We start from the raw sequence: 42,356 nt of genomic DNA, 5'->3' as shown, positions 1-42,356 counted from the left end.
TAAATGGTGTAATTGATCTTGCTAGGATGTCAAACGAGCCAAAATTCGTACAATGCCGATTTTCTCAGTCGATTTTCTCAGTCGATTTTCTCAGTCGATTTTCTCAGTCGATTTTCTCAGTCGATTTTCTCAGTCGATTTTCTCAGTCGGAATAGCACTTTTTGTAAAAACTAAATACTTGATAAGTACCGTAGGGCATACGGAAACTTCCTAATTAATTTAGGTAAAAGCTTGGAGAGCTACCCAAAAAGAGGGGTTCTAGATATTAAGTGATATTCTAGTTGACTTCGGGTAGGACATAATTGTGTAAGACCTAATTAGAGGTAACTCTTTCATGGCAATAATTAGCTCAATAATCTCCCGCGTTTTAACCGGGAGAGTGTCAAAGTCAATCAATTGTAGGGGCGGGTTTAGGTACAATTGTAGGGGCGGGTTTAGGTACTAAATTTAGCTCCCCACCAATAACGGAACAACAAAACCCGCCCTTCCCCACCAATAACGGAACAACAAAACCCGCCCTTCCCCACTTTTAACCAGTGGTTTAAACCTCCGGGCGGTTGATTAGATAAGACAAGCTAAGATTGAACGGTTTCTAAGGGACGCGATCGCAAAATCTGACTGTTTGGTATAAGCTTTAGAGTATCGACACGAATAGATGACTGGCTGGGCTTGAGGGGAATCATCTCCTGATGGCAAACTGTGCAAAACCAATAAATACCTTGTCGTCTTACATGGCGTAAGAGGGGATGACCACAACACAGACAAGTTTTGATACCCATAATCGGTTATCTCCTAATTTAATAAACAATTGTTAACCACAAATCAGCCCATCAATGACTAACATAATGAGTCAGTCAGTAGAGACGCCTCGGTGGAACGTCTGTACAAAGTCATAACCGGGAAGTATAAGTAGCGAATGTTACTGAATAATAGTTCAGTTAGTGATTATGATTTGACCGCTAGATTCATAGGCTAGAATGAATGGTATAGCAATTTATCCGCCTCATAAAGTATCTTTTGATATAAAATCAGCCTAAAATCCAGAAATTTAACAAATAGTTTTGGTAACTATCAATGCCTCTCGGTCGTGGGTCTCACGGCTGATGAAATCGCCTGTGGACGGGTTCTGTCGGGGGCTTTGCCTAGACAAGACCGAAGGAAGCAGGTAGTCCCTGGAGCGATCCAGTGAAGCCCGCGCTGTACCGAAGGTCAGCGCAGCGTCGGGAGAACGTCACGAGAGTTTATACCGAGCAGTTTACGATCGCGATCGCACCTGAGGTGGAAAAGACTGCATCAACGACTTCGCGCCAAGGCATAACAGATTTTTACATAGACGTTCCGGATCGCGGTCTGGTGCGGTTAAGCTGACGGATAGAGCGAAAGCAACCCCCAACGTCTGATACCTTGGCATCGCCAATTTTAGAGACTAGAGTAGCAGGGGGAACGATATTAAATCGTGTCATCAGTAAAAACCAGTCTATGAATAACCAAGTTTTTGAACCCAATAGCGATCAACCCGTCCAGTCGAATGTCTGCCTCCCGGAAATTAAAGTGGAAGACGATCGCACCGGGATGACGGTGGAGACGCTAAAACGTGCCTTTGCCGATAACTTGTACTATATCCAGGGCAAGAACGAGTTCTTAGCCACCCCCTACGATTACTACATGGCTCTGGCTTATACGGTACGCGATCGCTTGCTGCATCGGTGGATTAATACCGCGACAACCTACCTGCAAAAAGAGGTCAAGACTGTTTATTATCTCTCGGCAGAGTTTTTAATGGGTCGTCAGTTAAGCAATAACTTGCTCAACTTGAATATGTACGACCGAGTTTGTCAAGCCCTAGAAGAATCCGGATTAAAGCTGGATGACTTAATGGCACTCGAACCCGAACCCGGACTGGGAAATGGCGGGTTAGGACGTTTAGCCGCCTGTTTTCTGGATTCCCTCGCCACCTTAGAAATTCCCGCCATTGGCTACGGAATTCGCTATGAATTTGGCATCTTCGATCAGCGTATTGAAGAAGGCGCTCAAGTCGAACATCCGGATAAATGGCTGCGGTTTGGCAACCCCTGGGAAATCCGCCGTCCCGAATTAACCGTAACGGTCAAGTTTGGCGGACATACCGAAGGGTATCATGATCAGAAGGGTCAGTATCGAGTGCGTTGGATTCCCGATCGCAAAGTCTTAGGAACCCCCTACGATACACCCGTACCGGGATACCATAACAACACCGTCAATAGTCTACGTCTGTGGCGAGCCGGAGCCTCCGAAGAGTTCAACTTCCAAGTGTTTGACAGTGGAGACTATTCGGGAGCGGTTACAGACAAGATATTCTCTGAGAATATTTCCAAAGTCCTGTATCCCAACGATAATACCTCTCAGGGTCAACAACTACGCCTAGAACAGCAGTATTTCTTCGTCAGCTGTTCACTCCAAGACATCATCAACACCTACCGCCGCACACACCGGAACTTTGACCAGTTCCACGAAAAAGTCGCGATCCAACTCAACGACACCCATCCCTCAATTGGCATCGCCGAATTAATGCGGCTGTTGGTGGATAAATATCAATTGGGATGGAACCGAGCCTGGTACATCACCAAGCACACCTTCGGCTATACCAACCATACCCTGCTATCCGAAGCCCTAGAGCGTTGGCCCGTCCGCTTATTCGAGCGTTTACTACCGCGACATCTGGAAATTATCTACGAAATTAACCATCGCTTCCTGGAACAGGTCAAAGTGAAATATCCTGGAGATGGGGAACGGTTGCAACGTATGTCCTTGATTGAGGAAGGTGGGGAAAAATTTGTCCGCATGGCACACCTCGCTTGTGTCGGTAGCCATAGCATTAACGGCGTAGCCGCACTCCATACAGAATTACTCAAGGAACGAGTGCTGCACGATTTCTATGAAATGTTCCCAGAACGATTCAATAACAAAACCAATGGCATTACCCCGCGTCGCTGGCTATTGCTGAGTAATCCCCAACTTTCTGACTTGATTACGGAAAAAATTGGTGATAGTTGGGTGACTCACCTGCAAGACTTGCAAAAACTGGAAGCCTTTGCCGATGATCCAGAATTTCGCCAACGGTTTGCCACGATTAAGCAGCAGCATAAGCAAGAGTTGGTGGACTATATTCTACTGTTTAATGACGTAGAAGTCGATCCCAATTCCTTGTTTGATGTCCAGGTGAAGCGATTACATGAATACAAGCGTCAGTTACTCGATGTCTTGTATATCATTACCCTCTACAACCGGATCAAGCGCAATCCGGGCATCGAAATTCTGCCCCGAACCTTCATTTTTGCAGGCAAGGCAGCTCCGGGCTATTATATGGCGAAGTTGGTGATCCGGTTGATTAATGCGGTCGCTAAAGTGGTCAACAACGATCCCGATGTGGCTGGTCGGATTAAAGTGGTGTTTATGGAAGGATTTTCGGTCTCCTTGGGTCAGAAGATTTACCCAGCGGCAAATCTTTCCGAGCAAATTTCCATGGCAGGTAAGGAAGCTTCCGGCACAGGCAATATGAAGTTTGCCCTGAATGGAGCGCTAACTATTGGCACTTTGGATGGAGCAAATATTGAGATTCGGGAAGCTGTGGGAGCGGATAACTTCTTCTTGTTTGGTTTAACCGCACAAGAGGTCTATGACTTGAAATCCCGGGGCTACAACCCGATGGATTACTACCATAACAATGCTCAATTAAAAGAAGTGATTGAGCGCATGGCTTCGGGTGAATTCTGTCCTGAGCATCCGGACTTGTTTAAGCCAATTGTGGATTCACTCCTCTACAAAGATGAGTACCTATTATTTGCCGACTATCAATCGTACATCGATTGCCAAGATCGCGTCAGTCATGCTTATCGTGACCAAGAGAATTGGATTCGTATGTCGATTCTGAATACGGCTCGCACCGGCAAGTTTTCCTCCGATCGCACAATCCGGGAATATTGTCAAGATATCTGGAAAGTTGAACCGGTCACGATTGACATTGAGGAATACGTGCAAGCGGAAGCCGGGTTGAAAGTGGCGAAGCCACCCCTTCATATTTAAGTCAAGCTGTGATTAATTAAGGTGCATCACGTTAATTACCAACGTAGGGGTTTGGTCTCCAAACCCCTCTCAGGGAGAGTATCAAAGAATATCCTTACGCTTGTGTAACCAAAGCGCGATCGCCAGATAAACAACGGTGTGTAAACAAAGGATACCCCAGTTAAGTCGCAGGTTGTCCCAGGTTGGATCATAAACGGGCGTCGGTTCAAAGGGAAGGGGAGGTGGTTCAATTCCTGGTAGAGGTGTTTGTTCCGATACCATAGCATTGACATCCACTAAAGCACCATAGGCGCCAACTGACCAACGACTGATGGTTAACCAGGAGAGTTTACTGGCAAAACCAGTCAGTTCAAAGAGAACGCCAGAAAAGATAATTTGGGGTAGAAAGAGTAAGGATAAGCTATTATTTGCCTCGGTTTCATTGGTAACGAAGGCGGACACCAAGAGTCCTAAACTCAAGGTAGCCATTAGCGTTAAAAATGTAGTTAAGGATAAACCAATTGACCAGAGAATTAATTCCGGAGTAGGCGATTTAAACCCCACTAAAATAACCAGAACAATCAAAATAGTTTGCAGAATCGCTAAACCAGAACGGATCAGGAATTTAGACCCCAGATAGGGAAAAATGCCTAAATTCACCAGTCGTTCTCTAGCATAAATACTGAATTCTTTGACAATTTCTTGGACTGAACTTAAGAGTCCGACTAAAATAGCGGCACAGGTAAAAATAAATAGGACTCGTAAGGCGAGAGGCGCTTGGGTTACGTCTAGGGTGTCAAGTTCAGCTAAAGGGGTTTTACCCTGTAACGTCAGGACAATTAAGCCAATACCAATCGGGGCGGTGAATAAGGAGAGGGCGAGACTGAGGCGATCGCGAAGAATCAGTTTTAGGTAGCGTTGACTCAATAGCCAGAGTTGGTTCAGGGGGGAACTTCCGCTTCCTGAATGGGGTGCGGGTTGGGATGGGGTGACTTTACCGGGACTTAAAGAGGCTTGAATATAGGCTTGATAGGGGGCGGAATGATGCAAAAATTTCTCTGTCCAATGCTTGACAGTTTGCTCATTTTCTGATTTTGTTTTGCCTTGGTCGAGTTTGATGTAAATATCGGCAAAGTATTTTAAGTCAGCAGACGGCATTTCAAAAAAGTCCATCGCCTCTTGCGGGGGACCAAAGTAGCACAGGTGTCCACCGCGACCCAGAAACGCGATGCGATCGCAGACTTCGATATTGGCGGTTGCATGGGTGACGAGGACGATAGTGCGTCCCTGATGGGCGAGTTCCCGTAAGAGTTGCATCATCTCTTTGTCCAATCCGGGGTCAAGTCCAGATGTGGGTTCATCCAGGAAAAAGAGTTTCGGATCAGCCAAGAGTTCCACGGCGATACTCACCCGTTTGCGTTGTCCCCCACTCAAATCGCGGACAAAACTATTGCGGACAAACTCTAGTTTAACTTGGTCGAGGGTGCGATTCACGATCGCGTTGACATGGGTATCCGGAGGTAATCGTAACCGACAGGAGTAGGTGAGAACTTCGGCGACGGTTAAATCCGGATGAACGATATCATCTTGGGGGACATAGCCAATTTGAGACCGATAGAGGTTAAAATTCTGTCGCAGGTTGTCGCCATTGAGAAAGACGCCACCTTCCTGGGTGGGTTCAATGCCTAAGAGGGTTTTTAATAGGGTGGATTTCCCCGTACCACTTCCGCCCACCAAGGCGACAAATTGTCCCGGTTCAATCGGGAGAGAGACGTGACTGAGGATGGTTTTGGTTCTCCCTTGTTTATCTTTAACCTGACGCACTAAGCGATGGGCGTCGAGGCGGATAAAATTGCCTCGATCCACTAATTCCAGGGTGTCTTGGCGTAGTAGCAGGCTAAAGGGTCCGATGCGGATGGTATCGCCATCTTTGAGGGGAACGGTAGTATTGATCGGTTTTTCGTTCAGGAAGGTACCATTGGTGCTACGGTCTTCTAAGCGGTAGCCGCCTTGGGGGGAGGGAGTGATAACGGCGTGGAGACGGGAGACGGTGGGGGCGTCGAGTTGGATGGCGGCGTAGCGTCCAGGAGTGGGTTCGCGTCCCAATTCCACGGGCCACTCGCGCAATCCCTGGAGAGATAGGCGCTGTTTACTGGGTTGGACGGTGAGTTGGCTGCGATTGGGATTGGTATAGGTGAGGAGGATATAGTTGCGGGGATCTTGACCAATTTCCAGTTGTGCGCCGCTTTGGAGGAGATAGCCTTGGCTGGTGTTGATTCGGGTTTTGTTGATAAAAATACCATTGGTACTGGGACGTTGACCATCGCCATCAAAGATGCGATAGTCCTCACCCTCTTTGCGTAAGATGGCGTGGCGGTTGGAGATAATGTCCCAACTGGGAGGGATGGGGAGGTTAGAGAACGTGCGATCGCGTCCCAGGGTATGGGTATCTTGGTTGAGATAAAAGCGCTGGATTTGACCTTGATTGTTGAGTTCAAGGTAGGGGTGAGTGCCGACAACGGTGGTGTGACCAGAGGTGTTGCTTCTTCCCATAACATTATGATAACGGGTTGCGTTACCCGCTCAAGATTTGGATTACGCAAAGGCTCTATCTGTAGTGGCGTGGCACACCTAAAATGGTAGTAGGGGCGCAAGGCTTGCGCCCCGTTTAACCCTGAGCGAAGTCGAAGGGTTAAACGTCAAATCTATTCCACAATTTTAGCTGTGTCAGTCCGCCATCGTGTGAAAGCGCTTGCGTAACGCACCTTAACCAGTCTGATAGCAGGGCACGATGGTATCGTGCCCCTACCAACGGCAATTTAGATGTATAAGAAAGTGCGATCGCGCTGCAACAGCTTTATAAAGACTTGAGCATGAATTCTAATTTTACTGACTTACCTTGTGGATTATCCTGCGAGACTCACTGTGAGATTCGTAGTAAGATGATCTCGTTGCAAAATTCCCTAACTCTTTTACCCGTAGATGGAGCAACTCAATTAACCAGCACGTTTATTGACACTTATCAGGACTTGTGTCGCTCATCCCGGGATGGAGTTGAAAATTATCCTCCCAGTATAGCTCTCCCGGCGCTTTTTGATTTTGTGTTATCGGCTAAATACGTAGAACGAATGGTTGCAGATGGGGGATGGATTTACTGTGCTGGTAGTGAATTAGATGAGCATCCCTCTTTATATTTTCCATTTCTCAAGACTTGTCCTCGCTGTAGTGTTAAGCGTGGGATAAAGCCATCAGCCAAGTCAAACAAACCGGGTTCTGATGCTATTGGACGAATGGCGGCTGATACGACAATTTTAATTTTATCTGAAGTCGCCCGTCGAATTGCCCCCGATGCCAAGATTGGCAAATCTACAGTTCGTCAAGGAGATATAGATGCTGTAATTTATGATCGGGATATGCTCGCCTTAGTAGAAATTAAGTCGTCACCCTTAGTGGTCTATCCTCTGGAAATTAGACTCACGAAACCGATGACTGAGGTTCGAGAGGGTGAGCTTGTCTCTAAACGAGATCATTCTATGGCAACGGCTTTGATAAGTGAATCTAATTTGTCATTGTATATCCCTCACATTGACTTACGAATTCCATTAAATCACTATACGCCAGACAATTGGCCCTATACACCGCTTACTGAGTTTATTCGCGCTCCTCAGAACTTAGCGACTATTCTTTTAGCCTGGAAGCAACTTTACGAGTTGTATATCAATAGCCGCCAGAGAACTAAGAGAAAATCGGTGGATTCGCGTCGGTGGATAATGTGTGGTTGTGGCAGTTCGGTTGATGATTCTAAGAATGCACCAGGTATGGAGCGTACTGATGATATCAAAAAAGGAACATACCAAGTTTTAAAGTTTGGCACCTACTATAAAGAGAAATGTCCACGTCGTCGGATTCGCGCTGTCCTGGCATCTAATTTTTTACCGGAACATGGGTATGCTAGTTACCTGGCTGAAGTCCAAGATGTCATTTGGACGAAGGATAAGTATTCTGTGTCTCTACCAGGAGATATTGGATTCGATAACATTGTTGCTTTTGAGGCAGATAGCATTTTCAACTTATATGATGCACTGCTGTGCTTAACCCGTTCTATATACCGGGATGCTGATTTGTATAGACTATTAAGTTTAACCCGGTTAATCGATGAGATGTCTGATGAGTGAGTCAACGGCTATTTTCGTTTTTAAGTTACGTCAAAATATAGCTCTTGAAGGTGATTTGTTACTCGCCCAGATGGAGCTGGATTCGTTTTTGCCAGATAGAGTTCAGGATTTAATGGAGATTAAAAGCATTATCCAAAACATCCCTGAATTGTCGGAGATTGAAGGGTTGGGACGGTTAGATGCTCATGTTCGGCAAAATGGAAAACAAGCCTATGTCGCTAAGGGTTCACTGGAGCTATTGCCTCACCTGATTCGGCGGGTTTCATTTATTCAACGAATTTATTGTGTTACTCAAGTTTCCCCAAGCACCAAAGCTTTTTTAGTTGATACTATACACCAGGTTGGGTCTATTATTAAGAACCAGGTGGTGGACAATCGCCTGATTATTCAAGCCATTCCTCATTATACTCTGATTGAGTTATCTAAGATCGTCGCTAATCATTCCCAGGGAGTTGATGATACAAAGCGGAATTTAGACGGATTGGTTGATGCACTGTTGGACAGAACGGTTAATAAATCGGTGATAAAATTGACCACCATTGCCTTATCCGCACGGTCTACGACGTCTCATTTAACCCATGATATCCACTATTACAAAGCCAAGTTTTTTCCCCGGATGGTTCGCTCTATCCTCAATAGTTGTACGCCAGAGTTAGGGAAAGGTTGTCATGTCCTTGATAATTTTGTGGGCAGTGGGACAACGCTTTTAGAAGCCTCTATTTTAGGAATTCCTAGTCTAGGACTCGATATTGATCCACTCTCGACCATGATTGCCCAAGCAAAACTGGATGCTGTGGACATGGATAGCGAGTTGTTAGCCACGGAAGCGGCACGTATTATCCAGGCAATAGAGAATAAGATAATCGAAACTCGATTCGGTGGGCGGTGTGACTCCGATGAAATGACGATTATTTTTCCGGATTGGTTGATGAAAAATCGGAAAATGACTGGGGAAATTGCCACGGAGTTAAGCGGGGAAATTAATCGAGTTCAGTCGGCTATTACTGGATCTGATCCACGACTTTATAAGTTGCTTTGTGTACTGATGTCAGATGCGATATCCCGCAAGATTCGGATGCGTTTTATGGGGACGGGGGTTGGACGGTTTTCTCTCACGTTGGCGCAGAAGCCGCTGTTTACTATTTTTACGGATTCTTTAAGGCAATATGTCAAGGTGGCGGCAATGTGTGAATGGTTAAAGCAAATGATTCATTTACGGTTGGCTGATGCCCAGGTGATAGCGGCTGATAGTAAGCATTTGCCGAGTAATTTAGGACAGTTCGACATTTTAGTAACATCACCTCCTTACCTTCCGGCGTCGAGTGGACGGGAGAGTTATGCGAAGGCGCGAGCTTTGTCATTAATTGCATTGGGTCTTGATAATGTAGAGGATTTAATTGACAATTCTATCGGTTCGATGAACGGCAATGGCATAGATGTTGGGGCGTTGACGAATAATGAACGTGACCTAGTGGAGTGGCTGCACAGAGATAAACTACGGCAAATAAAGGCAGAGCCGACAGGCAGATATTTTCTGGATATGCGCCAAGCGTTTGCCGAGATGTACCGGGTTTTACGTCCTGGGGCAAAAGCGGTAGTCATTAGTGGAAAAACTAGCACATTTTATCAATTTAAAACCCGTAAGCCACTCTATGTTGTTAACGTTGCTGAGATCCTCGCTGATGAAGCACAACGGGTTGGGTTTGAGGTCGATGCGCTTCACGATATTCAGTTGGATAAGTGTAATCGGAATGCTCGACCGCGTTCGCTCGATAACTATTACGAGACGTTGATTATGCTGCAAAAGCCTAAGTAACGCCCCTTAACCCGTCACTGATTGCAGGGCACGATACCATCGTGCCCCTACCAATATTTAGATGTCTAAGAAAGTGCGATCGCGCTTTTAACACCTCCATTAATTCCCTAGGGACATCGCAGCTACCCTAGTGATAGGCTAGTCATGGCAGACAGGCGTTTGCAGTAAAGAGGTGATTTCATGCCAGAAATCAGTCGTTTTTTCGGAATCATCGTTACCATGTATTATAATGATCACCTCCCCCCACATTTTCATGTCCGCTACAACCAACAAAAAGCCCTTGTCAGTATTAATACGCTGGAAATTATAGCCGGAAAGCTAACCTCAAGAGCAACTAAACTTGTGACTGAATGGGCAAGTCTACATCAAACCGAACTCATGGAGAACTGGGAACTCGCCCAAACTAATCAACCTTTAAACAAAATCATTCCTTTAGAGTAAGCGATGCTAAAAGATATTGTCGATGTTCAACCTTTAGAAGAATATCAACTCCATCTACGATTCGATGATGGCGTTGAGGGCATAGTTGATATTAGTCAATTAATCGAATTTACGGGTATATTTACTCCCTTAAAAAATCCAGACTATTTTGCTAAAGTCCGAGTCAATCATGATTTAGGAACGATTCAATGGGAGAATGAAGCCGATCTCGATCCCGTTGTCCTTTACGCAAGGATTACAGGTCAAGAAACCAGTCATTTCTTTAATACAACAGCCAACGCTGTCAAGGTTCAGGGAGTAGTGATGCAAATTCAGCCTCCAAACGCGACCGAATTAAGAGGACAAATCACACTTTTTGGAGCTGTCAACAATCAAGTCTGTAAAATTCAGACCGAATTAAGCGGACGTGATTATATTTTGGCGATTAAAGCGTATCAAGAACGGATTCCTATATTCTGTACAGGTAATTTCATAAAAGTGAATGATGTTTGTATTCTCCAAGATTCTTGTAACTTCACCCTAGATGCAACATGGAAAAACTCAAGCAAATAACAGGGTATAATGGAAGCGTGTTCCTAAAAAACGAAAGCTGAGTAAAAGACGCAGAAAAACTAGAAAAACTTGTGGAGACTGTGACATGACCAGGGTTTACCTCGATACAAGTGTTTACAATCGCCCTTTTGATGACCAAACACAACCCAAAATATTTTTAGAGACACAAGCTGTTACTCTCATTTTGCAAATGGCGGCAGCCCAATTAATAAACTTGGTTGGTTCTTCAGTTCTAGATTATGAAAATAGCCTTAATCCTTTTCCCATTAAACAGCAAGCCATGAATCGGTATTTACAAATGGCGACAATCCGAATTTTAGAGATAGAAGATGACAATAAAAGTAATTAATGATCAACAAGCTTTACAAGACGGCTTAGATGTCTTGATTTGTCATTTATAACCCGCTAAACTGGCGCGTTTTGTCGCCGCTTGTAAGTTGGGCGAAGGGGATTATCTTAAGCGCAAAGACAAGCTGTTTACACAAGAAACTGTTGCTAGTTTATACGAAAAGGTCAAAGCCTATCAAGATTCTACAAATGACTGACTCTTAATTTAATAATTGAACTCTACTATTGTGTTGCCTATTGTGAGATTAAAATTACGGTTGAATTGAGTGCATATCGGTGTAGTAAAAGGGCGCACATCTGTGCGCCCCTACAGTTTAATCCTAATTCATAAAAATGGGTGTATCCGCCAGTCATCAGTAGGGTGGGTTAGGCGGGAATTTAATCAGCACGAATTACTGTTTAATGAACTATCCAACCTAACCCACCAACAAGCTATACACTAAAGCAAATAGCAGGATATAATAGGAGTGTGTCCCGAGTAAGGGGAATTTAGATGCCCAGAAAGGTTGTGATGCTATGAGGCAAGAGGCTGAACAAGGGCACGATATTAAGGAGGTGCGAAACCCGGTAAGATTAGCGAGTTATCGCAGTAATCCAGGGTTTTGAACCAAAGTATTAGACGATGAATTATGAGTACCATTAAACCTTCTTTTGATCGCGCCTATCAGGATTTCCTCCGGGACATTAAAATTCAGGTTGTTCAAAGTCGGATTGAGGCGGCGCGGGCAGTTAATCGATCGCTGATTCGCTTGTATTGGTCTTTGGGGCAGTTGATTGTAGAGCGGCAGGAGGCGTTAGGATGGGGCAAGGCAGTCGTAGAACGGCTATCGGCTGACCTCAAGGCTGAATTTCCTCAAATAACTGGATTCTCACCGCGCAATTTGTGGTTAATCAAGCAGTTTTATGAAGCCTATGCTGAAACACCTGAATTTCTGAAACAGCTTGTTGCAGAAATTCCTTGGGGTCATAATATTTTGATTATGCAGCGCATTAAAGATGAAGCGGCTCGCCACTATTATTTGGAAGCGACGGCTCGTTTAGGTTGGACGCGCAATGTGCTACTCAACCAAATTAAAGCAGGTGCCTATGAGGTGAGCCAGCAAGACAAAAGTCATAACTTTTCGACAACCTTACCAGAATATTTGGCAGAGCAAGCCGAAGAAACCCTTAAAAGCCAGTATAGTTTAGAGTTTTTGGGATTGACACAGGCGGTTCACGAGCAAGAGTTGGAGCGAAACTTGATTGCTCGACTCAAGGATTTTTTGATTGAGTTAGGTTATGGGTTTTGTTTTATTGGTAGTCAGTATCGGTTGACCTTGGGAGAGAATGAGTATTTTCTCGATCTGTTATTTTACCACCGCTTTTTGAAGTGTTTGGTGGCGATTGATCTCAAAACCGGACGGTTTCGCCCCGAATATACAGGCAAGATGGATTTTTATCTGGAGGTGTTGAATGAGCAAGAACGTGCCCCAGATGACAATCCTTCGATTGGAATTATTCTCTGTGCACAGAAGGATAGGCTAGAGGTAGAGTTTAGTCTGAAGTCAAAGACGAACCCGATTGGGGTGGCGACGTATCAGCTTTACCCGCAGGTGCCAGAGGAATATCAGGGGCTATTGCCAACCGATGAGGATTGGCAGCGATTGTTAGAGTCAGCGTTGCCTGAGGAGGATGATAATTGATAAATTATGACACCAATAATAAAGACAAGCTGTTTACACAAGAAACTGTTGCTAGTTTATACGAAAAGGTCAAAGCCTATCAAGATTCTACAAATGACTCTTAATTTGATAATTGAACTCTACTAGCGTGTTGCCTATTGCAAGAAAGCCTATTGCCTTTTGGGATAAACTGATGTCCTAACGTGTGGGCGTAGTGCTACATAGCTCGCTTTGTCCACAGTGAGTAATTTCCTAATTAATCCAATCACAATTTAGTTGCTTGCGGGACACAGGGTCGTTATTGGGAAAGCATAATCCACTAGGTAAGCCTTCTGGAACATAACGCATCAAGTTAGGATCACGTAGACCAGTTTCCAGAAAAGCGGTCAGATCATCAACCTGCTGCTGTGTGAGATTTAAGGGTCGGAACCATACACTGAGATTACCAGCATATAATGCTTCTAGTTTCTGAGGTTGTGCGCGATTGAAATACTCAACAACCTCGCGCAGTGTATTGAAAGAAGCACCATGTCCGTAGGGAGAACTATCTGCTAGGTTATAAAGTTGTGGAACCTTGAACTTAAAATCATCACTTGCTCGTTTGGTAATTACCCCTCTCCCTAAGTTGAGTCCGCTGAAGTCTTGGGGATGATCAGCAAATCCGACTGACCTAAAATTTGTAATGGCTAAGTTTGCTCTTGTATGACACTGAACACAAGAGGAGCTAAAAAAGACTATTCCGCCTCTGAGTTCTTGAGCAGACATTGCTGTTTCATCCCCTTTCAACCATCTTTGAAAGGGTGCTTGGTTAGCCAGGAGTGTGCGTTCGTAGGCTGCTATTGCAAGTCCCACCCTTTTTAGATCTTCTACCTCTGCGGCTACATAGGGACGGTCTGGAAAAGCTTGAGCGAATAGTTTTTGGTACTCTGGTATGATAGCGATCGCTGCCGTTCCTAGTTTATGTACGGTCATAGCATCAATTGCTTGAGTTTCCAAGCCATCAAGCTTGAATCGATTGACATCAAATTCCTGAATTAAAGGCTCGTTAGCATTAGGTCCAGTCACACCAGCTCGTCCATTCCAAAGCATCACTTTTTGATAAGCACTGTTAAGCACTGATGGAGTCAGGATATTCTGTTTATCAATTTCTACAGAGTAAACCTCAGCATCTCGATGTCTAGATTTATTCCATCCCAAACCACCTACACCCAACGCTTGTGCCAAATTTGATCTAAATCCAGCTTCTGCAAAATGACAAGACGCACAGCTACTCTGTTGCCAGTGTTTGGGATTAATTGGATTTATAGATAATGCTGTTTCATGGAATAATAGCTTTCCTAAGTTCACCTTTTCTGGCGTCAGCGGATTATGAGGATCGGCAGGAATACTACTTAAATCAGATGAGTTGGGCAGGATGAAGTAATTTAGCCCCAGATTGCCAGGAGCGGCAAATTTTACTAATTGTTTAAGTCTGGCGCTAAGATAAGAAATAGTATTTGAATCAGGATTATCTTGAGCAGATGCCCAACCTATATCGCTAATAATTACGAATAATATAATCGCAATAATAACCAAAAATCTAATCATTAAATTTATTATTTTCATTGCTAATAGTTAGAGTTTTAGATTCTTTAATAGTTCGTAGCAATAGCGGTTTAAGGGGACACCAGTAAGTGGATGATACTTGCCCGACACTTCATCTTTAACCAGGAAATCAACCAAAGGTTGATCGCCAGATTTTTTCAAGATTTCTAATTCCTGTGTGACCAATTTTAGAGTTTGCCCTGCTGTCATAGAAACCCAATTGCCTCCAGGTTCTCTTATGTCAGTAATTGTTAAATGGGGGTAATTCCCATTAGTTTGCTGCATTTCGCCATTTAATGGCGAAATAATAGGAAGAATAACTGGCCATGTTGACCCCAGGTATCGGGCGGCATCCCTTAATCGTTTGCTCAGTTTAATTAACTGATTGGCTGTCGGTATATCTTCTGTTAAGCGATACCAATATTCAAGTCCAAACTGTTCTAAGTTTATCGGCTCTCTCACTTCTCGTAGTGAAGAAATTTGTTGAACTTGGAAGGCGCTAGAAGTAAAATAAATTTTCGATATATCAGCGGAAGCAAGATTACTGTTACTTATCCACAGTATAACTAAAACAACCCCTAATAATGCATTTTTGTTTTTTATTTGTGGTAAACATAAATGAATATTACTCCTATTCGGGAATATCTTACTATACAGTAGCAAAGTTAAAAAAATAACCACTTTACAACTCAATTATTTCTTCTTGTTCTGGGGTAATTATTCTCAAATCTAGATTTAAAATATCAATGCTATGTTCACTCAATTTATCATTTAAAGTACCATTAACAGCATCTCTAAAGACAGACATAAACCTAACTTTAGGAATCAGATATTTTTGACCTGTCTGAGTGTTAAGAGCAATCAGGTCAATGACAGGAACTTCTTCAGTTTGTGGAAGAGTTGGGTTTGGAGTAACATCCAAATTTTGCTGTGCTGAGGGTAGCATCACCGAGTTAGCTGAATTTAAGCTATCAAGATGTTTGGCGAACATCTCGTTCAAATCGGCTGGTGTAATCGGCTGCGCCTGTCCAGATAGATCAACAAATCCGATTGCTTCCCATATTGGCTCAACTGAGTTAATATTTTCTTCTTCCATGCGAATAGGACTATTAACTGCCAAGGGAAACTTTATTGGTACATCTGCTGACATTAGAGAGACTTTTGCTTGAGCTTGGCGAACAAGTTCTCGATAAGCTTCTAAACCCAACTCCTCTGGTGTTTGTCCGGTTGAAATCTGATCCGTTGAATTTATTGTCGTATCAGGTTGACTCGTGTTTGATAGTTGTTCAGCATTTGATATCTGAGTGGAAAAATAAAAAGTTACTAAAAGAATTAGTGCCGTGACTCCTGAGTTTCCCAATAAATGTAGCTTTTTCATGTAATCATCCTATCAGATGTGATTGCTTCAGGGGCTTTGACTCTCTTAAAAACGTCATGCACTCCTTCAGTGAAAAGAATAACCTCGATAATTTATAAGATGTGAACGTGTTACACCTGTAGTTATGATTGACTGACAAAACTATATAAAGTCAAAACCAAACAGTGATTTAGCTATGTCAGTGGAAATCTTATTCGGAAATTCTACCAATTAATTAATCAACTCCTCCACATCGCTAAAATCTCAAGCTTCTCAATCTTCTCAAGTTCAATTTTCTCACCTCATAAGCATTGTGTCGGTGAAATGTTTGATTGCGTACTGAATTTAGTGCATCTCGGCAAAAAGAATCTACTCGAACATTGGGTAAAAGATAATAACGACCATTACGTTTGTCCCTGACAATCAGGTCAATAATTGCAACTCGCCTAGCCTGAAAAAATGAACTGCTAGCATCCGCAACTAAAGTTTGCCGACTACCAGAACCAATATCAAAACTTCCGCCATTACGTTCCTCTACTGTGAACATCTCAACTACATCTCCGCCAGTAACAGGTTCTGGTTCTGCACTATTCGTAACACTGCCAACCCCCTCAAAATTTGCTGCATTTATTGTTCCACCGTCATCATTCCGCAACTGTCCAGCAGCAAATGGAGAGTTAGTTCCCAGGGGAATAGCATAAGAAATATTGTCAGTCATTTGAGTTCCTGCTAATTCCCTTGTGTATTTAATATTGTCTACTAGACTAGCAGTCAGTTCTGGTGGTTTTTGACGTAAATACTCTAAACCTAGCTCTTCCGGAGATTTTACTTCATCGATAAAACCTAGCTCAATCATTCGTTGATAGTTGGCACTCGTTGCCTTAGATGGTTGAGCTGCGAAAACAGAAAAACCAATTCCTATACAGGCTAGTAATACAATCGCCAAGTTTTTCCAGGAGACTAACTTTTTCATACCTAACTATCCTCGTTTTTGATAATTGATGGATTAATTTTGCCAATGATTCACACAGTTTCAAAATTAAAATGAACAATCAAACCAGTTACCATAGCGGTATTGCTCTGCCAGGTCTTGTTGGCTCAAAATCAAAACCTAGTCGATTCAATTTACTGTTAAAAACGGCATTAAGCGCATCCCGACAAACGGCATTGGCATTGACATTGGAAACCAAATACAGCTTTTTTTTGCGTTTCGAGTGAACAATCAAGTCAAAGGTAGGAACTCTCTTTTCCTGTAGAAATGAACCACTGGCATCAGCGACTAAAATTTGCTCGGCTTCCGGTGTCATTACTAACTGTCCTCCTTTTTTTGCTTCTACATTGAACATCGTCGCGAGTATAGCAGGGGTAAAACCTTTTGCTGCCCCGAAAGAATCAATATAACCAACAGCTTGATAATCGGTTCTTCTAGTCAATTGTCCTTGATCGGGTAAAGCTCCAATTCGGATTGGGTCATTAGTACCTAGATCGAAGGCGACTTTGATGTCTTGCGTCATCTGAGTCATTTCAGCTTCTGCATACCTGATATTGTCCACAATTCCAGCCATTAATTGATCTGACTCCTGCATAAGGTAGTCCAGACCTAAATCTTGAGCTGATCTAACTTCATCGATTAAATGCAGGTTAAGCATTTGCTGATTTCTGGCACGGGTTGCATCAGATGGGTGAGCCAAGATTACCGAAAAAGAAACAGTTAAAAGTGCTGTAACTATCAATCCAAGTCTATACCAAAATTTTTGTTTCATAAAATTTACTCCCGAATTGGTTGTACTTTGTTCATATCTAAGCGATTGATTTCATAGTTATTGCTTTTTAGTTCTCCATTTAAAGTAGCATTCAATGCATCTCGAAAAATTTCAGTAAATCTAACATTTGGCAGTAGAGAGACCTGGTTGGTTTGTGTATTATAAGCTAGCAAGTTAATAAGAGGAATCTCTTCCGTTGGTGCTTGTGATTTTGTGTACAGAATATTCGCTTTTTTGTCAAACATCTCTTGTATATCGCCTACTTTCAGAGGTAAGGGTTCTCCTGATAAACTAACCAATCCGATTGCTTCCCAATTTTTTATCGGCGACTTTTCCTTAGCAGATTCTACATTCTCCGTTCGGATTGGGGTATGAACTCCCAGTGTAAATTTTATTTGCATATCTGCTGGCAGGTCAGACAACTTATCTCTAGCACTATTAACTTTTGCTAAGTATTTATCCTGTCCTAACTCTTGAGGTGTTTTAGCCAGTGTAGCATTGTTCTCTGGTGGCGCTGTTTGTATTTCATTATGGGATGTCTGGGAATCTGTCGAGTTGCCTATAAGAGGAGGATTTGAAGGCTTAATTGGTTCGCTTGGTGTCTCCGATATCCTTGGTGGCGAATCGTCCTTTGGGAGGGATGTTTGTACCTGACTAGGAGATGTCTGGGAATTTGCCGAGTCGCTTGTAAGAGGAGGTTGTGAAGGCTTTATTCCGTTGTCTGGTTTCTCCGATGTTTTTGTATTGTCGGGATAGAAACCTACATTACTAAACAAATTACGAATAGCTTCGGCAAATTGTTGAGCTATAGGATTATTGGATTCTGACAAAGGTTTGTAAGCCAACAGTGAAAATAAAGTTCCACAAAATAGAGATATACCCAACGTAACTATAGCAGCGTATATCGTGTGACGCCAGTTGAATGATCTACTGTTGTTTATCATAAAAAAATACTCAATGAAGAAATATTTTTTAAACTATCGCTCTATATTTTTTCAACACAAACAGGCAGATTGTATTTTATCACTAAACATAGAGATGAAGGGAACACAAGATATGAATTAGCCAATTTCAGCTTGACTTAAAAATATACTCTCTATGTTGGTGATATTGAATTATAAGCTTATGTTTACTATAAACTGTCTAACCAAATCCTGTCAACTTAAAGTACGCCTAAAGTACGCCAGTAGGTTGGGTTAAGGGACACAACCCAACTTAGTGGGCTAGGTTGAACACTTAATGCAAGCAAGTCTGATATGCTCCGGTGAAATGTAACCGATCTGGCGAGGTATGTGCCAACCTAACATAAATGTCACTGAATTAAGGCTGGTGGGCAATGCCCACCCTACGGTATATCAAAGGTTTTGCCGCTCTCAAAATGCTTATTTCAGTGCCATTCAACCTAAAATACTCCCCATTCAGCTTAATTTAACCAATTGAGTGCCACACTTAAAACAGAACTTAGAATTGCTAGGATTCTTTGTCCCACAATTCGTACAGAAAACATGGGCTTGCGGCGTTACACTCTTCGCCTCAATCTGAGTTGGCGCATTCCCCCCATCACTCCGAGGCTGCTGCACAACCCCTGGCGACACAGACTGACTCTCTACCTTTAACTTATACCGCTCAATCACATCCAGCAAAATCCGCGCCTCTCGCTTATAATCAGGACTATCCTTTCCCCCCTGCTTATCCAACTCCAACGCCCGTTGTTCCAAATATCGCGTCAATTGCCCAAACACCGCTTGCTTTTGTGCAGGGGTTTCCGCTGCATTCAATTTCTGCATCACTTGACGCTGAATCTCCTCCCTGTCTGGGCGACAAGCTAACACCTCCAACACCTGAGACGCTTCTTCCCAACTCGAAGCAATATCTACCGATTCTGCACCAATTGCCGTTTGTCGAGTATAGCGAATCACAGTTTCCTTGGTGGTGCGATTTTCCTCCTGACGTAATACCCCCAGCGCCCGTGCTTGAACCACTAAACTAAAAATAGCCGGATCTTCAGGAAACACATCCCAAAACGGCGGTTCTTTTTGCAGATGTACCGGAATCGGTAAATCGCGACTTTCTCCCCGTAACTGCGCCCGTTTCGCCACAATACTTTCCCCTTTCCAATCTTGATAGGATTGGCGTAATTCTTTCATCCCATCAATACAACGCAGGGAAAATCCGCCTGTTTCCTGGACAAATACCAGGCGATGTCGTTCTAAATCGCCCAAGGGTTTAATCGCTTCCTCATTACCCAGAAATTCTTCTAATTTAGGGATAATTTTCTACACCAAACTTATCCTTAAATTCAGTAATATCTTGCAGCGCCGCTTCATATTGTCGCTGGCGTTCCGTTTCCTTCGGTGACCAAATATTATCCTGTTCCCGGCGAAACTTGTCACTGGCATCCTCAAAAATCTGTCGCACCGTCGCTAAGAAGGCATCAGCAAATTTAGGTCCTTGACGGCGGTTCTCTAGAATCTGATAAAACTCATCTTCTAAGGCTTTTCGCCCCCGTTTAATCAGTTGATCTCGGTTATCGTACATCTTTTTCAGGAAGTCCCCATGTAACCGTTCATCGGGACTAATTTCGCGAAAATGATCGGTGCGATAGTTATCAACCTTTGGCTTGAGATACCCTGAGACAAATTGCAGGATTTTACCCTTTTCTGACGCCAACATCTTCACCCCTTGCTGGGTACATTGCAGCCAGTTATCGCTGGCGATTTCATTCCGAATTTCATTTACCCATTCAGAAATTACCACTAAATAGGATTGATCAGCCGCCGCCGATAAATCAGCAATCAGTTCCGCCTCAGTTAACCGCATCCGCTTCAGGATATCCCCTCGCACCAATTCCAATAATTGCGGCGGTAATTGCACCGACTCATTCAACCACCACCCGATTAAATCTTTGGCTAAACGATTAGATAAGGATGTTCTAATTTGAGCGATAGGAATTTCTATCGTAGACAAACCAAAACTCATAAAGTTCTTGGGATACCCTCGTCCCCCCGGATCAGCCTGCGCCCAAGCCCCCTTAATATTGTCGCGAATTGAGCGTTTATGGGGGGCAAAATCTGAGGTTAAATCCAGGAAAATGTTCTGAGCGATCATTTCCCGCAGTTGATCCAATTTAAAGTCACTTTCGCCGTTTTTAGTACCGACTAAATAGGTGAAATCAAAGGGAGGGCGTTTGCTGCGGACTTCATCGGTTAAACTGTTACTAAATTGGGTAACATATTCGGTGCGGTAGTCGGAGAAATAGCTCAATTCCATTAAAGCCGCATAGCCATTTGCCAAGACGCGATCGCCCACACTAATTCCGACAAAGGCATTCGGCATCGGGACAATAGCGGTAATTAGGGGACTGCCTTCTCCCTGTAACCACTTGCGAATACTATAGCCCATATCGATGAGCATTCCACTGCCCGTTCCGCCGGATAAAGACCCCGTGATGAAGACATTAATGGCATTGGTACTCACTTTTATTCCATAGCGATCTAACATAAAATTTTCCCGCCCTTTCACCCGTTGACAGGCGGCGAGAAATTTATCCCGAATCTCTTGATAGTTACACCATAAAGCAAATCGCCCACAAGCCCGAATTTGTCCGGCACCGGCTTCTAATGAGGTGATGTTGCGTTCTAATTCTCTAGGAAACCAGCGATTAATCCAGGGATAGTTTTCCATGTTGGAAACCATATCCCGGACTTGTCGTCCACTGACACTTGCCCAGTGTTTTTCGTTATCTTTTAAGGGGGAACCTGCGGCGTCGGGGTTGTTGATTTTATAGTCTTTGTCGGTGTCGATAACCAGGAAGCTGAGGATGGGGAAGTTGGTGAGGTTGCCGTAGGTTTCTGCAACTAAGCGTCGGACTCGGGAGACGATTTCGGCACCGGTGCCACCGATTCCTATGAGGATGGTGGGAACCATGCTTTTTTCTTCGACTTGAGTTGCCATGGTGGTTTCTTTTGTGTGTTTTTTTAACGCAGAGGTACGCAGAGGTTGGCGCAGAGGTACGCAGAGGGGTTGAGTAGAGTTTAAGGAGGTGGTAATGTTTTGAGGGAAGGGCGGTGACAAGTCGTTTTGGTGACTAAACCCGCCCCTATGGTTGCTAAATTTACCTTTACAATTGAGGGATTGGGTTTTATCGATCCGTTGGTAAGCCAATGGAAAGGCTTGCGGGTGCGGATAGGGGTTCGTTGTCGTCAATATCACCAAAGCCGTCAATATTGGTGACAGGGAGTTGAATCAGGATGGAGTTATTGGGGTTATTGGGATCGGTAACTAGGAGTACACCACTGACGCGATCGCCTTTACTGCTGAATCCAGCATTGTAATCGGCGGGGACATTGTTAAAATTGAGGGTTTGTCCGTTGTTGAGGGTAATTGAACCGGTAACGGTGAGTGTCCCTAAACCGGGATCGGAGCTTTGGTTCGTGTTTCTTAACATTAAGGTTCCGGCTGAGGCACTACTAAAATCGGTGTTGAGGAAGTTATCGGAATCTTCATCTCGACTGAACACGGTGAGTGTACCGGGGATATCTGTGACTAGGGGAACAGATAAGGCGTCGGAATTGAAGCCAGAGATTTTGGCGGGATCAGGGAAAACATTTTGTTCGCCATCTAATGCCGAACGCAGGAAATCACCAAATCCAAATCGGGGTTTTCTCTCCTGTTCAAAAAATGTGGGTCGCATTCTGCGGGCGGCTTCGATATCGGCGCTGTTGGTTTCAGTCGCTTCCGGGTTGGCTACCTCTGGCGGGGATTCATCGGGTACATCTTGAGCTTTGACTTGCGAGACAAGCGTTGGTGAAAGCCAAAGGCAAAGGAATACGATTAATCCAATCACGGTTGGATTTTGATGCCTAACGTTGTGTACAGGTTGCATAAAAGTCTCCTCATTTAGAACCGAAACGTTGTCCGCAATGTGCCAATAACAATATCATTGTTATCCGCAAAGTTACCAGGGTTGGTGACGAGAAAGACACCGGGGGTGATAAAAATATTATCGTTCACCTTAAACCGATAGAAGGCTTCAATATGAAAGGATTCGGCATCTTCCCGTAATCCACTAGACACACTGAAATTTTCCAGGTCAACGAGTTTAGGCGGTTGACCAAACATGACTCCAAGTAAGCTTCCTTCCTGGAACAAATCGGCAAGCCCCAAACCAAACATATAGTTGGTACTGACGGCAAAAGCATCCGTTTTCGAGGCATAAGTGCCAACAATTCCGCCCCAGGTGGAAAACGTCACTTGAGGCGCTAATCGCCATTGTAGTGTGCCACTGACGGCATAAATATTAGAACGTTGGTTAATAAACCCAGACGCATCCGCGATCGCACTTCCGGTAAAGGTGTTTAAACGTCCATCGGGTGAGTAACCATAGACGAATGTCAAACCGGTTAAGAGGTTGTCATCAGGTAACAGTAGAAATTGAAGTCCTGCGGTGTGGGCATCTTCACCCAGCAGAAACCCATCATCAGGATTATTGCCATTATTGGCACCATAGGCAAGTTGTAAGCGAGCGTTATTCCCAATTAACCAATCCATACCAACGCCAGCATCTAAGTTGCCAATTTTAAAGATTGGATTGGCTTCACCGAAGCGAGAAATTGCCCCGCGTCCGGCATCAAAGAAGGGAGAGTTAGCGGTTAAGACACTATTCAAGCTAAATCCTACGGGTCTGACTGTAAAGACAGTACGATTGTTGAACGCGGCGAAGCGATATTCCAACATGGATAATTGGATATCATTATCGGTATTTTCTTGGAAGGAGAGTAATGCGGTGTTTGTATTCAAAATATTGGGATTACCGAACCCAAACCCAGTAAAGTTACCCGTTGATAACTCCATCCTCAGCCGATCAAACCCGGAAAAGGTAGAGACAAGTTGCAGGCGGGTGAGGTGATTGAAGCTGGTATTTGCATCGCCAGTACCAGGAGGATCTCCACCAAAGGCGATCGAGGGTGCCATGATGACTTCACCACCAAATTTAACCACGGGAAAATAAGAGCCAGAACCGGTAAATTGCTGGGCTTCTAATTGAGTGGTTCGCCCATCTAAGCTGTCAATCCGATTGCGTAAGTCGGCGAGTTCCGTGGCGAATTCGGCTTGTAGCCGTTGCAACATCACTAAGTCATCTTGACTCACGGCGTTTGTTGTGTTTGGGTTCAACTGTGCCTCAATTTGTTGCAAACAAGCATTCAACCCCGCCGCAAATTCATAGCGACTAAGGGATCGGTTCCCGCGAAATGTGGCGTCAGGGTATCCAGCGATACAGCCATAGCGTTCAATGAGCGATCGCAAGGCTTCATAAGACCAATCACTGGGTTGTACGTCTCGCAGTTGAGATACATTGGTCACTTGAGCCATTGTATCGTTATCGGAATTAACGATATATAGGGATTCTGTCGCGATCGCGGGGGAGTTCATTCCCCTTTGCTCAACTTGACTATTCTCTTCACTCCCCTGATTACCCCCTGAAGAGAATTCTGGGGAGAACGTTTCGACTACATTATTGGCATTTAGCCCTTCTGAGGGTAACGCTGGGGAAACGGTTGGGGGTGTTAGCGACGGGGGGACTACTAAGGGAACAGATTCCGGTGCGATCGCGGGTGAGTTCATCTGTTGACTACCCTTGTCATTCCCTGAAGAAAATTCTGGGGGCAGAGTTTCGACGACAACACTATTGACATTTCGCGTTTCTTGAGGTAATAATTGGGGATTTGTTGGGGTTGTCGGCGATGGTGGTGTGACTAAGGGATTCGTTTCTAACTCCCCAGAGGGAACCAAACTAGCTAATTCTGGAGCAAAGTCTCTCAAAAGTCGCTCTAATCCCGCTCGATTTTGCTGAATCCTCAAATCATTGGGGTTCGAGTTCAACTGTTGCTCAATCGATAATCGACAATCGTTCAAGACAGCAGCAAATTCCTGACGAGTCAATGCTTGGTTACCCATAAACGCTGGATTCCCCGTGACACACCCAGAAAAATCAACTAGCGATCGCAGTGCTGTATACGCCCAGGTATTGGGTTGCACGTTGGACGAAGGGTTCATCGGAACCGCACTAGCAATCTGGGCAGTTGTCGCCAGTAATACTAACGATAGACTCCATGCCTCATACCTGATCTTCATAATTACTCCTCACACTGAAAGAAAAACCTTGATAAACGTTAAAACTTACTCAATCAACATCTCCACCCTTCCCTCAAATTCCGTCATCACAAAAATCCTCCCCTAGCATTAAACCCCAACAGGTTCCTGATGGTTGATCCCTGGAGGCACTGGGAATAAAATCAATGGTAAAATCTTGGTAGATATTCTGAATGACATCGGCTTTTTGTTTATTGTCTTGTCCTGTTGCAATCACCACTGGATCAACAGGAGCTGAATTGAAATTGAGGCTAAGGTTTGCCGCTTCTGCTGCTGTAATAAAATGTATCGTCTGCATCCCACAACTATGATTCATACTCATTTGCGGATCGATACAATATTCATTATTCTTTGCCCGCCCCCGCCCATGAATACCCACTAACCACCCATCTTGATCAAAAACAGGTCCTCCACTCATGCCCCGGCGAGTTTCATTAGAATAAAGTAAACTGTACTGTCCGTTTACTGAAGGATTAGGGGTAATGAAACTTAGGACGCCTGCTCTTAACCAGCGAACCCGGTAAGCACTCTTATCTTCTGGATCGGGCCACCCCGAAATAAATAACTCTTCTCCTGAGTTGAGTCGCTGTGCATTTCTAACAGAAGCCTGGTAATAGGTATGATCACTTTCAAACTGGATAACGGCTAAGTCTAAACCATTAATCTGTTTCCCTCGATTTTGTTCTGAACCCAAAGGGTGAATCTCTGAAGTATTGACAAAATGCACGTTACCATCCCAAGTACGGATACCGTATACCACATTTTGGGTGCGAACCACATGGAGTGCCGTTAACACAGAATATCGATTGCCTTGTTTGGCGATAATCACGCCAGAGCCCGTTTTCCACTCCCGTCGATTTTCCACATCTCCTTTTTGCAAACCTTGACCAATGACAACGGTTGTCTGAGACGCCAGAGCATCGATTTCTGTTGGTGTTAACGCCAAAGCGACGGCATTAGAGAGTGCGATCGCGAAGGTGGTTATTGTACCTAAACTCAAAGCCGATAAGCTGATTGAGACGTTCATGATTCTGACCTGAAATTGATTATCGAGAAACTGACTCTAATCCTGTCGATTGACGGTTCACAATCGGCATAAATTTCTCACTAGGAATCCCCCAACTTAACGCTTCCATTTGCTCAAACAATTCCGGTGAAGGTTGAGTACCATCGGCAAAACTATAGGCATTTATTCCTCCTAATACATACTTGTGTCGTCCATTAATTCCCACGAGTTCTCCCTGCTGATTTAAAACGGGTCCACCACTCATGCCATCTTTAACGTCATTGGTATAACCGAGTTTGTAACCGTTGAGTAGGGGTTTTTCTGGTAACAGACTCACCTGTCCCGTGGTTAAAGCAAATGCTCTTAGTCCCCAACTATATGTTGATTCTACATAGTTAGCATTTTCAGGAAAATAATAATTCGGGAAACCAGCAGAATATACCCTCTCGTTAAGGGAGAGTTTCCGCGAGTTTCCCATTAGGGCTATGGGGTAAGTCTGATCAGTTTTAAACTCCACCAAAGCAATATCTAAATTTTTCCCATCAGCCCCATTCGTATGATGTCGCCATTGCCCTGAATGAGTTCTCCCATCTGACGTTAAAACAATATAGTTAGGATTATTTCCTTGATTAACGACATGTTCATTAGTCAAAACCGTGTAAACATTGCCCTGACGCCCAATAATCACCCCTGAACCACTGGTTGTCTCCAGTAAAATTCGCACAGTGATATCCCTAGCGATTTCTGGAACTGATAAATTTTCGGGTACGTGACTGGGGGTGTAATGATTGGTAATCTTGTGATTTTTTTGTGCCTCTGTAGAACGTTGATTAAGCAACCGAGTCTCTTGTGTGGAAAAGTGGCTTGTTTGTTGTTCTCCGAGGGATAAACCAGATTTATGAGGATACTGTATAGGCTCCCTAGCCATTACAGAATTTGTGTGGTTTATCCTCTCACTCTGGCTCTCAGAGACTAGGGGTACAGGGCTAGCACGGGTATTGATCAACAACAGTCCCAAAAACAACAACGTCAATTGGATAAAATTCACGGTAATTAAGACCTCACATCGAGGTTTTTCGTCTAAAATGGGGTCTTTCTGGTCTAATTTAGTTTTGCCTAATTTCCACTGACAAGTAATAATATTTACCTGAGTAAAAGAAGGCTGAAAGCAGACGGTAGAGGAAAGATAATGGTAATGGTGATGCTATTTTGGTTCATCTATTCTAAACTCGTGGGTTATTTCCGCCCTGCTGTCCTAAAAACATGATTAATTCCGAAAGACCCCCACACAATCAAATAGAAACCCCACCCCCACTGGGTTGATTTCCAGGAACAGGCTGTGGAGTCACCGGAGGCGGGACAGGCTGTAACGGTGTCGAGGGATTGGTTGTTCCTTGTGGAGCCGTTCCCACCGCCGCATCAACTAATTGTCCTAAGTTAACGTAGAGTTGTCCACCAGATTCTTGAATCGAAGTCCCACTCGCTCCCCCTGTCTGGATATAGGCAAGTAAATCACCCAGCACTGCACCTGGATTGCGGGAATTTTGACCACTAAGGGTTAGCAAGACATTGCTTGCGTTGCAGCCTCCTCCCACACCATTAACGTAACAAATCACGCCTTGACCATTGACTCGACCAACAGTCAACCACAAGTTACTGAGTTTGCCACCATTATTCGTAACAACAATATTCAGACGATTGGTGACAAACTTACAGCGAACCTCGGGTGTGTAGGTTGAACCGAGTTGATTTTTCCATAAAAGAATGGGACTTCCCAGCTTCTGACCCGTTGATGTAACCACAAACGTTGCCCAGGGGGAACCACTGGGGTGATTCACCAGCGGATGACATTGAAAGCTAGTCCCAGCAGGCGCCGCTAAACTGTTGGGTGCAGCGAGTAATAGGGGAACTTGAGTCGCCGCTATACTAGCGACGAGTAGGTTGGCAATTGACAGATTTTTCATAATTGATTATCTCCTCATAGAGTTTGTATTGAACGGAGCATTTTTTGCCCGTTAAATAGGTTCAAAACCCGATGGGTGATTCGGGTCATTTCCTGGTGATACAGGTAGAGGCGGTGATTGAAACTGAGCAATTTTATCCTGAATCTCTTGGCGATTTCCCTGGTATTGGCTTTGTCGCTGTTTCAACCTCTCAGCCACAAAAACATTCGCGGGAATTCCATCAAGTATTCCCAATGCCTTGTTCCACTTCTGCTCGACCTGCCGCCAGTCATTCAGGCTCGTAGCTACCTGAGTTTGCTCTGTTGCTTCTCTGGCAAGCTGCTGTGCTTGAGCCAACTGTTTCTGAGCCTTTTGTTCCTGGTCTAATCTCTGCTTCATCGAGTTCAAGTGGTACTGGTAGTCCTCTAAATGCCGCTTGGCTTTAGCAGAAACTTTGGCAGAAGCAGGAATTTCTTCTAGTTGAGTGACAGCTTTGTCCAATTGCTCATAGACATCGTAGAACTCGTCAAAGTTTTGATGCTTTTTTTTGATGGCTTCATCAGCCAATTTTGTGGCATCAGTAAGCTGTTGTTCAGCCTGCTGTTCTCTGAGTAAACGCTCCTGTGTCTTGTTTAACTGCGCTTCGTAGACGGTTAAACGCTGTTCTACTTTTGGATAAATCTTGACATCTGTCGGAATTTGCTCCAGTTGAGCTACCGCATTATTCAAGTTGTCTTGAGCTTGTTGTAAATCCTTCAGATTTTCAAAGTCTTGAGCCTGAAGAATTGCTGCTTCAGCTTCTCCAATAGCTTGGTTATAGATTTGTTCAAACTCCCGATCTTTGGCACAGTTATCGAGAGCTTGGCACAACGGGGAAATATGTGGAACCTGACTGTAAACTAAGCCACCACCAACAAATACAAAAACGAAGATACTCAGGGTAAGACCAATAGGACGTAGTGGTAGTTTTAGCTTCGGGTTTGATGGTTGAAGACTTGATGTTTGAGGTAACCAACTCACTTGAGTTTGACAGAGTTTATTCTCAACTTCACGGGCTGATTTATAGCGGTCTTGCGGCTTCTCTGCTAGCATTTTATCAAGTATCTCAGCCAAGGGTTCTCTAACCTGTGTATACTGTCTCCAGTGCCATTTCAGGGAATAGCTATAAAACAACTCCTCTGGATTTTTGCCCGTCAGTAGGACAATAGCCGTAACTGCTAAAGAATAGAGATCACTATTCGGATAACATTTTCCTGTCCGCAGTTCAGGTGCCGAGTAACCCACTTTCGTGACAACTGTGGCGTGACTATTGACACGAGAACAGTTAGCTCTCAACCCAGCCTCAACCTTTTTCACCACCCCAAAATCAACCAGCTTCGGCTTGGAGTCATCATCGGATACTATGATGTTGTCCGGTGAAATATCCCGGTGTATGAACCGTTGGTCGTGAATATGTTGCAATATAGGCAGCATATCCCTCAACCATTGGATAATTTCATCTTGAGACAACCTTTGATCCTCTTGGCGCAGTTGAGCGTAAGTCTTTCCCTTAAAATATTCTTGTACCAAGAACGATCGCCCATTTTCCTCAACCGAGTCAATGTACCGAGGAATCTGAGGATGAGAGAGTACCTTTAAAGCCTCCGCTTCTAGCTCAAAGAGTTCGCGATACTTCGACTCATCATTCAGACTGTTGTTGCTCGGAGCCAACTCCTTGAGGACACATAGCTGGTGGAACTGTTCGTCATCCGCCAAGTAGACACGCCCACAACCTCCCTGACCGAGAGATTGCTTAATCCTATAACGGTTATTGATCACAGTTCCCGTTACCATGTCTCCTGCCATGTTCACGATGGAAAATTATTATAGTTAAAAAATACAGCAATTTTTGTGATAAGGAGAGCATTTGAATAATTTGTTAACATAGTGAAATAAACGGTAATCCTTGAGCTAAGTGCCAAACAATTAAGAGGGTGGCGACTGTCCAGAAGAAGGCATTGCCTAAGGCGAGTTGACCCGCGAGATTCATGGGCAGTTTTAGCCATCCCTGGAAAATCCAGCGATCTAAGGGGAGGATGAGTAACCACATCAGAGAAATCCAGGCGGCACCCAGCCAAAAAATGACCCAGCGTCGATTACTGTTAAAATTCCTAAAGAATTGATTCGTGAAAACGGTTTCTAAATTAGTGACTTGACCGGAGTGATAGATCCCACCTGTAGTAGCCGCCGCGTTGCGTAAATCAGGTGCTTCGCCACCGACGACAACAGCGTTAATCTTCACCCGACGGGCGGCGGCGGCTTGAATCACCTCAGTATCAACGTCGGCTTCACCATCAGTGACTAAGAGTAATTCTCGGCAATGATCCTGAATTGGACTTAAGGCGTCTGTTCCTTCCTGAATCGCTAAATTTAAATCCGTTGTACCTGGTACAATTCGCTGAATCAGGTTGGGATTTTGCAACGCCTGGTTCAATTCAGCGCTTACCTGTTGACTATCGGTTTGAAAGGAATCGGTCAGGGGTAAAACAACTCCAGCAAAACCAAAGACCTGAATTTGATTGGGAACTCTTAACAGTTGAGCATTTTGGTCAAGATAAGACTCAACAGCGATAACTTCTTGATACATCACCGTACCCGGTTGGTTAAACTGGGAGGGTTCAGAGAAGGTGCTGCTACTTAAATCTAACGCGATCGCGACGGCTACCGATGGTCTACCCAGTCCGAGTAAGGCAAACAATACAGCCGCGACTAAACATATACCCAAACAAATTAAGGGAATTTGGAATAGGGGATACAACCACAGACGGCGACGATAACGAAGCACCAGAAATCCTATAGAATTTTAAATCAGTGTTTTATCCTGTATTATAAGGCTTCCCTGGTTTGGGCAATTCGCACAATTGGGTAGAAATGTGAAGCAGGAACGTCTCATTCTCCATTAAGCAAAGGGCGACCCGAGTCAATTGAGTGGATTGGTGATGTTCATTTGTGCAAGCGGGTCGCCCCTACAGGGGAATTATAGATGTTGATTATTGATATGGATGCGAGGTATAACCATGAGCGTTACCATTCCCGATGAAATCGTTAAAGCCTCACGACTCTCAGAAGCCGAGTTGATTCAAGAAATTGTGCTAATGCTTTTCCAGCAAAAAAAAATCAGCATCGGCAAAGCCAGTCGGTTACTGGGGATGAATCTAATCCAGTTCCAGCATTTGATTGCCAGTCGGGATATCTGTGTTCACTATGATGTTGCGGATTTCAAAGAAGATCTGAAAACAATTAATGCGTTGTATCCACAATGATTGTCGTTAGCAACACTTCACCCATCAGTAACTTAGCCGCTCTGGGGAATCTCCCTCTACTGCAACAGGTTTACCACAACATCATTATTCCCAGTGCTGTTGCCGATGAAATCGCTCCTACAAGAGGGGGGAGGACAGAGGATGCTTCGCTTTTGTTGCACGGGAGAAGGGGAATCCTCACCCCCAGCCCCTCTCCCCGGCGTGGGAGAGGGGCTGGGGGTGAGGGGTTGAGCTTAAGTTGACACGGATGCCCGCTTCCATAAATGAACAACTCTAGTCCACTCAATCGGATCGGGTCGCCCTTTCCTCAAATCTTTGGGTTAGAATGTATTTCTCATATTCTGGAAGCATCTAGTTATCTATATTGTTAGGGAATTCAGAATGACGAGAAAATTAATATTTATTTACTGAACGGGATCAAACTGATACCGCGAACCCGTCGGACCCGCAGAACCAGGAACGGCTTTAACCAGAGGGATTTGATTAAACAGATTAAAGTCTTGTGCTGTCCCAGAAATCGGAATTCCTTGATTTAGCTGCTGGTAAACTCCGGTTCGACTAGGATTTTGACTCAATGCTGTAGCTAAAGCATCCGTGGCATCATAAGCTGTGGTGGTACGCCAGCTAATTCTACCTCGCCAAATCTGGGCGGCTTCTTGAGCAAAAGCGTTGTTAGGTTGCCAACTCCAGGGAACAGCCAATACCATTCCCGCGATCGCATCACCGCCTTCAATTAAAATGGTTGGGTTATAAAGTTCATCTCCCCCAATTAAACCTAACGGGTTTTCGGCTTGAGCGGCATTAGCTTGAGCCAGTGCGATCGCGCTATCCACTTTATTTTTACTCAATGCCAGAAATGCCATTGTCGCACCCGCTTGAGTGGCACTCTGAATTTCCCCAGCGGGGTCAAAACTGGGATTAGCGGTAATATCAACCGTTTTCACCACCTTCCCTTTCCCTTGAGACAAAGCAGCCGTAAACTGAGCGTTTAGGGCTTGGCTATAGGGACTGTCAGAATTGTAGAATACCACTACTGATGCGGGAAAAGATTGTTTAGCCGCATAATTTGCCAAGGTTTCACCCACTTGTTGCAAATAGGTGGCGAGTAATTCTTGGTCTTGTTGAGTCAGGGAAATAGTTTTTAAGATAGACTGACCTGTCGCGTCAGATGTCACATTGGTACTCACCGGTGAGAGTACGGCTAACCCCGCTTTTTCATACTGCGCGATCGCTTGTCGGGTTCCGGCATCTACTCCATGTCCAATCACGCCTAAAACCGAGGGAAATTTAATTAAATCCTCTGCCAAAGAAACAGTTTTTCCCATGCCATCATCATTGACAATTATGACCTCCAGTAAGCGATTGGCTGGCGTTGGAGAAGCATTAAATTCCGCCTGTGCCGATGCGACACCCCTCAACACTTCTTTGGCTTCATTCTCACTAGGCGTAATCGGAACTACAACCGCGATTGTCAATGGATTACCGATTTGCCTAGCTTTGGCATTATTGAAATAGAGTTTACTTTCTGGATCATTGGGGTCAGAAGTCGTCGCTTGTTGATATTGTGCGATCGCCTGATCCCAATCTTGTTGAGCAAATGCAGCCGCGCCAGCTTGTTTGGCAGATGTTGTATCCAGTAAGATCTTTTCACCCTGACTAATCAGTGACGCATTACCTGGGCTGGCGGTATCACTCAGGAAAGCGCTAGAGTTCTGGGGTGAGGGTGACGTCGGCGTCAGCGTTCCATTGTCGGTGACAGGTTGCGTCTGATTGTCCCTTGTCGCCAGATACCAACTCACACCACCACCCAACAGAACTAAGAGTGCGATCGCCACTAGCATCGGTAGGGAAAATCGTGGTATTTTAACAGCCTTACCCGACATGACCGTTTTTTTCTGCATCGCCTCTCGGGGCAAGCCACAGACTGAGCAATCTGGACCATAATTTTCTTGGGGAGCATGGGAACCTGTACCAACATAAGACTGATCATTATTTTTCGGTTCACCATCGCAGATCCATTTCCCTTGTGAACTCACCTTGCCCACTCTCCTCGCCTTAGTCACGCTTTGTCTACTATTCTAGGATGCTTCCAATATCCAATTTTTGATAACCAGGGTTGGCTACACAAACGATCAACCGTTACCAATCAAGGTTCAGAGTATGATTTAAGGTAATCACCTCACTGAGTCGGAGGGAAATCTTGGGCTGGTATATCTTGGTAAGGAGACGGGGGTGAAGCCTCTGGAGAGTCGTGTAGCAGGTTTGAAACGAGGCTATAACTCAGATAGGCAGGAATTGCGATCGCGATCAGCACGGCGACTAGACCCCACCCATTTCGGGCAGTCCATGATGACCCATAATAGCTACGGTAGGGATCAAAGGGTAGCTGTTGGGGATCAATGATATTCCGTAACGCAATCAGTCGCTTAAATCGAACGCGCCGATCATCGAGTTTTTCTAATAGAATCCAACCTGCCAGCGCTTCTTCTTCACACAATTGTTGAAAAACAGTCGGTTTATGAAATAAGTCCCGGTGCGATCGCACAATTTTGAATTCCCAGCCAACCAGTTGCGGGTCTACAGAAGGTTGTTCTGGATGGCTCATACGGTCAATCGTGCCGTTAGCTTGTCGCTGTTGTAATAACGCTGAGTCTTCTTTTGCCTCAAAACCCATCACAATCTCCTCTTCCTCCTCCTGATAATGATGACTCCCGATCATCTGTCGCCAGCGCAGCCATGTACTGACAACCACTGACTGCCAACCCAAATTGCCGACTAACACGCTGAAAATGGTCACTTCAAGCATTTTTTAGTCATTCGTTATTCGTCATTCGTCATTCGTCATTCGTCATTCGTCATTCGTCATTTGTTATACTCGCTTCTCTCCAAGCCAGCACTGAGTCAGGGTGGGTTTAGCGGCATTCGGGTGGCAAGAAACGATAATCGTGAAACCCGTTCTTACAACCTGTAAAACTTAAACCTCTTTTTCGGTTATTCATAATTTATAATTCATAATTTATAATTTATAAATTCATGACACATAACCTTCCACAACATAATCTGATCCAAGCTGACGCCAACTGACTCGTTCGAGAGTTAGGGCGTCTGTCATCCTTGCTAGTCCTAAATCCCCAACCGGTGAGGGCGCTGTTATACCGCCAACAATTTTCGGAGCAATAAATGCCAGTACTTTTTGGACGGTGCCATCCGCGATCGCTCTGGCTGCCAAGGTGCCACCACATTCCCATAACACCGTTGAAAGCTGTCGGTCATACAGATACGCCATTGCCTTGGCGGGTGTCAGAGGCGTCATTTCAATCACTTCTACTCCCTTGTTCACTAGCTGGTGCTGTAAATCCGGATTGGCTCCAATCTCGGTCAAAACTAACGTGGGAGCATCAGCGGTTTCCCATAAACGGGCATCGATGGGCAAGTCTAGGGTGCGACTCATGACCACTCGCAACGGATTGTGGGTATCGGTATCGTGACTGGTGAGATGAGGGTTATCCAGGCGCACAGTATTACCGCCCACAATAACGGCATCACAAGCCGTCCGCAGTTGATGCACATACCGCCGCGCCTCTTGACCCGTCACCCAAGCACTGTGACCACTGGCGGTGGCAATTTTGCCGTCTAGTGTCATAGCATATTTCAACATTCCCCAGGGACGCTTGTGCAGGATGCGATGAATAAAGGCTTCATTAAGCTGACGACAAGCCTCCGTTTCCACACCCACGACAACCTCAATCCCAGCCTTTGTGATCCGCTCAATCCCACTACCTGCCACCAGAGGATTGGGATCAACCATACCGACGACAACCTTGGCGACTCCTGCGGCAATTAAGGCTTCTGTGCAGGGGGGCGTTCGTCCATAGTGATTACAAGGCTCTAAGTTGACATAAATAGTCGCTCCCTGAGACTTGTCACCCGCTTGACGGAGAGCAAAAATTTCTGCGTGGGGTTGACCTGCGCCGGGATGAAATCCCTCTCCTACGATCGCTCCATCCCGGACAATGACGGCACCCACTAAAGGATTGGGGCTAGTTCGTCCGAGGGCACGGCGGGCTAGTTCGATGCACTGTTGGATCATCGTGCGATCAAATGGCGTCCAATGAGGAGACGCCGATGACACCGATTGAGTATCAGGTTGGGCGTCAACGGGAGAGTGTTCCATTGGTCTGCTATCTTTCTGGTTATTCTTGAGTGTAGAATATACTCCCCCCGGATCACGGATTCAGGAATGTCTTTTCTGGCTTATCGTCGATATTCGTCGCCACAATCGCCGATGATTTGATCCAAATCATAAGACTTGACCAATACCGCTTCAATCTTCTCCTTATCCTGGGCATCGAGAGTCATGGTAAATACTCTGGCATTATCGTCTATATGTTCCGATATGCCTAACCTCGCACCAACAATCACACCAGCTACGGCTGGCTGATCGAGGATATACCGCACGGCTACGTTGGGGATACTCACATTATGGTGAGTCGCTATGTCCTGGAGTACGGTTAGCAATTCTTGAAATAAACTCCAACCGCCCCACCCATCAATCATGTTCTTGTATTTTCTCAAGCTAGCCGTAGACAGTTGTGCCCCACCCGGTTCAGGTTTTCCTAAATACTTTTCTGACAACAAGCCGCCGCAGACTGTACCATAGGTGAAAAGTTTAATCTCATGGTCTTGACAAAACGGTGCCATGTTGACTTGAGGACGGCGGTCAATCAGGGAATACTGGACTTGATTGGAGAGGATGTTGATCCCGGCGTCGATGATAATTTTCAGGTGTTCGGTATCAAAGTTGGTTAACGCCAGGTGCTTGATTTTCCCTGACCTTTGCAGTTGTGCCATCTGTTTGAGGGCGTCCAGATAGTTGCGATCGCGGTAGTCCCACCAGTGGAATTGCAACAAGTCCAGGCAATCCATTCCCATCCGTTGGCGAGAGCGATCGATATTTTTCTCCACCCATTGTCGAGTCATCCGACCTGGACGGGGTACCCATTTGGTAAACGCTTGTATGTTCGCTAACGCCTCCTCACCGCGAGTCGCCACCAGTTGACGCCTAAATTCGCCAATAAAATCTTCCGCCGGTCCGTAATGATCGGCGAGATCCCAAGTGGTAAAGCCAGCATCTAGATAATCAAACATACTGGGAATAGCTTTTTTGGGATCAATGCGTCCATGAGCGCCAGATACTTGCCATAAGCCATTTAAGAGGCGACAGATGTTCAAATCTGGGGTTAATTGCAATCGGCTGGATTCAGGTAAAGTCATGGTAAGTAGGTGGGGATAATTAAAGTTAACGGCTCTGATCGTCATTCGTCATTCGTCATTCGTCATTCGTCATTTCGTCATTCGTCATACTCGCTCCCGAAAAGAAGCAAGCTACGTCTTATGTCAAGGTTTAAGGTCTATTTGCAGAAATTAATCGTGTTGGGTTTATTTCCACCAGCCTACTTAAAAGGGTAATGCTTGCTTCCGAATAACTATGGCTATGATAGATAGGCGCACTATAGAGCAAAATATGATATTACACGATAATACAGGCTACTGTGTTATGGTGCTACCGTCGCTTATTTTCCCAAAAAAAGAGGTCGCTGATCAAGTTTGACTTGGATGCATGACCGTTTAGTTGAGGGGTCTCACCCCTATTTACGTTGCAGAATTTACCCATTAATCTTGAGTAAGAGAAAAAAGAGCCTCTGAGTGGCTCTCTCGATTATCAGGGTGCATCTACTTAACATAGTATACATTTTTTGGGGTGATGGGTGTCACCCCCTATTTAAATTAGTCTTGGCAGCTACCTTGATCCAGACCAAATAAAAAAGGAGAGCCCTAAAATTAGGCGACTCTCCCGATCATCAGGGTGCATCTACATAACACAGTATAGCACTGTGGGGGTGGGGGGTGTCACCCCCTATTTTATTTTTTTTGCTGAAGTTCTAGTCCCTGTTGCCCGTTCCCCGTTCCCTTTAATGGTATTTGAGCGCCTTTCTCACCAAGTCGGGAATTTGGGACGGATACTCAGCGACAGGTATATTTGCCTGTTTAAACGCCGCCACCTTATGTTGAGCTGTTGTCGTATTTGCGATCGGTCCGGATAGTTGAGCCGCGATAATGGCGCTGGTATCCCCGACTTGTTTGTCTTCAGGGGTATATTGTCCAGCAACATAAGCAATAACGGGTTTCTCTATGGCTTGGGCAATAAACTCTGCGGTTTCATCTTCACTATCGCCCCCCGTCTGATCCACTAAGACAATCGCTTCTGTCCGTTTATCCTGGGCTAGAATCTCCAGCCACTGACGAAATGACGAGGCGATAATGGCTTCACTACCGAGATTCACAGCAATGGATTGTCCAAGTTTAGCTTGGGTTAACCCTAAAGCCACTTCATAAGTGAGAGTACTGACTCGGCTAATCACACCAATTGTACCGGGCGTATAAAATTCACACTCCTGAGTCCCCAGTAACAGTTTTCCTGGCACAATAATCCCAGAACTACTCGGTCCAACAATCAGGGTTTCCCTGGCTTTGGCTTTGGCTAGCAAGTGAATCATATCTAGAGGTGGAATACCACCCGTCACTAGAATAATGGGTGACAAGCCAGAATCTATCGCTTCTAACGCTGCATCCAAGGCGCTGTAGGATTCGGCAAAAATAACCGTGGCGTCGCAATATCCAACTTCGGATAACGCCTCTTCTACCAGGTCAAAGACGGGAATCCCATGCAACGTCTGTCCTCCCTGACCTGCACTAACCCCAGCCACTAGATTTGTGCCATACGCTTTCATGCGGGCGGCATAATAGGAACCGATGGGTTGGGTGATGCCCTGAACCAGGATTTTCATGTCTGGTGTGAATTTCATAGGCGTTGGATGCAGCAATGTAGTAGATGCGATCAACAATATCAGTAAAGGTTTGGCGCAAGCGATTAACTATAGGATACCGATAAGTACTGGTTATTCGTCTTATGTCATTCGTCATTGGTTGTTGAATTCTCTCCCAGCAAGCTAAGTCTGATGTTGCACAACGATCGCATTCCCAATTCAGTCAGGGTGGGTTGAGTCACATCGGGGCGGGAAAAAACGATAATAGTGAAACCCGCCCCTACACACTCACAACTCTTTCAACTTGCCAGAGAAATCGCTTGTGCCACTGCCTGATCCAAGTTACCCATCCAGTGTACAGGGAGTGCCGCTAAACGGTCTTGGATAGTGTCTATTTTGCCGTTAGCTAAGCGAATGACTAGGTGAGGTAACTCTGCCCTAGATAAAGATTTCGGAGTGAGATGGCGGCGGCGACGATTGCGTGAGTCACGGGAGTGCAATTTTCCTGTCGTTGGTGTTTTGGCGGGATCTACTGCACTGACTCCAGAGTTATTTTCATCTTTCGATAGTAGATAACTGGCAATTACCTCAGCCACGGCTTCACTAGCTGCTTCGTTGCTCAAAATATTCACTAAGACAACTTGGATGTTTTGAGTGTCTGTCAATTGCTGCAAGGCATTTTGTAACTGTTGGACTGGAGAGGCGGCGGACAGTACATCCCAACTGGCATAACCGTCTACAATTAAACAGTTTGCTGGCTTACCTTTGGCTTTGTACACTAAATCCAATGTGGCGGCAGCAAGACAAGGACTATTACACAGAATACCAATATTTCCTTGACTATCCGTCCATTGCAGATCCGTTGGTTGGTCAGTGGGTTGGGGGGTGTGGGTGAGGCTTGATGCCAGGTTTGCCAACTCTGATTGGCGTCCCAAAGCGTGATCATTGACAGCAATTTTGCCATCTAGCGCCATGACTTCACCGCTAGCACTGACGCCGAGGGGATTAATTTCAACTAAATCCAGGTCTTTTTGGATCAGAAGTTGATACATTTTCTGGACAATATCGCTGACTGATTCAATCAGATGACCTTGCAGTCCCATTTTGAAGGCTAGACGTCGGGCGTAAAAGGGAGAGAAGTCTTCCTCGACGACGACTCGCTGCATCTGTGCCATGACGTTTTCCACATGGATACCACCTTGACATGAACCCAACAGAACGGGGCGTCTTAAGGTGTAGTCGAGGATAACCGCTAGATAGAATTCTTGTTCAGCATCATAATGGGATTCCGCTAGCAGCACGTTGGGATACTTACCGAGAATGGATAGATTAAAAATAGCCCGTGCGGTGGCGATCGCGTCAATTGTATTTTCCACTGTCCGGATACCACCAGCTCTACCCCGCCCGCCTTTGGGGACTTGGGATTTGAGAACCACGGGATAGGGAATGTCTAACTGCTTGAGATCTCTGGGATGATCGATGCATTGAGAGGGCAAGACGGGAATGCCGATCTCGCGGAATAAGGCTTTGGCTTGGTACTCTAGTAAGTCCATGAATTTAGATGTTCAGCTAAGGGGGTCTTCTTAAAGGGTAAGAACTCTTAGCCTTTAACGTTACAAAAACCTGACTATAACAGGCACTCATTCACCCTGATGGTTGCTCAATCTACCTGAAGTGATTGAGATTGCCAATTAATATGATAAAGTGTTCCTATCAGTTTTGCTCAACGAATCCCCCTGTAGGGTAGCGTAAAAACGGGCAGTCGGGCATCGCCGATGAAAATGCAATTGGTATAATTTTACTCAACTACTGCTTCTTCGATTTCCTAATTCATACTTCATACTGTGTTCCCCATTAGTGATGATAATCCGACGCGCATTACTCCTTATGTAACCTACGCGCTCATTGGTGTTAATATTGCGGTTTTTATCCATCAATTACTCTTAACACCGCCCCAGCTTAATTCATTTTTCCATCTGTATGCAGTTGTCCCCAAAGAGTTAAGCGCTAGCTTTCAGGGAATTCCGGTCAATCAACCCGTGCCAGAATGGTTTACTTTGATCAGTTCTCAGTTTCTCCATGGGGGGTTTTTGCATATTGGCGGAAATATGTTGTTTTTATGGATTTTTGGCAACAATATTGAAGACCGTCTGGGTCATATCAAATATTTTATATTTTACATTGCTTGTGGTATACTTGCCGCTCTGTCTCAGTGGTTTTTCTCCATGGAATCCGGGATTCCATCCCTAGGAGCGAGTGGTGCGATCGCGGGAGTTATGGGTGCTTATATTCTCAGGTTTCCTAGGGCTCAAATCAATACCTTAATCTTTTTAGGGTATTTCGTCACCACCATTCGATTACCTGCTGTTTTATACTTAGGATTATGGTTTGTCCAACAAGCGTTTAGTGGCGTGGCGAGTATCAGTATGCAAACGGATTTGGGGATGGAAACTGGAGGAATTGCTTATTGGGCGCATGCTGGCGGTTTTGTGTTCGGAGCCATCCTGGGTCCTTTATTTGGATTATTGTCTGAAGATTAATTTGTCATTTGTCATTTGTCATTTGTAATGGGTTGAGGATTAGTGATAGAAGTTAATGAATTTGGATTTATTCCCACCCACCCACCCAATTAAATAATTGTTGATTGTAAATAAGGAAATAGACTTGTGGTTCCATTACGTGATGAAAATCCAGTTAAGATTACACCATATATCACATATATCCTAATTGCGGCAAATGTCCTAATTTTTATTTTTGAGCTAACTTTAAGCCCTCAACAACTGGATGTATTCTTCCATCTATTTGCCGTTGTTCCCAAGGAACTGACAGCGAGTTTCAACGGCATTACCGTGCATCAGCCGATACCTGAACCGCTGACGTTAATCACAGCCCAATTCCTTCATGCGGGGTTTACCCATGTGGGATTTAATATGTTATTTCTCTGGATTTTTGGCAATAATATTGAAGAAGAACTGGGTCGGTTCAAGTTTCTGATATTTTATCTAACCTGTGGCGTATTAGCCAGTTTAACCCAGTGGTTTTTCGCCGCCCAATCGGGGATTCCGTCTCTGGGTGCCAGTGGTGCGATCGCGGGCGTGATGGGTGCTTATATTCTTAAGTTTCCCAATGCTAAAGTGGTTACATTAATTCCCCTAGGCTTCTTTTTTACCACACTAAGATTACCATCTGTCTTCTTCCTCGGATTTTGGTTCTTACAGCAAGCGTTTAATGGATTAGCCATGTTAGAAGCCCCAGCAAATGTGGGGATGGAAAATGGAGGTATCGCTTACTGGGCGCACGCTGGCGGGTTTATCTTTGGTGCTATCCTGGGTCCGTTGTTAGGATTATTTTCTGATGATACAAAATCATCATTTGGGGATTCCCAAAATCTTTCTTGAACGTTGAAATAAGTAAGATTAAATACAAGGGTCATGATTGAGTCGGTCAAAGACGTGTTTTGTTCACTTCCAGAATCCGTCAAGGCAATAATCTAGGCATTCCTCTATTTGACAGCGCCCACAATTTTTACTGGATTTATATTGGATTCAGTTTAATTATACTCTTAGGATTATACCGAATCTCTCATCCCAATCCGGTCAATTTTTCTTGGCGAGATTTACTGAGTTACTGTTTACCCGCCTCTATTTACACTCACAAATCGGCAATCTTAGACTATCAGTGTTATTTCATTAATGGACTGATAAAAATTATTATCAGTCTAACGCTTCTGATTAGTGTAACGGAAATAGTAGCGAATTCCGGGAAAATGAAAGAGAGTTAGTCGCTGAATTAAGCCCTCAACTAAAGTTGGGGCTAAAAGCTTAAACCCGTTTAAACGGGTTGAATGATTTACCCGGTAAGCGTGTTACCGAGCGAAGCCGAAGTAAGCCGAAGTAAGCCGAAGTAAGTCTAGGTAAGTCTAGGTAAGTCTAGGTGTTCCCTAATCTCAACCGTTAACTTTAATTGTGTCCACCTACTTAGCCGAGTACCCGATCTGAGAATAAGCATATTGTAGTTATTTATACTCTATTAATTGTTAAATCCAGATAGATTTTTGTGGGATAGTACAGGTTGAAAAGATTTATAAAATCAGTAGTTTAAGAGATAATCCGTCCTGGAGACCTCCGATACTATATAGTAATCCTCCGCAAGGTTGTGGCGATTTTCAAAACTGAAACCCTTGCTGTACTGGGGTTTCAATCCGTTCACTAGAGTAATCCTACTCACGGGGTGACAAGATAGCTGAAGTGTTGAGCTATCCTGCTTTTAGCCCATTTTTTCTCGTCACAGATAGGGTCAAAGATAGGAGTTTGTCTCTGGGGGACCAGCCCCCCAGACCCCCCGATGGGGGACGAGCGCCTCCCCCATACCCCCTGCGCAACGCTTCG

32 protein-coding genes and 2 pseudogenes are annotated in these 42,356 nt (G+C 44.7%); 11 read left to right on the top strand and 23 right to left on the bottom strand.

Annotated features, from left to right (window positions below; genetic code table 11):
* Positions 1 to 575 precede the first annotated feature (575 nt).
* Positions 576 to 779, bottom strand: coding sequence for a hypothetical protein (locus tag RIG27_RS32635; RefSeq protein WP_446351201.1), 204 nt, complete (start codon positions 777 to 779; stop codon positions 576 to 578).
* 476 nt (positions 780 to 1,255) lie between these two features.
* On the bottom strand, positions 1,256 to 1,411 hold the full coding sequence (locus tag RIG27_RS32630) for a hypothetical protein (RefSeq protein ID WP_446340863.1): 156 nt from the start codon (positions 1,409 to 1,411) through the stop codon (positions 1,256 to 1,258).
* A 68-nt stretch (positions 1,412 to 1,479) separates the two neighbouring features.
* Between RIG27_RS32630 and RIG27_RS32625 the strand changes: the two genes are divergently transcribed.
* The gene (locus RIG27_RS32625) at positions 1,480 to 4,062 is read left to right on the top strand and encodes a glycogen/starch/alpha-glucan phosphorylase (protein WP_446351200.1); all 2,583 of its coding nucleotides are present in this window, start codon (positions 1,480 to 1,482) and stop codon (positions 4,060 to 4,062) included.
* 81 nt (positions 4,063 to 4,143) lie between these two features.
* On the opposite strand, the gene RIG27_RS32620 is transcribed toward RIG27_RS32625, so the two are convergent.
* A complete protein-coding gene (locus tag RIG27_RS32620; RefSeq protein WP_446351199.1) occupies positions 4,144 to 6,594 on the bottom strand; it encodes an ATP-binding cassette domain-containing protein in 2,451 nt (816 codons plus the stop codon).
* A 320-nt stretch (positions 6,595 to 6,914) separates the two neighbouring features.
* Here RIG27_RS32620 and RIG27_RS32615 point away from each other — a divergent pair, with 320 nt between their 5' ends.
* The 6 genes and pseudogenes from RIG27_RS32615 to RIG27_RS32590 all read left to right on the top strand — a co-directional run bounded on the left by RIG27_RS32615 (position 6,915) and on the right by RIG27_RS32590 (position 13,055).
* The gene (locus RIG27_RS32615) at positions 6,915 to 8,216 is read left to right on the top strand and encodes a hypothetical protein (RefSeq protein WP_446351198.1); all 1,302 of its coding nucleotides are present in this window, start codon (positions 6,915 to 6,917) and stop codon (positions 8,214 to 8,216) included.
* Complete coding sequence (locus tag RIG27_RS32610; protein WP_446351197.1) at positions 8,209 to 10,032, top strand: hypothetical protein; 1,824 nt, start codon at positions 8,209 to 8,211, stop codon at positions 10,030 to 10,032. Before RIG27_RS32615 ends, RIG27_RS32610 begins: the two co-directional genes overlap by 8 nt.
* Positions 10,033 to 10,212: 180 nt before the next feature.
* Positions 10,213 to 10,473 carry a DUF4160 domain-containing protein gene (locus RIG27_RS32605; protein ID WP_446351196.1) on the top strand — a complete coding sequence of 87 codons (261 nt, stop codon included), beginning with the start codon at positions 10,213 to 10,215 and terminating at the stop codon, positions 10,471 to 10,473.
* Between the two features lie 3 nt (positions 10,474 to 10,476).
* The gene (locus RIG27_RS32600) at positions 10,477 to 11,025 is read left to right on the top strand and encodes a DUF2442 domain-containing protein (RefSeq protein ID WP_446351195.1); all 549 of its coding nucleotides are present in this window, start codon (positions 10,477 to 10,479) and stop codon (positions 11,023 to 11,025) included.
* A gap of 85 nt (positions 11,026 to 11,110) precedes the next feature.
* A pseudogene (locus tag RIG27_RS32595) lies at positions 11,111 to 11,338 on the top strand (PIN domain-containing protein); the annotation flags it as partial.
* A 664-nt stretch (positions 11,339 to 12,002) separates the two neighbouring features.
* Entirely contained in the window at positions 12,003 to 13,055 is a 1,053-nt protein-coding gene (locus tag RIG27_RS32590; protein WP_446351194.1) for a PDDEXK nuclease domain-containing protein, read from the top strand.
* A gap of 231 nt (positions 13,056 to 13,286) precedes the next feature.
* On the opposite strand, the gene RIG27_RS32585 is transcribed toward RIG27_RS32590, so the two are convergent.
* The 14 genes and pseudogenes from RIG27_RS32585 to RIG27_RS32520 form a co-directional block, all read right to left on the bottom strand.
* Complete coding sequence (locus RIG27_RS32585; protein WP_446351193.1) at positions 13,287 to 14,639, bottom strand: cytochrome-c peroxidase; 1,353 nt, start codon at positions 14,637 to 14,639, stop codon at positions 13,287 to 13,289.
* Between the two features lie 9 nt (positions 14,640 to 14,648).
* A complete protein-coding gene (locus RIG27_RS32580; protein ID WP_446351192.1) occupies positions 14,649 to 15,299 on the bottom strand; it encodes a hypothetical protein in 651 nt (216 codons plus the stop codon).
* Between the two features lies 1 nt (position 15,300).
* Positions 15,301 to 15,996 carry a hypothetical protein gene (locus RIG27_RS32575; RefSeq protein WP_446351191.1) on the bottom strand — a complete coding sequence of 232 codons (696 nt, stop codon included), beginning with the start codon at positions 15,994 to 15,996 and terminating at the stop codon, positions 15,301 to 15,303.
* Positions 15,997 to 16,231: 235 nt separating this feature from the next.
* Complete coding sequence (locus RIG27_RS32570; protein ID WP_446351190.1) at positions 16,232 to 16,948, bottom strand: hypothetical protein; 717 nt, start codon at positions 16,946 to 16,948, stop codon at positions 16,232 to 16,234.
* Positions 16,949 to 17,036: 88 nt separating this feature from the next.
* A complete protein-coding gene (locus RIG27_RS32565) occupies positions 17,037 to 17,738 on the bottom strand; it encodes a hypothetical protein (RefSeq protein WP_446351189.1) in 702 nt (233 codons plus the stop codon).
* Positions 17,739 to 17,743: 5 nt separating this feature from the next.
* A complete protein-coding gene (locus tag RIG27_RS32560) occupies positions 17,744 to 18,583 on the bottom strand; it encodes a hypothetical protein (RefSeq protein WP_446351188.1) in 840 nt (279 codons plus the stop codon).
* A gap of 573 nt (positions 18,584 to 19,156) precedes the next feature.
* Positions 19,157 to 21,692 (bottom strand): annotated as a pseudogene (locus RIG27_RS32555) (tubulin-like doman-containing protein).
* Between the two features lie 187 nt (positions 21,693 to 21,879).
* On the bottom strand, positions 21,880 to 22,623 hold the full coding sequence (locus RIG27_RS32550) for a hypothetical protein (protein WP_446351187.1): 744 nt from the start codon (positions 22,621 to 22,623) through the stop codon (positions 21,880 to 21,882).
* A 14-nt stretch (positions 22,624 to 22,637) separates the two neighbouring features.
* Entirely contained in the window at positions 22,638 to 24,872 is a 2,235-nt protein-coding gene (locus RIG27_RS32545) for an iron uptake porin (RefSeq protein ID WP_446351186.1), read from the bottom strand.
* 73 nt (positions 24,873 to 24,945) lie between these two features.
* The gene (locus tag RIG27_RS32540) at positions 24,946 to 25,917 is read right to left on the bottom strand and encodes a S1 family peptidase (protein WP_446351185.1); all 972 of its coding nucleotides are present in this window, start codon (positions 25,915 to 25,917) and stop codon (positions 24,946 to 24,948) included.
* A 19-nt stretch (positions 25,918 to 25,936) separates the two neighbouring features.
* Positions 25,937 to 26,824, bottom strand: coding sequence for a S1 family peptidase (locus tag RIG27_RS32535; protein WP_446351184.1), 888 nt, complete (start codon positions 26,822 to 26,824; stop codon positions 25,937 to 25,939).
* A gap of 364 nt (positions 26,825 to 27,188) precedes the next feature.
* Positions 27,189 to 27,860, bottom strand: a complete 672-nt coding sequence (locus RIG27_RS32530) for a COP23 domain-containing protein (protein WP_446351183.1) — start codon at positions 27,858 to 27,860, stop codon at positions 27,189 to 27,191.
* 51 nt (positions 27,861 to 27,911) lie between these two features.
* Complete coding sequence (locus RIG27_RS32525; protein WP_446351182.1) at positions 27,912 to 29,684, bottom strand: protein kinase domain-containing protein; 1,773 nt, start codon at positions 29,682 to 29,684, stop codon at positions 27,912 to 27,914.
* Positions 29,685 to 29,757: 73 nt separating this feature from the next.
* Entirely contained in the window at positions 29,758 to 30,663 is a 906-nt protein-coding gene (locus RIG27_RS32520; RefSeq protein ID WP_446351181.1) for a vWA domain-containing protein, read from the bottom strand.
* 232 nt (positions 30,664 to 30,895) lie between these two features.
* Between RIG27_RS32520 and RIG27_RS32515 the strand changes: the two genes are divergently transcribed.
* Positions 30,896 to 31,141 carry a UPF0175 family protein gene (locus RIG27_RS32515; protein WP_446340948.1) on the top strand — a complete coding sequence of 82 codons (246 nt, stop codon included), beginning with the start codon at positions 30,896 to 30,898 and terminating at the stop codon, positions 31,139 to 31,141.
* 404 nt (positions 31,142 to 31,545) lie between these two features.
* Here the strand turns inward: RIG27_RS32515 and RIG27_RS32510 are convergent, their stop codons facing one another.
* The 6 genes from RIG27_RS32510 to RIG27_RS32485 form a co-directional block, all read right to left on the bottom strand.
* A complete protein-coding gene (locus RIG27_RS32510) occupies positions 31,546 to 33,177 on the bottom strand; it encodes an ABC transporter substrate-binding protein (protein ID WP_446351180.1) in 1,632 nt (543 codons plus the stop codon).
* Between the two features lie 143 nt (positions 33,178 to 33,320).
* Positions 33,321 to 33,947, bottom strand: coding sequence for a hypothetical protein (locus tag RIG27_RS32505; protein ID WP_446351179.1), 627 nt, complete (start codon positions 33,945 to 33,947; stop codon positions 33,321 to 33,323).
* A 225-nt stretch (positions 33,948 to 34,172) separates the two neighbouring features.
* Positions 34,173 to 35,315 carry a bifunctional diaminohydroxyphosphoribosylaminopyrimidine deaminase/5-amino-6-(5-phosphoribosylamino)uracil reductase RibD gene (ribD, locus tag RIG27_RS32500; protein ID WP_446351178.1) on the bottom strand — a complete coding sequence of 381 codons (1,143 nt, stop codon included), beginning with the start codon at positions 35,313 to 35,315 and terminating at the stop codon, positions 34,173 to 34,175.
* Between the two features lie 80 nt (positions 35,316 to 35,395).
* Entirely contained in the window at positions 35,396 to 36,415 is a 1,020-nt protein-coding gene (locus tag RIG27_RS32495) for an aldo/keto reductase (protein WP_446351202.1), read from the bottom strand.
* Between the two features lie 698 nt (positions 36,416 to 37,113).
* On the bottom strand, positions 37,114 to 38,007 hold the full coding sequence (locus tag RIG27_RS32490; protein ID WP_446351177.1) for a succinate--CoA ligase subunit alpha: 894 nt from the start codon (positions 38,005 to 38,007) through the stop codon (positions 37,114 to 37,116).
* Between the two features lie 260 nt (positions 38,008 to 38,267).
* Positions 38,268 to 39,521 carry an ATP-grasp domain-containing protein gene (locus RIG27_RS32485; protein ID WP_446351176.1) on the bottom strand — a complete coding sequence of 418 codons (1,254 nt, stop codon included), beginning with the start codon at positions 39,519 to 39,521 and terminating at the stop codon, positions 38,268 to 38,270.
* A 291-nt stretch (positions 39,522 to 39,812) separates the two neighbouring features.
* On the opposite strand from RIG27_RS32485, the gene RIG27_RS32480 reads away from it, so the two are divergent.
* From RIG27_RS32480 to RIG27_RS32470, 3 genes are all read left to right on the top strand, one after another.
* Positions 39,813 to 40,508: a rhomboid family intramembrane serine protease gene (locus RIG27_RS32480; protein WP_446351175.1), complete on the top strand. Its 696-nt coding sequence runs from the start codon at positions 39,813 to 39,815 to the stop codon at positions 40,506 to 40,508.
* A gap of 126 nt (positions 40,509 to 40,634) precedes the next feature.
* Positions 40,635 to 41,366: a rhomboid family intramembrane serine protease gene (locus RIG27_RS32475; RefSeq protein ID WP_446351174.1), complete on the top strand. Its 732-nt coding sequence runs from the start codon at positions 40,635 to 40,637 to the stop codon at positions 41,364 to 41,366.
* Positions 41,367 to 41,425: 59 nt separating this feature from the next.
* Entirely contained in the window at positions 41,426 to 41,749 is a 324-nt protein-coding gene (locus RIG27_RS32470) for a hypothetical protein (protein WP_446351173.1), read from the top strand.
* The last annotated feature ends 607 nt before the right edge of the window (positions 41,750 to 42,356 follow it).

The sequence above is a fragment of the Coleofasciculus sp. F4-SAH-05 genome, assembly GCF_040222985.1.
Classification (GTDB): Bacteria; Cyanobacteriota; Cyanobacteriia; order Cyanobacteriales; family Coleofasciculaceae; genus Coleofasciculus; species Coleofasciculus chthonoplastes.
The sequence above is the reverse complement of the archived record's forward strand: the minus strand, read 5'-3'. Positions and strand labels throughout refer to the sequence as shown.

Bases quoted from the DNA above. Each gene is read 5' to 3' on its own strand.
- RIG27_RS32635 (WP_446351201.1), bottom strand. From the start codon at position 779: ATGGGTATCAAAACTTGTCTGTGTTGTGGTCATCCCCTCTTACGCCAT.
- RIG27_RS32630 (WP_446340863.1), bottom strand. From the start codon at position 1,411: ATGCCAAGGTATCAGACGTTGGGGGTTGCTTTCGCTCTATCCGTCAGC.
- RIG27_RS32550 (WP_446351187.1), bottom strand. From the start codon at position 22,623: ATGCAACCTGTACACAACGTTAGGCATCAAAATCCAACCGTGATTGGA.
- RIG27_RS32535 (WP_446351184.1), bottom strand. From the start codon at position 26,824: ATGGCTAGGGAGCCTATACAGTATCCTCATAAATCTGGTTTATCCCTC.
- RIG27_RS32485 (WP_446351176.1), bottom strand. From the start codon at position 39,521: ATGGACTTACTAGAGTACCAAGCCAAAGCCTTATTCCGCGAGATCGGC.
- RIG27_RS32545 (WP_446351186.1), bottom strand. From the start codon at position 24,872: ATGAAGATCAGGTATGAGGCATGGAGTCTATCGTTAGTATTACTGGCG.
- RIG27_RS32575 (WP_446351191.1), bottom strand. From the start codon at position 15,996: ATGAAAAAGCTACATTTATTGGGAAACTCAGGAGTCACGGCACTAATT.
- RIG27_RS32590 (WP_446351194.1), top strand. From the start codon at position 12,003: ATGAGTACCATTAAACCTTCTTTTGATCGCGCCTATCAGGATTTCCTC.
- RIG27_RS32570 (WP_446351190.1), bottom strand. From the start codon at position 16,948: ATGAAAAAGTTAGTCTCCTGGAAAAACTTGGCGATTGTATTACTAGCC.
- RIG27_RS32585 (WP_446351193.1), bottom strand. From the start codon at position 14,639: ATGAAAATAATAAATTTAATGATTAGATTTTTGGTTATTATTGCGATT.
- RIG27_RS32610 (WP_446351197.1), top strand. From the start codon at position 8,209: ATGAGTGAGTCAACGGCTATTTTCGTTTTTAAGTTACGTCAAAATATA.
- RIG27_RS32565 (WP_446351189.1), bottom strand. From the start codon at position 17,738: ATGAAACAAAAATTTTGGTATAGACTTGGATTGATAGTTACAGCACTT.
- RIG27_RS32495 (WP_446351202.1), bottom strand. From the start codon at position 36,415: ATGACTTTACCTGAATCCAGCCGATTGCAATTAACCCCAGATTTGAAC.
- RIG27_RS32625 (WP_446351200.1), top strand. From the start codon at position 1,480: ATGAATAACCAAGTTTTTGAACCCAATAGCGATCAACCCGTCCAGTCG.
- RIG27_RS32600 (WP_446351195.1), top strand. From the start codon at position 10,477: ATGCTAAAAGATATTGTCGATGTTCAACCTTTAGAAGAATATCAACTC.
- RIG27_RS32530 (WP_446351183.1), bottom strand. From the start codon at position 27,860: ATGAAAAATCTGTCAATTGCCAACCTACTCGTCGCTAGTATAGCGGCG.
- RIG27_RS32540 (WP_446351185.1), bottom strand. From the start codon at position 25,917: ATGAACGTCTCAATCAGCTTATCGGCTTTGAGTTTAGGTACAATAACC.
- RIG27_RS32605 (WP_446351196.1), top strand. From the start codon at position 10,213: ATGCCAGAAATCAGTCGTTTTTTCGGAATCATCGTTACCATGTATTAT.
- RIG27_RS32525 (WP_446351182.1), bottom strand. From the start codon at position 29,684: ATGGCAGGAGACATGGTAACGGGAACTGTGATCAATAACCGTTATAGG.
- RIG27_RS32515 (WP_446340948.1), top strand. From the start codon at position 30,896: ATGAGCGTTACCATTCCCGATGAAATCGTTAAAGCCTCACGACTCTCA.
- RIG27_RS32620 (WP_446351199.1), bottom strand. From the start codon at position 6,594: ATGGGAAGAAGCAACACCTCTGGTCACACCACCGTTGTCGGCACTCAC.
- RIG27_RS32490 (WP_446351177.1), bottom strand. From the start codon at position 38,007: ATGAAATTCACACCAGACATGAAAATCCTGGTTCAGGGCATCACCCAA.
- ribD (WP_446351178.1), bottom strand. From the start codon at position 35,315: ATGGAACACTCTCCCGTTGACGCCCAACCTGATACTCAATCGGTGTCA.
- RIG27_RS32505 (WP_446351179.1), bottom strand. From the start codon at position 33,947: ATGCTTGAAGTGACCATTTTCAGCGTGTTAGTCGGCAATTTGGGTTGG.
- RIG27_RS32615 (WP_446351198.1), top strand. From the start codon at position 6,915: ATGAATTCTAATTTTACTGACTTACCTTGTGGATTATCCTGCGAGACT.